This window comes from Maledivibacter halophilus (genome assembly GCF_900167445.1).
In the GTDB taxonomy this organism is placed as follows: domain Bacteria; phylum Bacillota; class Clostridia; order Peptostreptococcales; family Caminicellaceae; genus Maledivibacter; species Maledivibacter halophilus.
This window is the reverse complement of sequence record NZ_FUZT01000014.1, coordinates 1-57,671: the sequence shown is the minus strand read 5'-3', so window position 1 is coordinate 57,671 and position 57,671 is coordinate 1. Positions and strand designations below refer to the sequence as shown.

General features: G+C 31.9%; 47 protein-coding genes and 1 tRNA gene (1 of these 48 running past the window's edge). 46 read left to right on the top strand and 2 right to left on the bottom strand.

The window, feature by feature from the left end; genetic code table 11:
- From ortB to B5X81_RS21700, 10 genes are all read left to right on the top strand, one after another.
- A protein-coding gene (ortB, locus tag B5X81_RS21745; protein ID WP_079494874.1) for a 2-amino-4-oxopentanoate thiolase subunit OrtB crosses the window boundary here: on the top strand, positions 1-610 show its end. 791 nt of this gene lie to the left of the window's left edge; the window shows 610 of its 1,401 coding nt (coding positions 792-1,401); its start codon lies off the left edge, out of view; it ends in the stop codon at positions 608-610.
- A 277-nt stretch (positions 611-887) separates the two neighbouring features.
- A complete protein-coding gene (locus B5X81_RS21740; protein WP_079494873.1) occupies positions 888-2,339 on the top strand; it encodes a Na+/H+ antiporter NhaC family protein in 1,452 nt (483 codons plus the stop codon).
- 155 nt (positions 2,340-2,494) lie between these two features.
- The gene (locus B5X81_RS21735; RefSeq protein ID WP_079494871.1) at positions 2,495-3,307 is read left to right on the top strand and encodes a Cof-type HAD-IIB family hydrolase; all 813 of its coding nucleotides are present in this window, start codon (positions 2,495-2,497) and stop codon (positions 3,305-3,307) included.
- Between the two features lie 322 nt (positions 3,308-3,629).
- Complete coding sequence (locus B5X81_RS21730; RefSeq protein ID WP_079494870.1) at positions 3,630-4,169, top strand: protease complex subunit PrcB family protein; 540 nt, start codon at positions 3,630-3,632, stop codon at positions 4,167-4,169.
- 361 nt (positions 4,170-4,530) lie between these two features.
- Entirely contained in the window at positions 4,531-5,196 is a 666-nt protein-coding gene (locus B5X81_RS21725) for a GntR family transcriptional regulator (RefSeq protein ID WP_079494868.1), read from the top strand.
- 60 nt (positions 5,197-5,256) lie between these two features.
- Positions 5,257-6,048 carry a carbon-nitrogen family hydrolase gene (locus B5X81_RS21720; protein WP_079494867.1) on the top strand — a complete coding sequence of 264 codons (792 nt, stop codon included), beginning with the start codon at positions 5,257-5,259 and terminating at the stop codon, positions 6,046-6,048.
- A 135-nt stretch (positions 6,049-6,183) separates the two neighbouring features.
- Entirely contained in the window at positions 6,184-6,864 is a 681-nt protein-coding gene (locus B5X81_RS21715) for a DUF2848 family protein (protein ID WP_079494865.1), read from the top strand.
- A gap of 18 nt (positions 6,865-6,882) precedes the next feature.
- Positions 6,883-7,926 carry a TRAP transporter substrate-binding protein gene (locus B5X81_RS21710; RefSeq protein WP_079494864.1) on the top strand — a complete coding sequence of 348 codons (1,044 nt, stop codon included), beginning with the start codon at positions 6,883-6,885 and terminating at the stop codon, positions 7,924-7,926.
- 229 nt (positions 7,927-8,155) lie between these two features.
- On the top strand, positions 8,156-8,632 hold the full coding sequence (locus tag B5X81_RS21705; RefSeq protein WP_170917544.1) for a TRAP transporter small permease: 477 nt from the start codon (positions 8,156-8,158) through the stop codon (positions 8,630-8,632).
- A 14-nt stretch (positions 8,633-8,646) separates the two neighbouring features.
- Complete coding sequence (locus B5X81_RS21700) at positions 8,647-9,924, top strand: TRAP transporter large permease (RefSeq protein WP_079494860.1); 1,278 nt, start codon at positions 8,647-8,649, stop codon at positions 9,922-9,924.
- Between the two features lie 157 nt (positions 9,925-10,081).
- Here the strand turns inward: B5X81_RS21700 and rarD are convergent, their stop codons facing one another.
- Entirely contained in the window at positions 10,082-11,032 is a 951-nt protein-coding gene (gene rarD / locus B5X81_RS21695; protein WP_079494859.1) for an EamA family transporter RarD, read from the bottom strand.
- A gap of 426 nt (positions 11,033-11,458) precedes the next feature.
- On the opposite strand from rarD, the gene B5X81_RS21690 reads away from it, so the two are divergent.
- Genes B5X81_RS21690 through B5X81_RS21660 form a run of 7 tightly spaced genes read left to right on the top strand, consistent with a single transcriptional unit; the run spans position 11,459 to position 19,853 of the window.
- On the top strand, positions 11,459-12,400 hold the full coding sequence (locus B5X81_RS21690; protein WP_079494857.1) for a glycosyltransferase family 2 protein: 942 nt from the start codon (positions 11,459-11,461) through the stop codon (positions 12,398-12,400).
- Complete coding sequence (locus B5X81_RS21685; protein WP_079494856.1) at positions 12,336-12,800, top strand: GtrA family protein; 465 nt, start codon at positions 12,336-12,338, stop codon at positions 12,798-12,800. Before B5X81_RS21690 ends, B5X81_RS21685 begins: the two co-directional genes overlap by 65 nt.
- Positions 12,801-12,802: 2 nt before the next feature.
- On the top strand, positions 12,803-14,245 hold the full coding sequence (gene wsfD, locus B5X81_RS21680; RefSeq protein WP_208985118.1) for a glycan biosynthesis hexose transferase WsfD: 1,443 nt from the start codon (positions 12,803-12,805) through the stop codon (positions 14,243-14,245).
- A gap of 19 nt (positions 14,246-14,264) precedes the next feature.
- Positions 14,265-15,128 carry a diguanylate cyclase domain-containing protein gene (locus B5X81_RS21675; RefSeq protein ID WP_170917542.1) on the top strand — a complete coding sequence of 288 codons (864 nt, stop codon included), beginning with the start codon at positions 14,265-14,267 and terminating at the stop codon, positions 15,126-15,128.
- The gene (locus B5X81_RS21670; protein WP_139380433.1) at positions 15,082-16,416 is read left to right on the top strand and encodes a thioredoxin domain-containing protein; all 1,335 of its coding nucleotides are present in this window, start codon (positions 15,082-15,084) and stop codon (positions 16,414-16,416) included. Before B5X81_RS21675 ends, B5X81_RS21670 begins: the two co-directional genes overlap by 47 nt.
- Positions 16,417-16,428: 12 nt before the next feature.
- Positions 16,429-17,685: a glycosyltransferase gene (locus tag B5X81_RS21665; protein WP_079494850.1), complete on the top strand. Its 1,257-nt coding sequence runs from the start codon at positions 16,429-16,431 to the stop codon at positions 17,683-17,685.
- 17 nt (positions 17,686-17,702) lie between these two features.
- Complete coding sequence (locus tag B5X81_RS21660) at positions 17,703-19,853, top strand: cellulose biosynthesis cyclic di-GMP-binding regulatory protein BcsB (protein ID WP_170917541.1); 2,151 nt, start codon at positions 17,703-17,705, stop codon at positions 19,851-19,853.
- Between the two features lie 25 nt (positions 19,854-19,878).
- On the opposite strand, the gene B5X81_RS21655 is transcribed toward B5X81_RS21660, so the two are convergent.
- Complete coding sequence (locus B5X81_RS21655; RefSeq protein ID WP_079494847.1) at positions 19,879-21,036, bottom strand: glycosyl hydrolase family 8; 1,158 nt, start codon at positions 21,034-21,036, stop codon at positions 19,879-19,881.
- Between the two features lie 196 nt (positions 21,037-21,232).
- Here B5X81_RS21655 and B5X81_RS21650 point away from each other — a divergent pair, with 196 nt between their 5' ends.
- The 29 genes from B5X81_RS21650 (at position 21,233) to B5X81_RS21510 (ending at position 57,540) form a co-directional block, all read left to right on the top strand.
- Positions 21,233-22,633: a sigma-54 interaction domain-containing protein gene (locus B5X81_RS21650; protein ID WP_079494845.1), complete on the top strand. Its 1,401-nt coding sequence runs from the start codon at positions 21,233-21,235 to the stop codon at positions 22,631-22,633.
- A gap of 365 nt (positions 22,634-22,998) precedes the next feature.
- Positions 22,999-23,748, top strand: coding sequence for a CoA transferase subunit A (locus B5X81_RS21645; protein WP_079494843.1), 750 nt, complete (start codon positions 22,999-23,001; stop codon positions 23,746-23,748).
- Positions 23,749-23,767: 19 nt separating this feature from the next.
- Entirely contained in the window at positions 23,768-24,427 is a 660-nt protein-coding gene (locus B5X81_RS21640; RefSeq protein ID WP_079494841.1) for a 3-oxoacid CoA-transferase subunit B, read from the top strand.
- A gap of 20 nt (positions 24,428-24,447) precedes the next feature.
- Positions 24,448-25,581 (top strand): acyl-CoA dehydrogenase family protein, encoded by a 1,134-nt coding sequence (locus B5X81_RS21635; RefSeq protein WP_079494839.1) that lies wholly within the window; start codon positions 24,448-24,450, stop codon positions 25,579-25,581.
- A 168-nt stretch (positions 25,582-25,749) separates the two neighbouring features.
- Positions 25,750-25,826, top strand: a tRNA-Lys gene (locus B5X81_RS21630).
- Between the two features lie 852 nt (positions 25,827-26,678).
- Complete coding sequence (locus tag B5X81_RS21625) at positions 26,679-27,998, top strand: D-serine ammonia-lyase (protein ID WP_079494837.1); 1,320 nt, start codon at positions 26,679-26,681, stop codon at positions 27,996-27,998.
- A 103-nt stretch (positions 27,999-28,101) separates the two neighbouring features.
- On the top strand, positions 28,102-29,727 hold the full coding sequence (locus B5X81_RS21620) for an ABC transporter substrate-binding protein (protein WP_079494835.1): 1,626 nt from the start codon (positions 28,102-28,104) through the stop codon (positions 29,725-29,727).
- 71 nt (positions 29,728-29,798) lie between these two features.
- Positions 29,799-30,728 (top strand): ABC transporter permease, encoded by a 930-nt coding sequence (locus B5X81_RS21615; RefSeq protein WP_079494833.1) that lies wholly within the window; start codon positions 29,799-29,801, stop codon positions 30,726-30,728.
- Between the two features lie 2 nt (positions 30,729-30,730).
- Positions 30,731-31,657, top strand: a complete 927-nt coding sequence (locus B5X81_RS21610) for an ABC transporter permease (protein WP_079494831.1) — start codon at positions 30,731-30,733, stop codon at positions 31,655-31,657.
- Between the two features lies 1 nt (position 31,658).
- Positions 31,659-32,642 carry an ABC transporter ATP-binding protein gene (locus B5X81_RS21605; protein ID WP_079494829.1) on the top strand — a complete coding sequence of 328 codons (984 nt, stop codon included), beginning with the start codon at positions 31,659-31,661 and terminating at the stop codon, positions 32,640-32,642.
- Positions 32,642-33,646 (top strand): ABC transporter ATP-binding protein, encoded by a 1,005-nt coding sequence (locus tag B5X81_RS21600; RefSeq protein ID WP_079494827.1) that lies wholly within the window; start codon positions 32,642-32,644, stop codon positions 33,644-33,646. The genes B5X81_RS21605 and B5X81_RS21600 overlap by 1 nt, the downstream gene beginning before the upstream one ends.
- A 20-nt stretch (positions 33,647-33,666) precedes the next feature.
- Positions 33,667-34,215, top strand: coding sequence for a helix-turn-helix domain-containing protein (locus tag B5X81_RS21595; protein WP_079494826.1), 549 nt, complete (start codon positions 33,667-33,669; stop codon positions 34,213-34,215).
- 23 nt (positions 34,216-34,238) lie between these two features.
- Positions 34,239-35,273, top strand: a complete 1,035-nt coding sequence (locus tag B5X81_RS21590) for a dipeptidase (protein ID WP_079494824.1) — start codon at positions 34,239-34,241, stop codon at positions 35,271-35,273.
- Positions 35,274-35,551: 278 nt separating this feature from the next.
- Positions 35,552-36,304, top strand: a complete 753-nt coding sequence (locus B5X81_RS21585) for an IclR family transcriptional regulator (RefSeq protein ID WP_170917540.1) — start codon at positions 35,552-35,554, stop codon at positions 36,302-36,304.
- Positions 36,305-36,390: 86 nt separating this feature from the next.
- Positions 36,391-37,185, top strand: coding sequence for a 2-keto-4-pentenoate hydratase (locus B5X81_RS21580; protein WP_139380430.1), 795 nt, complete (start codon positions 36,391-36,393; stop codon positions 37,183-37,185).
- 47 nt (positions 37,186-37,232) lie between these two features.
- Entirely contained in the window at positions 37,233-38,120 is an 888-nt protein-coding gene (locus tag B5X81_RS21575; RefSeq protein WP_079494821.1) for an acetaldehyde dehydrogenase (acetylating), read from the top strand.
- Positions 38,120-39,133 (top strand): 4-hydroxy-2-oxovalerate aldolase, encoded by a 1,014-nt coding sequence (gene dmpG / locus B5X81_RS21570; protein ID WP_079494820.1) that lies wholly within the window; start codon positions 38,120-38,122, stop codon positions 39,131-39,133. The genes B5X81_RS21575 and dmpG overlap by 1 nt, the downstream gene beginning before the upstream one ends.
- 2 nt (positions 39,134-39,135) lie before the next feature.
- Positions 39,136-40,794, top strand: a complete 1,659-nt coding sequence (ilvD, locus tag B5X81_RS21565) for a dihydroxy-acid dehydratase (protein ID WP_079494818.1) — start codon at positions 39,136-39,138, stop codon at positions 40,792-40,794.
- 215 nt (positions 40,795-41,009) lie between these two features.
- Positions 41,010-42,338, top strand: coding sequence for a GntP family permease (locus tag B5X81_RS21560; RefSeq protein WP_079494817.1), 1,329 nt, complete (start codon positions 41,010-41,012; stop codon positions 42,336-42,338).
- Positions 42,339-42,448: 110 nt separating this feature from the next.
- On the top strand, positions 42,449-43,792 hold the full coding sequence (locus B5X81_RS21555; RefSeq protein ID WP_079494815.1) for a CoA-disulfide reductase: 1,344 nt from the start codon (positions 42,449-42,451) through the stop codon (positions 43,790-43,792).
- A gap of 16 nt (positions 43,793-43,808) precedes the next feature.
- On the top strand, positions 43,809-44,597 hold the full coding sequence (locus B5X81_RS21550; protein WP_079494814.1) for a CoA transferase subunit A: 789 nt from the start codon (positions 43,809-43,811) through the stop codon (positions 44,595-44,597).
- A 23-nt stretch (positions 44,598-44,620) separates the two neighbouring features.
- Positions 44,621-45,337: a CoA-transferase subunit beta gene (locus tag B5X81_RS21545; protein ID WP_079494812.1), complete on the top strand. Its 717-nt coding sequence runs from the start codon at positions 44,621-44,623 to the stop codon at positions 45,335-45,337.
- 585 nt (positions 45,338-45,922) lie between these two features.
- The gene (pcrA, locus tag B5X81_RS21540; RefSeq protein WP_079494810.1) at positions 45,923-48,142 is read left to right on the top strand and encodes a DNA helicase PcrA; all 2,220 of its coding nucleotides are present in this window, start codon (positions 45,923-45,925) and stop codon (positions 48,140-48,142) included.
- Between the two features lie 102 nt (positions 48,143-48,244).
- Positions 48,245-50,239 (top strand): NAD-dependent DNA ligase LigA, encoded by a 1,995-nt coding sequence (gene ligA, locus B5X81_RS21535; RefSeq protein WP_079494808.1) that lies wholly within the window; start codon positions 48,245-48,247, stop codon positions 50,237-50,239.
- Positions 50,240-51,163: 924 nt separating this feature from the next.
- Complete coding sequence (locus B5X81_RS21530; RefSeq protein ID WP_079494806.1) at positions 51,164-52,084, top strand: ABC transporter permease; 921 nt, start codon at positions 51,164-51,166, stop codon at positions 52,082-52,084.
- Positions 52,085-52,103: 19 nt separating this feature from the next.
- A complete protein-coding gene (locus tag B5X81_RS21525) occupies positions 52,104-53,288 on the top strand; it encodes an ABC transporter permease (protein WP_079494804.1) in 1,185 nt (394 codons plus the stop codon).
- Between the two features lie 45 nt (positions 53,289-53,333).
- Positions 53,334-54,323 carry an ABC transporter ATP-binding protein gene (locus B5X81_RS21520; RefSeq protein ID WP_170917550.1) on the top strand — a complete coding sequence of 330 codons (990 nt, stop codon included), beginning with the start codon at positions 53,334-53,336 and terminating at the stop codon, positions 54,321-54,323.
- Positions 54,323-55,321, top strand: coding sequence for an ABC transporter ATP-binding protein (locus B5X81_RS21515; protein WP_139380429.1), 999 nt, complete (start codon positions 54,323-54,325; stop codon positions 55,319-55,321). Before B5X81_RS21520 ends, B5X81_RS21515 begins: the two co-directional genes overlap by 1 nt.
- A 533-nt stretch (positions 55,322-55,854) precedes the next feature.
- Positions 55,855-57,540, top strand: coding sequence for a peptide ABC transporter substrate-binding protein (locus tag B5X81_RS21510; RefSeq protein WP_079494800.1), 1,686 nt, complete (start codon positions 55,855-55,857; stop codon positions 57,538-57,540).
- Positions 57,541-57,671 lie beyond the last annotated feature (131 nt).

Sequence of the window (57,671 nt, the reverse complement as noted above, 5' to 3'; positions counted from 1 at the left end):
AGATTTAAAAGGTTTACACATGGCATCGGATAAGGATTTTAATAGAAAGTCCTTCACAACTGGCCACACAGGATTTGGGATACCCTTTGCCACACAACCTGATAGAGCCGATGTACCTAGAAATGCCGCAAGGGTACTGAGGTATATGGATGAATATTTAACTGTAACTCAGGGAGAGGTATTCTATGTAACTGAAATGCTTGCACAGCTTGAAGGATTAGAAAGGGGACCAGCAGGTAATGTTTCCCTTGCAGCTGCAATATCCCTTGCTAAGGAAATGGATGAAGATAAAATTATTGTTGTTCAGGAAACAGAATATACTGGAGCTGGTAAACATCCAATGCCGCAATTGACCTTTGCAAGAAACAATGGAATTCATATTTACAGAGGAAACCCCAAAGAAAATGTTCCTGGTAAAACAATAGTAATTCCAACATCCTTTGATCAAATTAATGGAAAAAGACTGGATTTAGAAAATCTTAAAATTAAGTATGTTAAAAATATAATGGGAGATATGAAGCTTTTAGACTTAGATGATGTTGATATTCAGTACATTGCCGATGAAATTAAAGTATCTGTTGAAAGAGTAAAAGAATTCCTTAGTAAATAGGAAAATAGCATAATTATTTCTTGTAAGAATTAATTTATATATTATGTAATTATCCTGAATTCCAGTTATGGAATTATCTAAAGTAAAATATTACTACGAAAAAAATTGCTATGTGGAAATAAACTGCATAGCAATTTTTTTCGAATTAGGTAAAAATATTGAAGGAAAAGGAGTAATGACAGCACTTTTCTAAAAAATTTTCTAAAAAATTTTGGCATGACTATTGCAATAATATTAAATAAGGAAATTATATAAAAAATTATAAAGGAGGAGTTCTATGTTAAAGGGTAGTAAAAAACTTGAGTTTTATGGTGGGGAATGGATGTCCTTTGTACCTTTTATCGTTTTTTTAGTACTTATAATTTTAACAACATTTGTCTTTGGGTCAATTTCCAATGGTGCATTATGGATTCCAGCATTTATGGCATTAATAGTTGCATTCTTCTTTGCAAAGGACAAAAAACTCTACAGTGAAACAATCATAAAGGGAATGGCAAGTAAAGAGGCAATTATCCCAGTAGTATGCTGGCTGTTTGCAGGTGTGTTTTCAAGAATTTTAAGAGAATCTGGATTAGCTGCAGGTATCGCAGGATTAGCTGCAAACCTTGGAATGAGTGGAACATTTTTTGTTATTATTTCATTCTTAGCATCGGCTTTATTTGCGACAGCTTCTGGTACAGGTTTTGGTACTATTGCAGCAGGTATGGGTGTTCTTTATCCAGCGGGTATAGCTTTAGGAGCTCACCCTGCATTACTTGCAGGAGCAATTGTATCAGGTGGAGCTTTTGGTGATAACCTTGCACCGGTTTCCGATACAACAATATGTTCTGCTACTTCTCAAGGGGTAGATGTACCAGGAGTTGTTCGTTCAAGACTTAAATATGCATTAACGGCTGGAGCTATTACTTTAGTTGGAATTATTATTTTTGGAATGACCTCAAGCGGTTCAGCTGCTCCAGTTGAAGCTATTGAGTATAATTCAATAGCATTATTAATGTTAATTCCAGTTGCAATTACAATTTATGTTGCAATCAAAACAGGAGACATAATAATAGCTACGACAGTTGGAATTGTTTTAGCAGGATTTACAGCAGTAGCTACTGGAATTATGGATTTTGTTCAAATCGATCCAGGGGCTGAAGTTACAAAGAAGGCATTATTTAGAGTTGTTGGCTCTGGGCTGGATAGAACAGTTGATGGAGTTATATATACAGGTATTAACAGTATGATTCAAGTTATATTGCTTGCTATTTTATTATTTGGCTCTATTGCAATTATGCGTGAAGGACATGGAGATGTTAAGCTTCTAAAATCCCTTGGAAAAATTGCAAAAACTCCAAGAGGTTCAGAGTTTACTATTGCTGGTATGATTATTTCACTATCTGCATTGATGGGATTAAATGCCCCTGCAATCCTTGCGGTAGGAAGTTCATTTGCAAAACCTTTATCCCGAAAGCATGGAATAAGTCCATACAGAACAGCAAACCTATTGGATGCCACTTCATGTACATTGGTATATTCTTTACCCTGGACTCCTGCAATTATTTATACAATTGGATTTACAAAGGATGGTGTTCATCCCTTAACGGCTATAGAAGTTACACCCTTTGTATTCTACGCCTTTGCAATGCTTGCAGTAATGATTGGAAGTATTATTCTTGGAATTGGTAGAAATGACAATATGAAGGGACGTACAATAGAAGATTTTGAGGAAAAGGCTGTAGAATAATGTTATAAAAATCGACAAATATGATGTATATATCTAAATAAATGATATAATTAAAAAGACATGGATCTACTATAGGTCTATGTCTTTTTAATGATGGGTATAGAACTTATATAGTTTTCTATAAGATACATATAAACTTTGCTAGGAGGGAAAGCATGAAGAACTTTAAGCTTATAGCAATAGACATGGATGGAACTCTTTTGAATGACGATTTAGAAATATCCAAGAGAAATAGAGATACCATTAAGAAGCTAATAAATATGGGTAAGTTAGTAGTATTAGCAACTGGAAGAACCTTTAGGTCAGCCAATTATTATGCAAAGCAGCTAGAATTAGATTTACCTATTATTACTTATAATGGGGCCTTAATAAAAGAAACAATTAGCAAAGATATTTTATATTCAAAGAAGATAGAGGTCAAACATGCAAAGAATCTTTTAAAGTTAGGAGAAAAATATGATATATATACCAAGGTCTATATTGATGATGTTCTTTTTGTAGAAAATGAATGTGATGAGGCAAAAACATTTTCTAAAAGGCATAGGATAAATTATAGGTGTATTGGAAATCTTAGTGAAAAAATAGGAGAAGCTCCCTATTTAGTTGTATTTAAAGATTCTATTGATAAGATAAATGTAGTTAAGGATAAGATTGAAAAAGAACTTAAACTTCCAATATCTTATACAATGTCTACTCCAACTTCATTGGAATTTATGGCTAAAGGAGTATCAAAGGCAAGTTCCCTTGAGCGTCTTTCCAATAAACTTAGTATAAATAGAGACGAAACCCTGGCTATAGGAAATAGTTTAAATGATTTGGAAATGCTAAAGTGGGCAGGTCTAGGAATAGCAATGAAAAATTCCGATGACTCTTTATTGGATGAGTGGAAAAATGTTTCTGAGCTTGATAATAATGATGATGGGGTTTCACATATATTGAATAGTTTTTGCTTTATAGATGAAACCTAAAGACAATACTTTATTAATGGAAATAATTACATAATTTACTCATTGTGCTAATTCATATACTGGAGATTTTAGAGATAGATATAGTAGGTAGTTTTTAGAAGAGATAATTATGATATTACCTAAATTGAATATAGGAACAAATATATTTTTTTCCCGTCTAAATATATATAGATTTGAAAATGGTAAATCTATATGGGGTTTACATAGTAAAACCTAATTTATACATGTACAAATACTTAAGATTTCTAAGAGTTTTGAATATGAATAAATTAAAGTTTTTACTTAAATCCCTATATGAAAATGAAAAGAGGAGGGAAAAAATATGAAAAGACAATTAGTAGCTGGAATATTAGCCTTAAATATGCTGATAGTAGGGGGTGGTTGTGCTGCAGAAAATATTGAATCCGATAATCCTGATAGTAATCAATCACAGTCTGAAAAATCAGAAGATGATACAAAGCTTGGTGTAGAAGTCGAAACCATGCAGGGTGAAGGTATTACTTATGAGATATTAACAGCTGATTATCTTCTTAAGGAAGATTTACAAACTGCATTAACCCATGTTCAAATGCATAAAGGTTTTGGAATTATGAAAGAAGAGGAAGATAGTTTAATAGTATATGTAGGCTTAGGTGAAAAACCTTCTGCAGGATACGAACTGGAAATAGAAAACGTAGTAAAAAAGGACGACAAGATTATAATAACAGTAAAGGAAACAGAGCCACCAAAGGATGCAATGGCAGCTGAAATGTTAACATATCCCACAAAAGTTATTAGGTTAAAAGACAAGACGAAGAATATAGAAGTAGTAAATAACAGTGGAGAAATTTTTGAAGATATTAATGCTGAAAATGAAGAGTAAATAGAGATAATTGTATAAATTAACTATTTTACTGGAATATCTATAATGGGCAGCAATTTTAAAATTGTTGCCTATTTTTTATAGAAATATTCTCTCCTATTTGAGGAAATTGCATAACTCTAAATTGGCATAATTGCATAATATATATGGTATAGCTTTGGAGATTTTAAAATTATATGGAGTAGATAATTTTTGAGGAAGGGAATTATGCAATTTCCTCATTTAATTGTTCCAATTAAAAAAATTCAAAAAAATTGTAGAAAATTTGAAAAAAATGTTATATAATGAATTTAAACTGGTATACCACATACCGTATATTGAATATCAATGCTAAAGTATATTATTTTGGAGGTAAATATATATGCAAAAAATTGAAAAGGCAGTTTCATATAAAGAAAAAGTATATAGAGAACTTAAAACAGCAATAATTTCACAAAGAATAAAGGCAGGAGAAATATTAAACGAGAGAAAACTAGCAGAAAAACTTGGAATAAGCAGAACTCCTGTTCGCGAAGCTATACAACAACTTGCAAATGAAAAATGGGTTATTATAGAGCCTTATAGAGGGGCTTATGTATATGAATTAACTGAAAAAGATATTATAGAAGTTTTTCAAGTGAGATTAGCCCTTGAATGTTTAGCAATAGAATTAATAGTTAATAAAATTTCAGAGGAAGATATAGAAAAGTTAAAGGATATTTTTAGAAAGCAAGAAAAGTTAAAAGAAAAATATAAAGCCGAGGAATTTATAGAAGTGGATAGAGAGTTTCATACTTTTATTGCAAATCACAGTGAAAATACCATATTAATAGATATGCTAAATGAGCTTGGTGATATTATAAGGCGACTTGGAGTACAAGCAGTTCAGGATAAAAAGAGATTTATGGAGACTTTAGATGAGCATATTGCTATTATTGATGCATTGAGTATGAAAGATGAGGCAAAAGCTGTAGAAGCTATGAAATATCATATAACTAAGACTAGGGATAATATATACAATAGATATATAGAAAACAAGGAGAGTTAATTTAATGAGGATGTAAAAATTCTCATTAATATATAATTTTATTATGAAAGGAGTGGGAAAATGGAAAAACGAATATCTTTAATTCAAATGGATGTTAGCTTTGAAAATCCTTCAGCAAACTTTAGAAAGGCAGAAGGATTTATAGAAGAAGCTATGAAGGACAAACCAGATTTTATTTGTCTTCCAGAAACATGGAATACAGGTTTTTTTCCTAAAGAAGAATTAGAGAAATTAGCAGATGAAAATGGTAATACCACAAAAAAGTTTTTAAGTAAATTATCAAAAAAACATAATGTGAATATTATAGGTGGTTCTGTTGCCGTTAAAAGAGGGGATCAGGTTTATAACACATCCTATATATTTAACAGGGAAGGAACTTTAGTTGCAGAATATGATAAAATTCATGGATTCTCACCTTCGGGGGAGAATGAATATTTTAAAGGTGGGGAAAACCTTTGCGTATTTGAGATTGATGGAGTAAAGGCTGGTATAGTAATATGTTATGATTTAAGATTCCTAGAACTAATTAGATCATTGGCATTAAAGGGAATAGATATTCTATTTTTACCTGCTCAGTGGCCTCATCCCAGACTTAATCATTGGAAAACATTATCAGTTGCAAGGGCAATAGAGAATCAAATGTTTGTTGCAGCCGTAAACGCATTAGGAACAAATGGAAAGCTTGAAATGTGTGGAAATTCAATGATAATTGATCCATGGGGGAATATTTTAGTCAATGCAGAGGAAGAAGAAAAAATAGTAACTTCTGTAGTAGATTTTGAGATAGTTAAAGATATTAGAAATAGGATAAATGTTTTTAAAGATAGGAAGCCACATTTATATCAGCTGTAGTAAATAGTGTAAGAATTTAATTTATCTATATACTAAAGACATTTATTATTTTAAATTTTTTAAGATACATAAATTAACATATTAAGTTGCTTCATGTCTCAATATATATGACCAATATCATACAAGGGGGTAAATATGAAAACATTAAACTTTAATTTAGTCACTAAATCAGGAAATGAAAATTTGGAATTTAAATTTAATAAAGTTCTAGCCATTGGATTTGCAGGTAGAGATCAGAAAAAGGTGATGGAACATATCCATGAATTAGAAGAAATAGGAGTTGCTCCACCAGAGAGTATTCCAACACTTTACCCTTGTGCAGATGAGCTTGTAACTCAAGAGGGCTATATTCAAGTTTTGGGAGGAGAAACTAGTGGAGAAGTAGAGTTTGTAATATTAATTCAAGACAATAAGATTTATATAGGTCTTGGAAGTGATCATACAGATAGGGGACTAGAAGCAGTAAGTATACCTAAATCAAAACAGATTTGTCTAAAGCCTATAGCTAAAGAAATTTGGCTTTATGATGAAATTAAAGACCATTGGGATGATTTGATACTTAGGTCTTGGCAAAAATTAGATGATAATGAAGAAAAATTATATCAAGATGGAAAGATAAGTGAAATTTTAAAAGTAGAGGATATAATTACAGAAGTTAAAAAGGCATATCCAAATCTAAATAATATAATCATGTTTTCAGGAACAGTGCCTGTACTCAATGGATTTGTTTATGGAACCAACTTTAGATGTGAACTAGAAGATAAGCATTTAGGAAGAAAAATTAGTCATGAATACGTTGTTGAAGTTTTAAAATAAAAAGAGGGGGACAGAAAGATGAAAAAATTCAATTTATTGGCACTTTTATTGGTAGCGATTATGTTATTTGCCACTGCATGTGGAGGAGGAGCAACTGATAATGCTGATTCAAATCAAGATGCACAGGCTCTTAATGAGGACAATAATGATGTTATTGAAATTAAATATGCAACAGTTGGTCCAGATGAACATCAATATACAATAGCAGCAAATAAGTTTAAAGAACTAATAGAAGAAAAAAGCGATGGAAGAATAAAAGTTACACTTTTCCCTAATGCTCAACTTGGTGGAGAAAGAGAAATGGCGGAAGGTGTAAGAATGGGAACGATTCAGATGACTACTGTAACCAGTGATGGAGCACTTCCAGCATGGGTTAAAGATACTCAGATTTTCTCTATTCCTTATTTATTTACAGATAGAGATCATGTTTATAAAGCATTAGATGGAATTATTTCAGAAGAACTTAATCCCCAATTTGAAAAAGCTAATTTTAAACATCTTGGATTTGTGGAGCTAGGATTTAGACACTTTACAAACAATAAAACAGAAATAAACTCTATTGATGATATAGAAGGCTTAAAAATAAGAGTACAGGAAGCGCCAATTTGGTTTGCTTTAATCGATGCATTAAAGGGAACTGCAACTCCAATACCATTTAATGAACTCTATACTGCCCTTCAACAGGGAGTTGTAGATGGTCAAGAAAACCCACTTGCCACAATCAAATCAATGAAGTTTTATGAGGTTCAAAAATATTTGGCTCTTGATGCCCATACATATGCTCCTGGTAGTGTTTTAATGAACCTTGATTTCTTTAACAGTTTATCAGAAGAAAATCAAAAGCTAGTTCAAGAAGCAGTAGATGAAATGAAAGAATATCAACGAGCGCTTATAGCAGGTCAGGATGATGAAAATATCAAGTTTTTAGAGGAACAAGGCATGATTATAACAGAGCCTGATAGAAAACCATTTATGGAAGCGACTAAAGATATACCTAATTTAGATAAGGTGAAAGAACTTGTAAACCCTGAACTAGTAGAACTTGTTAGAAATGTTCAATAAAAATAGAGAGGTAATATAGCTAATATTAATTTAATCTGTTGTGCTAGTAAATTAAATATTTTGTTTTAAATGCAATTTTGCCAAATTAGAGTTATGCAATTTCCTCAACTATATAAGAACAATTAGACTTTTTATTCAGATTCTACTAATTAATGGTTCTAATTAGATTTCTATATACAGCACCACAGCAAAATTGTGGTGCTGTAAAATGTAATGGAGGTGAAGCATCTTGTCTAAAATAAATAAGGTGGTTGATAAAATACTTGATATTGGGCTAGTAATTGCCGTTGGAACTGTTTTTATTGTGACTTTTCTTCAAGTTGTTTCGAGATTTCTATTTAAACTTCCTATACCATGGTCTACAGATATTATAAGACTTTCATTTGTCTATGTAGTATTTTTAGGTTCTGCCTTAGGAATGAGAGAAAAAGGACATCTTAATGTTGATGTTATTTTTAATGCTCTTCCAAAAAAAATAAGACATATGGTTGGAATTGCTATAAACCTTGTTCTTTTAGTATTTTTTGTTGCAATAGTTAATTTAGGGTTCAAATTTGCTCAGTCAGGTCTTACCCAAGGTTCACCGTATCTTGAGCTTCCAATGACTGTATATTATATGAGTGTTCCATTATCGGCAGCTTTGATGTTCTACTATTTAATACAACATACAATAGAGGAAGTAAAAGTTTTTAAAAAGTTAAAATAAAGGGGTGAAATAAAATGGGTGTTACAATAATTTTAATTTTATTTGTGGCATTTTTAATTGGGATACCAATCTGTTTTTCATTAGGACTTGTATCAATGGGTGGAGTAATAGCTATGGATCTTCCAACTATGGTTGTTATACAAAGAATGTTTACAGGAGCCGATAGTTTTGCTTTAGTTGCCATTCCTCTTTTTATATTAGCTGGTGGTTTGATGTTTCAGGGAGGAATGTCAAAAAGATTAGTTAATTTTTCCGATGCACTTATAGGTCATTTTCCAAGTGGACTTGCAATGGTTAGTATACTTGCATGTATGTTTTTTGCAGCAATAACAGGATCGGCAATAGCAGCCACTGCTGCCATAGGTGGACTTATGATACCTCTTATGGAAGAAAAAGGGTATCATCGTGAATTTTCTGCTCCACTTCTTGCAACAGCAGGCTCAATAGGTCCTATTATACCACCAAGTATACCTTTACTTCTTTATGGTGTTATTGCAAATGTAAGTGTTGCTAAACTTTTTATTGGTGGATTTGTTCCTGGAATATTAATGGGACTTTCACTTATGATTTTAAGCTATATTATAGGGAAGAAAAGACATTATGTAGGAAGAGAAACAAGAGCCCCTTTCAAAGAGGTATTAGTATGTGGTAGAGATGCTATATTGGCTCTTCTCACTCCAATTATAATTATCGGAGGTATAATGAGTGGCATATTTACTGCAACAGAGTCGGGAGCCATAGCAGTTGCTTATTCTTTATTTGTTGGAGGAGCTATATACAGAGAACTTACGTTTAAAAAATTATATGATCTTCTAATTGATACAGCAAAAACAACTGGAGTAGTGCTTATAGTTGTTGCTTTTGCATCATTATTTACATGGGTTCTTACTATAAATCAGTTACCCCAACAGGTTACAGCATTGTTATCTCAAGTTGCAACTAATAAAATAGTATTGTTAATTATAATAAATATAATACTTCTTATAGCAGGAACATTTATTGATACAGTAAGTGCACTTGTTATATTTGCACCACTTTTCTTACCTCTTACTGCAAAATTTGGAATAGATCCAATCCATTTTGGTCTTATATTAGCTGTAAATCTAACAATAGGCATGTGTACACCACCTTTAGGGGTATGTTTATTTGTTTCAAGTGGTATAGCAAAAATTTCATTAAAAGATATGATGAAAGATTTAATTCCTCAACTTATAGCTCTGCTTATTGTTCTTGCAATAGTTACATATTTACCACAGGTTGTATTGTGGTTACCAAACTTACTAGTAAAATAGAAAAAAACTAGACTTAACTGCATTTATTTTCAGATATCAAAGTAGTAAATAACAGTGGAGAAGTCTTTGAATATATTAATGTTGAAAATAAAGAGTAAATAATAAAGATGCTATTAAAGCAGATAATGATTTTAATATTGTTATCTGCTTTATTTTTTTATATTTTAGACTTTGTTACTATACTTTTATTGACTTTTTTATGTAATATTGTTTGCATTTTTTTTAAAATAGGATGGAATAAAACAATTAATATAGCTATCCAAATGAAACAGAAACTAATTAAATGAATTTTAGTAAAGGATTCTTTAAATATAAATATACCGATAAATAAGCTCAAAGTAGGGGCATAATATTGTATGAACCCAATCTTAGAAAGACTTACAAACTTTACACCGTAGGAAAATAGCATTAAAGGAACGGCTGTAAAAAACCCTGTAGAAATTAATAATAAAATATCTTGAATATCTGATCCAATAAACATATTTTTTCCAAGAAATTTTGAATATAATAAATATATTATTGCAAAGGGTAATAATACTATTGTTTCAGCTGCTATTCCAATAATTGGGTCAATATTTATACTTTTTTTAAAAAAAGTGTAAATTGCAAAAGTAAAAACTAATAAAACTGCGATTAATGGAATTTTACCCAAATTGACTGTTATAATAGCCACACCTATTAAAGCTGTTATTAACGCTATTATTTCATAAGATTTTATATTTTCTTTAAGTATAAAAACACCTAAAAAAATTACTGCTATTGGGGTTATATAATGACCTAAACTGGCTTCTATTACTTGATTAGAATATGCAGCATATATATTTAAAAGCCAATTGGATCCTATTAATATGGCACAAAGAATTATTGAAAAAATTTTTTCTTTCATCATAAACGCATTAATCAATTTTTTTAGTCTTTTTGTGTAAATGATTAATATAATAAGTAAAACTACCGACCATATTATTCTATGGGCTAGAAGTTGAATTAGTGGTATTTCTTGCAATGTTTTCCAATATAATGACTGAATACCCCAAAGGGTATATACAAATACAATACTAATTAATCCATAATTTTTTTCTTTTGTCTGAGAATTTCTATTATTATCCATAAATATTACCTCTATAAAGTATTTTCTTGTATTGTTTTAATGTATGACAATACTAATATATTACAATAAATCTTTTGGATATTCAAGTGAAATAATAAATTGAGCAAATTGCATAATTACCTTTTGTAAAAACTATCTACTATATATAGCTTTAAAATCTCCAAAGACATATCATATATATTATGCAACCCAGCCAAGTTAGATTTATGCAATTTCCTCAATTAAATATAGATTTTGCTTTGAATGCTTTTGTATAAAAAGTTTAGCCAAATACTTTCTTGTGAAGTTTTTTAGAGTGTTGTATAATAGAAAATATTAGGAAAATATTAAGAAAAAATTCCTATTGACACATCTAATGATTAGACATTCAAATATTCATACTTTTAATAAATGCAAAAGAACCTTTTGGAAAAAGGAGAATATCCTATGAATAAGAAAATATCTATTCTTATACCTGCATATAATGAAGAAGACACAATTCCCATTATATATAAAAGACTAAAGGATGTATTTAAAAATATAAATTATGAGTTTGAAATTTTATTTATAAATGATGGAAGTAAAGATTCTTCTCTTAACATAATGAAAAATCTAAGAAAAAAGGATAAATCTGTATCCTATATTAATTTATCAAGGAATTATGGAAAGGAAATAGCTATGGCAGCAGGCTTTGATTATGCCATGGGAGATGCTGTTATTATAATGGATGCAGATCTTCAAGACCCTCCTGAATTAATTCCAAAGATGATTTCATATTGGGAAGAAGGATATGATGATGTTTATGCAAAAAGAAGGAGCAGAGCAGGTGAAAGCTGGCTTAAGAAAAAGACATCCTATTATTTTTATAGGATATTAAAGAAATTGTCAAGGGTTGAAATTCAAGAAGATACGGGGGATTTTAGACTTTTGAGTAGAAGAGCTGTTGAAGCAATAAAAAAGATAAAAGAACAGCATCGATATACAAAGGGTTTTTTCAGCTGGATAGGCTTTAAGAAAAAAGAAATATTATTTGATAGGGAGCCAAGGGCTGCTGGCAGGACAAAATGGAATTATTATAAGCTAATTGATCTTGCCATAGAGGGGATTATTTCCTTTAGCGGTGCACCCCTTAGAGTAAGTACAATTATAGGTTTCGTGATGGCTATGTTTTCATTTTTATATATGCTATATGTAATAATGAAAACATTATTGTTTGGAGATCTGGTGGCAGGATATCCTTCTTTGGTAAGTCTTATATTGTTTATTAGTTCTATTCAATTTATAATTTTAGGAGTTATAGGAGAATATTTAGGGAGAGTATTTAATGAGACAAAAAACAGACCGCTTTATTTTATTGAAGAATATAATGATGAAAAAACTATGCCCTAATAATATAAGAAAGATAAGCAAATATTTATTATTTGGGATTCTTACGACTTTGATAAATATTTTAGTATATAGTTTATGTATAAAAATAACTATACATTATTTATTAAGTAACTACATAGCATTTATTATATCAGTAATATTTGCTTATATTACTAATAAAAAATGGGTGTTTAATGATTTAAGAAAGAAAAAATTAATTAGAAATGAATTTACTAATTTTTTAGGATGCAGGATTTTCACATTGATTGTAGAAAGTATTATATTATATATTTTTATTTCGTTATTGGGATTAAATAAATATGGAGTAAAGATTTTAACTAATATAGTTGTCATAGTACTAAATTATATTTTAAGTGAATTTATTGTTTTTCAAAAAGAAAGGGTTGAAGAAAAAAGTTGATTATGAATAAATATATGAAACCTTCTATATTTGCTGTAATCCTTTTAATTGTAATAGGTGGATATGCTTTGTTTTTTCAGCCCCTCATAGGGCTTGCTGATAATGGAGATTTTTTTAGAATAATGGCTCCAAATGATTTAAAGCATGAGGAAGACCGTGATGTAAATGTTTTTGGATATTTTACAAATAGATATGATAAGCTTCAATACTATAATGAATTAAAGGGAAGAATAAAATCAACTCAAAATATTATAATACAAATGGCAATAAAAATAGATGATTTTTTTACTAGGGATGAAAAATTTGATATTAGATTTCAGGGGGGAATATGTCTTATTATTTTGGCCCTTGGATTATATTGGATGGTAGATATTATTGAAAAAATGACAGAAAATAAGAAGTTACAATATTTTTTAGCAGCTATGGCAGTTATAATATTTGGAGATATTGGTTATCTTGCTTATCTTAATAGTTTTTATGGAGAATCTATATCATATCCATTTTTTATCCTTTCAATAGCTGTTATATTAAAATTTTCCTTTGAAAAACAAATAAAAGCAAGATATTTATTTATATATTTTATATCAAGTTTTCTATTTATGGGTTCTAAGAATCAATTTGCCGTAAATGGAATATTATCCTCTATGCTTATGGCAGCTTTATTAATGTTTAAAATAAAGAATTATAAAAAGATAATAGCCGTAAGTTTATCTGTATTTTTCTTAATTTCCACAGCTTTAATGTATATAATCATTGATGAGAATATTTCTTTAATTAATAAATACCATATGATGACGAGGGGCGTTATGCTATTTGAACCAGATCTAGAGGAAGTAACGAAGAAAGTAGGATTATATGAGCAGTATGCACTTTTAGGAGAAACTATATATTTTGATAGTACTCCTATTATACATCCTAAGGATGAGCTGCTTTTAAGGAATTTCTATTCCAATTATGACTTGATTTCTATTGTAATGTATTATTTCAGAACCCCCAAGGCATTTATGAAAATAATGAACTTAGGATTAAAAAACAGCTTTACTATAAGACCAGAAGTTTTAGGTAATTTTAAAAAAAGTGGAAATAAAGAATTTGGAGAAAAAGCAAGATATTTTTCCCTGTGGAGTCATTTCAAGGATAATAGAATACCCCATGATCCAGGTCTTATTATAATGTTTCTGATACTTTGTTTAGCTTTGTGTATAAATAGAATATTAAAATATAGAGAAAATCAAAATTCACAGATGTACTATTATAGTGAAATAGTTTTAATATATGTATTTTTTACTGGATTTTCACAAATTTTAGTGTCCTTAATTGGTGCTGGTGATACGGATTTGAAAAAGCATTTATTTATTACTACTGTAACTCTAGATATATTATTTTATTTTAATTTTGCATATGCTCTTTGTCTTTTTTGTAATGCAAGGGCAAAGACTAAGTAGACAGGAGAGGAGATACAGAATGGAAAATAAGCTGGATAATAACATATCAAAAAGAATTGATATTTTAGATACTACAATTATAACAATCTTTTTTATTCTTCTCATAACATTTTCTTATGGTGGATTAAGCCAAAATCCAATGAATGTGTTTATTGTTTTATTCACAATAATGGGCATGGTAATTGGATATTATACAAATATAACTGTAGGAATATTGTATTCTATAATATTTGATTTTGTATATTCTAGTTTTCATATTTTCTTAAATATATCCAGAGCCATTCCCATTGCACCAGATGTTTATTTTTGGATTGTAATTTTACCGATTATTACTATTATGTATGCATATAAGGGTAAATTAATTAAAGAAATACAATGGGAAAATGCAAGATTTAAAAAAGAAAATAAAGAGCTTATAACGATTGACAAGGATACTGGACTTAGAAGCTCTCAGTCATTCTTTAATGAAATACATGGATATATGAATATAAGCAGAAGATATGGAGTAGAAGCCTATTTAATGTTAATAAAAATAAAATATGAAAGAGAAGTTATAAGTATATTAGGGGAAAGTAAATATAATAAAATTATAATGGAACTTTCTAAAATACTCGATAAGTTTTTAAGAGAAGAAGATAAAAAATTTATACTTAGGGATATGAATTTATTTGGAATAATACTTCTATCAAATGAAAATGGTGGAAAACAGGTTGAAAATAGACTTAAAGAGAGAATTGAGAATATAGAGTTTAAAGAAGAGGCCTTAATAAATAAAATGAAAATTGAAGTAATAGTAGGGCTTGCAAAATATGATGAGGAAACTATAGATAATCCATATGAGCTTTTTAATATGGCTAAAAAGGATATGGAGTACGATGTTTAATAAAGAGTATTGGGTATTTAAAAAAATATACCTATTTATTATTGTTTTAATTTTGATAGTTTCTTTATATACTATAGTTGGTCTAGGTGTTACAGAAAAAGAAGATAGGTATGTACTTGTTTATGATAACTTGTATAATTATGGTGAAAAACATAGTCAAGTATTAAGTTTGTATATTGAGTTGAAATCTATTTACAATAATGTTTTATTAGTTAAATCAAATCAGATTAAAGATATGGAATTTAAAGGAGAAGATATTATAATAGCTCCAAACATAAGCTTTGATTCTGAAAATGAGTATAATGATATATTACAATATTGTAGGGAGAAAGGACTTAAGATTTATAAAGATGAAAAGGGAATAAGTAAAAATAAAAAAACTTCCCAAGAGCTTTTATTAGCTATTGATAAGGTTTATCCATTTTCAGATTTCAATAAACTAATGGATACAGCAGAAAGTTTAAATAATAAAGGCATTAATTTTATTTGTGTTATAATGCCTATTTATCAAAACTATGAAATAACAGCTTATAAAAAATTCATAGAGGTATTGAAATATGTTGAAGAAATGGGTGGAAGGTTTTTTATACATTATCCTATTTTTAATGAAGAAGGAACCTATAATTTAGATTCTAGAGAAGGATTTAAAAGATCTATAGAAGAATATAGAAAAAATGGTATAAATATATTAGGAATCAGAATTTCAAGGGATAAAATATTTAAGAATAGAGATGTATTTGAAGGATTAAACTTGCCATTTTTACTGGTAACTGAAGAAGAAGGTAAATTACAAGAAACCACTAATTTGTTTAAAATATCTAAAGAAATAAATAATCATATTTTTATTGATGGAAAAAACATGAATGAATTAAATATTTTTACATATACAAAGCAAGAAAACGTAAGCTATAATGAAACCGCATATATTGATATTAATACTGATATAACGAAGTTGTATGATTTTCTTAAAATTTTATATAGTGAGGAAATTCCCATAGAGGATTTTAATTTAGAAAATTACTATTTAGAGCTTAAAAATTTTGATTTTGATGAGAATGTTTCTAATCCTCAGGAAAATCAAAAAAATGAGCTTGAAGAATTTAGGAAAAGAGAAATGAAAAAAATTACGGGAGAAAATCTGGAAGAAGAAGAAAGCGAAATAGAAAATTATGATATATCAAAGGCTGTAAGAATAGTAATTAAAATATTATTATTTATAATTCTAATTTTAGCTATTCAAGTTTTTATAGGTAGAAAATATGATATAAGAAAATTTTTCAAAAAATGAGGTTGGAAAAATATGCTTCAGAATATTTATGACTATTTATTACTAATGTCTCTTTTCTCAATATGGCTTGTTATACTTTTGAATATGATTTTAGTTACAAGTGGATTTATTAATTATTTAAAGCATTATAGAAATAAAAAAGATAGAATTTTATCTGAATATCCCTTTGTATCAATACTGATTCCAGCTCATAATGAAGGAAAGGTTATAGAAAAAACTGTTCAATCAATTTTAGATTTAGAATACGATAATGACAGATATGAGATTATAGTAATAAATGATAATTCAAATGATAATTCTAAGGAAATATTAGAAAATATAAAAGAAAGAAATCCCCGTAGATTTTTTAAAATAATAAATACAGATAATATAATAGGTGGAAAGGGAAAATCTAATGCTCTGAACATAGGATTTAAGGAGAGTAGAGGAGAATATATAGTAATATATGATGCAGATAATACGCCAGAAAAAATTGCTTTAAAGGAGCTTGTATATGATATAGAAAATGATCCTGAGGCAGGAGCAGTTATTGGTAAGTTTAGGTGTAGAAATAAGAATAGAAATTTGCTAACAAGGTTTATAAATCTAGAAGGAATCTATTTTCAATGGATGGCCCAGGCCGGAAGGTGGCAGCTATTTAAGCTTTGTACAATACCGGGAACAAATTTTATTATAAGAAGAAGTATTCTGGAAAAGATTGGTGGATGGGATACAAAGGCAATCACTGAGGATACAGAGATTAGTTTTAGAATATACAGAATGGGATATCATATAAGATTTTGTCCTTATTCCGCCACTTGGGAGCAAGAGCCTGAAACAGTATCTGTTTGGCTAAAGCAAAGGAAGAGGTGGATTAAAGGAAATTATTATGTTTTAATAAAGAATTTTAAATATTTATTTGATAAAAAAGCAGGGCCTATAAGATTTGATTTATTGTACTATTTATCTATCTATATTTTTTTCTTTACAGCATCTCTTATATCAGATTTAATATTTGTATTAAGCTTTGGAGGATTTATTAAAACCTATATAGTTGGATATAGTTTGTTATTATGGTTTATGGCATATGTACTTTTTGTACTTTCGGTACAGATATCAAGTTCAACAGAAAAGGGAGAACTTAACTTTTCAAATTTTATTATAATCCTGATCATGTATTTTACATATTGCAAATTATGGATGCTTGTTGCTGTAATAGGATTAGCTAGTTTCATAAATGATATACTGTTTAATAGAAAAGTAACATGGTATAAAACTGAAAGATTTTAAAATATATGGAGGCACATATGAGAAAATACTTTTGCAAATATAAAATAATTCTATTATTGATAGTAATATTTGTTTTTGGGTTAAGTGGAATATGGGCAGAGGAAGGAAAGCAAATCCTTATAAATCAAAAGGATAATGGAAATTTAGAATACATCTATAGAATTAATAGGGATATAGAATTGAGAGGTGTTTCGTCAGAGAGCAAATGGTATTTTAATGTGGAAAAAGAACTGGAAGTAGAAAATTTTAAATTTAATTTATTCTTAAAGTTCAGTGAATTAATTAGAAGGGACATATCATATATAACTGTTTATATGAATAATATTCCAATCAGGTCAATAAGATTGAAGGATGAAGAGGATCAGCTTATCAAAAACTGGCAGCTAGATATACCTGTAGAGACAATTAATACAGGATATAATGAACTAAAGGTAAAGACTAATTCCAGATTAACAGATAATTCTTGTGATGATGACAAAAACATAGCCAACTGGGTTGTAATAGATAAAAAAAGCAATTATATAATAGATTATTCAAGAAAAAATTTATATGATAAAATATCAGATTTTCCAAGACCCTTTATAGGTAAATATGAAGATGAGTCAAAGGGAATAGGAGTTATAATTCCTAAAAATTATACTGAAGATGAAATATCTGCTGCTTTAACATTGATTTCTCATATGAAGGAATATAAAAAGGGGTATGATGTAGAAACTACCTTGTTTAAGTATGGAGATGAAGAAATATTTAATTTCGAAGGTTTAATATATGTGGGTAATTTTAACAATATACCCCAGGAGATAGGAAATATTACTAAAAGTAGTAGAAAAATAAATAGAAATGAAGGTAATATCTATAGGACTGAATTAAGTGGATCTCAAAAGCCTGTGTTTCTAATTTTATCGAATGATGGTAAAAGTCTTATGAATTCAGTAAAGGCATTAAATAATAATGAATTGAAAAGCCAAATGATTGATACCTATTTATCCATACCAAGGGATTTCAATACAGATATAAAAGAAGAAAAAATAGATGACTATATTTATTTAAGCGAGCTGGGACTAAATGGAATTGAAATAAAGGGGAGAAATAAGCAGGTAACAAGTATAGGGATCAATATACCATCTAATAAGGTATTAGCAGAGGAATCGAATGTGAACTTAAAATTAAGATATTCGGATAATCTGGATTACGATAAATCCATGGTGTCATTATATATTAATGGTAAGCCCCTTGGCAGTAAGAAACTAGAAAGAAATAAAAGGGATTTAGATGAATTCAAAGTATATATACCTAAGGAATTTAGAAGGGAAAACTATTATGATTTAAGAGTTGAATTTGAAATGATTCCCGATGGTATAATAACATGTGAGAAATATTTAGCTAGTGAACCCTGGGCATATATAAAGTCCGATTCCTTCTTTTTTGCTTCCCAGCAAGAAAGAAATTTGATGTTATTGGAAAATCTACCTTCACCTTTTTCAAAAAATAACAATATTGATACAACAACAATTATAATACCTGATATTCCTACAAAGGATGATATAAAAATTGCGGGCAGAATTTCTGAAATGATGGGAATAGGTTTAAAAGGGAATAAAGGAATTATTAGAATATCTAGAGGAGACAGTGGTGAAGAAAACTATAAATCCGATGATTTAGTTATATTTGATACACCAAAGGAGTATTCTACTGATAATCTAATTGTATTTGGTACACCAAATGAAAATAGTGAAATTAGAAATATTAATAAGAGCCTATGGTTCAAATATAATGATAACTATAATAGAGTTCTTTCAAATGAGAAAATAGAACTTTTACCACAAACCTATGAAAGTTCAACTTTCATTGAGTTAAAGCCTTCTCCTTATAATAATGAAAAGGCCTTAATGACCATAACATCCCTAGATAAAAAATCTATAATAGATGCCGTTGAGTATTTTTATGGAAGAGAAATAAGCTTGTTTACAGGGGATGCGGCAATTGTTAGTAAGGAAGGAGATTTGTTAAACTTTAGATTTCAAAAAGAAAGTGAAAAACCTGTGATAGATGATATACCGACAGTAAATAGAAATACCCGTGAATATTTGATATTTGCCGGAGTAGTATTGGTATTTATGCTTATATCATTAATTTTGTATTTATATAAGAATAGAAGAAACAAATAAAGTTAGAAACAGGAAATTTTCTAAACTATTTATATATCATTGATGAAGAAAGTATGTATTGTAAATTGTCAAATGAATATATTTGTAGATTATTTTCACTTCCAAAGCTTCCAAAGCCTTTGGAAGCTTGATTAATTATTTGAAATTTTTCGGATTCTTCTAGCAGTGTTTTGGCTTTCTGATTTTCACCTGCTAAATAAAACAGTCTTGCAGCCAGTGAATATAGTGCCGTAGATTCTATTTTGGAAACTGGTTTAAAGGATTCATAGCAGTAATGTGCATATAGTTTTCCGTTTTTTGTATATGCCTCCCATAGCCAATTCATACCATCTTTATCATAATGACCTACTTCTGCTAAATGAATCATCGCATATACAGATTGAATTAAATTTATATTGTCTCCTAGAGTATACTCTTTGTCATTCAAATTATATTGATATTTATATAGACCTGTATTTTTAATCTTTCCTCCTTTTAAAATATTATAGGATGACGAATAGATTTCTTTCCATTCTGAATCTACGGATATTAACTTTTTCATTGTATACAAATCCAAATAGGAAATTGTTATATAATCTGATTTAGAGCCGGTATTTAAATCATAGAAATCTATAGGAGTAAAATCCTTAGTATTATTTAATAAAAGGGATTTGGAAGTATTCTTTATATATTTTAGGTATGAATCTTCGTTCCACTTTTCAGAAGCAAGTATGGCTGTCCTAATAATTCTTAAATCATCAATTAAGGCATTAATCTTTTCTTTTTTCTCATCTTTTCTTTTTATCCAAGAAAATAGGCCATTGTCAAGATATAAATTATCCAATGTCCAATTAAAGCATGTATCAAAAGCTTCTTTTTTGTTTCTGTTTAAAAGATATAATAAAAATAGACCCTGGGATTCGGATAATACGTCTTTGCCAGTGGCAATTATAGAATTATCACTTTCTTTATTAATATAGTTAGTATAAATAGAAAAATCAGGTCCTGACATTTTTTTCGCTAAAAACTTTAGAGCCTCTTTTTCAGGCTTTGGAATTGTCAACTCATCATATATAATATTTTTTTCCCTGGTGATATTAGACAAAAATAACTTTTTAAAGTCAATGGGTGTAAGATATATTAAAAGCAAAGATAATAGGATTAAGCTAAATACTATAATAATTTTTTTTCTAAATTTTATCATAACATACTCCATTCAAATAGAATTGAAATAATTGGACAATTGAAATTTAGGACAATTCCATTATATACTATTTTATAGAAATTTTCACTTGTTTATAAGCCATGACAAAGAAACAAACAGGTGATATAATATAATAAATCAATAATTTATGCTATAATTTACCATATTTTCTTAAAATATCTTTGGAGATGATAATATGTTTAACAATGAATTGATAAGCAATAATTCTAAAATAGATTTTAATTTTTTTGTTGAAAATGAATTATTACATAATCATTTTACAGGCATATTGGCAATAGACAATGAAACAAAAATATTTTTTTGCAATTCATTTTTCTTAAAGATATTGGAATTGGATGCAAAAGATGTTGTGGGGAGATATGTATGCGATGTTATTGATGATTGCAAACTTTACGATACAATAGTTCAAGGAAGTTCAAGCTGGGGAGAAATATTTAAATTAAATGGCAAGAAGTTTATAATTTCAAGATATCCAATAAAGGACGGGAAAAATGTTGTGGGAGCAGTACTTAAGACTATTTTTCCCGACATGATAATAGGAAGACAGGTAAGCAGAAAGCTAACTAATCCCAGTGAAATCTTTAGAGCATATAATGACCATCTTTATACATGTATGGATATAATCGGAGAATCAGAGCGAATGTTATTTGTAAAAAAGTTAGCAAGGAAGGCTGCCAGGTCCTGTTCCAATTTATTGATAACAGGTGAGAGCGGAACTGGAAAAGGAATAGTGGCAGAGGCAATACACAGTAGATCAGTGAGAAGGGATAGGCCCTTTATTAAGGTAAACTGTGCCGCTATTCCTGATACTTTATTGGAATCCGAATTATTTGGATATGTAGAAGGCGCTTTTACAGGTGCTAGAAAGAAGGGTAAACCGGGGAAATTTGAAATGGCCATTGGAGGAACTATTTTTTTAGATGAAATTGGAGATATGCCATTTTATATGCAGGCTAAATTATTACAGGTAATACAGGATAAAAAGGTTGAAAGAATTGGAGGAACCGAGTCAATTGATTTGGACGTTAGGATTATTTCAGCCACAAATCAGGATATACAAGAATTAGTTAGAGAAAAAAAGTTTAGAGAAGATCTTTACTATAGACTGAAGGTTTTAGAAATTAAGATGCCTCCTTTAAGAGAAAGTGTAGAAGATATTCCATTATATGTAGAAGGCTTATTAAATAGAATTAACAAAAAAATAGGTTCCGATGCTGTAGGTTTAACCAAAGAATCAATTGAAATATTACAAAATTATAATTGGCCTGGGAATGTACGTCAGCTTGAGAATTTTTTGGAGCAAGCTGTAAATTATAGCGATGAAGCAATTATAGATATTAATAAACTTCCCATCAGGCCCTGGGAAAATTATGATGAATTCTATGGCGAAATAGAAAAAAATATAAGTATTAAGAACCAAAAGGATCTTAATTATACAATAGAAAAAACTGAAAGAGAAATGATTATTGAAGCAATCAATAAATGTAATGGAAATAAGTCTAAGGCAGCAAAACTACTTAATATTCATCGTTCAGCATTATATAAAAAGATTAAAAGGTTAGAGATCCAATTATAGCTATAGATTTCCCAGAAGGAATGTAAAAGCATTCATTATTTTGGGTGGAAATTTATATTAAATTCTAATTCACGCAACAAACTTAACACTGTCTCCCGAGTGTACATATGTAGAAATGTATATGTACACTTGGGAGACGGTGTTTCTTTTTTGAGAATTATTTTGATGGTAATTTTCTAAGAATTGATTGTCTTTAGATTCAATTTATTTTTACTTTCCAATGAGTTCATATGATATAAGTATTGAAAGAACTGTAAATCAATTAATAGTAAAGGAAATATTAAATTTCAAAAAAGTATTTATTGATATTTGGTATGTAAATTGCTTGTATAAATATGAAGAAGAATAAAAGAGGAGGTTTTTATATGAAGTCAAAGGTAATGTCTATTGATGATGCTTTAAGTGTTGTAAAAGATGGTACAAGATTAATGCTGGGAGGATTTATTGATGTTGGTTCTCCAATTATGTGCATTGAAAAAATAGTTGAAAAAGGTGTAAAGGATTTAACACTTATTGCAGTGACTCCAGGTATGACTGGATTTGGAAAATCTATGCTTTATAAAAACAAACAAGTTAAAGAGTTGATTTCTTCCCATGTAGGTACTTCTGCAGAGTCTACTAAAGAATATCTTGAAGGTGAACTGCTTATGAAAGAGTTTTTCCCAATGGGGACCTGGATTGAAAAGGTTAGAGCCGGGGCAATGGGACTAGGAGGAGTATTGGTACCGGTTGGAGTAGGTATATTGGATCAGCCTGGTCTTTTCGAAAATCTTGATAAACCAAAGAAAGTAATTGATGTAGATGGGATAAAGTGTTTTGTAGAACCAGCTTTAACTGCAGAGGTGGCAATAGTCAAAGCCTGGAGAGCAGATGAATTAGGAAATTTAGAATATAGGAGTACAAGTTTAAATGATAATGCGGATGTGGCAATGGCAGGAAAATACACAATAGCAGAGGTGAATGAAATAGTGCCGGTTGGAACTATTTCACCGGAAAAAGTTGGAACTCCAGGTGTTTTTGTTAATGCAATAGTTCAGGGACAGACCGTTGAGCAGCAGGATAAGACCTATCGTGAGCTTTGGTTATCCCAGGGAAAATTGAACATAGAAGAATAAATTTGAAGGGGGATTTGAGATGAATATAAGAGAAATAATTGCTAAAAGAGCAGCTCTGGAATTGAATGATGGTGAGGTGGCTAATTTAGGTTTTGGTATGCCAACCCAGGCGGTAAATTATCTACCCGAAGGGGTAAGTTTGATCATGCATACGGAAAATGGAGCATTTGGGATTGGGCCTAAACCTAAATATGAAGAAGCAAATTCTGATGTTTCAAATGCAGGGTCTGAGCCAGTTACACTTCCACCTGGAGCAGCTATTATGTCCTTAGGAACTTCCCTAGGAGCAATGAGAAATGGATATATTGATGTTACTATTCTAGGAGCCTTGGAGGTAGATCAAAAAGGTAATATAGCTAACTGGGCGGTAAAGAGAAAGGGACTATGGTGGCCCGGAATTGGTGGAGCAATGGATTTGACCCATGGAACTAAAAAAATTGTAGTAACCTTAACCCATACTGATAAATATGGAAACTCAAAGATAAAAAAGGAAGTTAATTTACCAAAGACAGGTATAAACTGTGTGAAAACAATTATAACAGAAAAGGCAGTATTTGATGTGGGAGATGATATTTTAATATTAAGGGAAATAGCACCGGGGCTTACCATAGAGGAAATAAAAGAAATAACAGAAGCAGACTTTATAGTTTCTGAGGATTTTAAAGAAATGGAAATTTAATAAATAAAAGGTGTGATTATATGGTTTTGACATCTGAAGATTTTATTGTAAAGGCCAAGGAATTTGCTGAAGAATATGTAAAACCAATTTCTAAGGAACTAGACGAAAGCAATCGATTTCCAGAGGAATTATTACATTCCATGGTTAAAAGAAAATTTTTGGGAATTCACTATCCTATAGAATATGAAGGTGGTGGAGAAAGCTCTTTAACTTCCTTCAATGTGGTAAAAGAGTTATCAAAGGCCAGCCCTGGAGTGGGATTGATGTTCATTGTACACTGGATGGCAGTTGACGTTTTGTTAAAGTATGGAACAGATGAACAAAAAGAGAAATATTTAAAGGATTTAATAAAAGGAAAGAGAGTGGCAGCCTATTCAATAAGTGAAGCAGTTGCAGGATCCGATGCTGCGGGAATAAATACAATTGCTGAAAAAACAGAAGAAGGCTGGAAGTTAAATGGTACAAAATACTTTTGTACAAATGGCAGTATTGCAGATGTCTATTTAGTGGCATGCAAAACTGAACCTGAACAAGGAGCTAAGGGAATTAGCATTTTTATTGTAGAAAAAGATTCAGAAGGTTTAAGTATAACTGATTATGCCGATAAGATGGGATTTAGAAGTTCACCTACTACTAATTTAGTTTTAAAGGATTGCATAATCCCTGATGAAAATCTTATTGGATTAGAAAATAAGGGATTTAAAATTGCCATGGATGGACTTACAGGCGGAAGACTTGGAATGGTGGCAATAGGCATAGGTATAGCAGAGGCAGCCATGGAAAGAGCTATAAAACACGCTAATAATAGAAAGGCCTTTGGGAAACCTTTAAGTAAGCTTTATTCAATACAAGAAAAAATAGCCAGTAGCCATATAAGTCTTGAAGCAGCAAAAGGGCTCTTTGAAAAAACCTGTTTTAAAAGAGATTATGGTGATAATTATTCTATAGAATCTTCTGTTGCCAAAGTATTTACAGCAAAGGCTGTAAGGAATATATGCTATGAAGCTATGCAAATATTGGGAGGTCATGGATATTACAAAGATAATGATGTAGAGAGATATTATAGGGATGGGAGATTAATAGATATAGGAGTTGGAGCAACAGAGGTTTTAAATATGGTAATAGGAAGTACAATATTGAGAAGATATAAATAGAATTATAAATAGCAGATGTAGCAAATAAATTATTTGCTACATCTAAATATTTTATGAGAATTATTTAAAAAAATTATAATAGAAATAAAACTATAAAAGAAATTAATTTTTATAGACAAATTGATATTTTAGGAGTAAACTAAATAAAGTAAGGTGAATAAAACACGTACTCCATTAGCTCAGCTGGCTAGAGCACCTGACTCTTAATCAGGGGGTCCAGGGTTCGAACCCCTGATGGAGTACCAATACTCCTCTTAGTATTAAATTATTATTTATGATATTAAACGTATAAAGAAAAGGTCTTTATGCGTTTTTTTATGGGATTAGCTTGCCCTATTATTTATGAAGGATACCATAATTCCCATGGAAAGCATTAATCTGTTTCAATTCAAACTATGGAAAGTATAGTTAATATATTTATAAATATATTAAGATCCTATGTGTTAGAGTGAAAATAATAATAGTAGAAATTTCACAGGACCATGTTGCAAAAGGATAGATATCAAAGGGTGCTGGAAAGATTGACAATTTCTTATTGTCGATCTTTCCAGCACCTTTTTGACATGTTTTTTTACTATAAGTAAGATTGTATTTTCTGATAAGACAAAATAATCATAAAAAATAATTTTTTCATAAAAATTTAATAATTATGAAGAAAAATGTATTATCTTGTAGTATAATTTATATATAATAATAAATATTACAAAAAATTTAGTTATACTTAAAAAATGAAAAGCAAAGGGGGACTGGATAGAAATTAAAAAATACAAATTATATCGTTTCGGTATATATCGTTCAAATATTTACCTAAAGGATGAAACTATAACCTATAGATATAGGGATACAAATATATACTAATAGTTGGTCTAATGTGGAAACATACGATACAAAAGCTAATATGTATAAGTAAATATAGTCTTGATATAGTGAAAATACAGGAAAAAAGAATTGGTTTAGGTTGAATTTTCGTAATATTCAATTTCTTGAATTGGATGATAGAAGTTTTTATGAAAAATATAAAAAAGTATTGCTAAATTAAGCTGAAGTAAGAAAATATAAGTTTACCGGTTTTAAAGAAATAGGAGGTGGATATAGAAGTGAAAATAAAAAGCGAAAAAGCATATGAAGATCTGAGAAATGAAAGACCACAGTTTTGGAATAATCTTTCCTACAATAATAAATTCGATATGAACACCCTTAAGCTGGAGTTTGAAGATATACTTGATGCAGAAAAAAGATTAAAGCGTTTTGCACCATTTTTTCAAAGAGTTTTTGAAGATACAAAAAAAACAAAGGGAATTATTGAATCCAAAGTATTTAAAATTGAAAAAGCCAGTAGAGAAATAGAAAAATATGAAAAAATCAAAATACCAGGAAAGATTTATCTAAAGGGAGATCACAGCCTTCCTATATCAGGATCCATAAAGGCTAGAGGAGGTATTTATGAAGTGCTGTGCCTTGCAGAAAAAATTGCCTTGGAATCGGGAATGTTAAGACTCGAAGATGACTATGGGAAATTGGCTGAAGATAAGTTTAAAGATTTATTTAATAAGTATAGTGTGGCAGTAGGGTCTACTGGAAACTTGGGTCTTAGCATAGGTATTATGAGTGCAGTATTGGGATTTAAGGTTACAGTTCATATGTCCTGTGACGCAAAGGAATGGAAAAAGGAGATGCTCAGAAGTAAAGGTGTTATTGTCAGAGAATATGAAAGTGATTTTTCCTATGCCATTGCCCAGGGAAGAAAGGAAGCTCAAAGAGATCCCAATTGTCATTTTGTCGATGATGAAAATTCCAAGGAGCTGTTTCTTGGGTATTCTGTAAGTGCCTTGAGATTAAAAAAACAATTTGAAGATATGGATATTTTGGTTGATCAGGAACATCCACTTTTTGTATATCTTCCCTGTGGAGTAGGTGGAGGACCAGGTGGTGTCACCTTCGGACTAAAATGGGTGTTTGGCGAGAATGTGCATCCTATATTTGTAGAACCGGTGCAATCTGCTTCTATGCTGCTGGGAATGGTTACGGGAATGTATAATAATATATCTGTTCAGGATATTGGACTTAGTAATAGAACCATTGCCGATGGCTTGGCTGTAGGACGATCTTCTGAATTTGTAGGAAGATTTGTAGAGCCTATTGTGGCAGGATTTGCCACCTTTGAGGACAATGAGCTATATGACCTTTTAAAAATATTATATGATACAGAAAATATAGCTCTAGAACCCTCTGCCCTGTCAGGATTTAAGGGAATAAAGATGTTGTTATCAACCCAAGAAGGAAAAAAACTGCTAAGTGATATAAATTTAGAGAATAAGATGGATAAAGCAACCCATTTAGTGTGGGCAACAGGAGGACGAATGGTTCCAAAGGATGTAATGATGGCGGATTATAACAAAGCAAGTTATAAATTATAAAACTTCCTATAGGTAGCCAACATTGAAATTTATAATACCTTAAAGTTGGTTATCTTTAACTATATATAAGGAAGAAAAAAGTAAAAGAAGAGGAGGAGATTTTATGAAGTTAAAAAAGATTATTGTAATTATGCTGGCATTGGTAATGGTGTTGTCTTTAGCTGCTTGTGGAAATAATGACGAAAATAATACAGCAAAAGAAACTTCAAACCAGGAAGCCTCAAACCAAGAACCAAAGGAAGGAAAGAAAATATTTAAGTATGGTAATGATTTAGGAGCTTTAACAGGGTTAGATGTCCATTTATTCACAACTTCAGAGGTTTTTGAGGTTTCAGAACAGACCCATGAAGCCCTTATAGGAGTGAGAACAGGTACTTATGAATTGTATCCGCTTCTTATAACAGAGATGCCTAAGGTATCAGAAGATGGTTTAACCTACAGCTTTGAATTAAAGAAGGGGATAAAATTCCATGATGGTAGTGAGCTTACAAGCCATGATGTTAAATATACACTTGAGAGAATATTTACACCATCGGTTGGAAATGTAAATACTTGGATTTGCGATATGATTAAAGGTTCAAAGGAAATGCTAGAGGGGGAGGCCACAGAGCTTTCTGGATTTAAATTAATAGATGATTATAAATTTGAAATCAGTCTTTATGAACCCTATGCTCCCTTTGAAGCAGTAATGGCTACTACTCAAATGGTGATTTTTCCAGAAGAAGCAGAAAGCTATGGAAAGGATTGGGGTCTTAAAACTTATATAGGAACTGGTCCTTTAAAATTAAAGGAATTTCAACCAAAGGTAAAGGTAATGTTAGAAAGATTTGATGATTATCATGGAGAAGTTGCTAAGCTTGATGAATTACATTTTCTAAATATGGAAGCAAATACAGCATTACTGGAATTTGAAAAGGGAAATATTCATCTTGCAAGGGTACAGGAAAGCTTAGTGGATCAATACAAAGATGACGAAAAACTTAAAGATAAATTGAGAGAGCAGAATTTAATAGGAATTATTGCATTGACATTAAATCATGAAAAACCACCTCTAGATGATGTAAGGGTAAGAAAGGCAGTAAGCTTAGCTGTGGATAGAAAATCCCTGGCAGAAAATTATCTTAAAGGAAATGTGTCTCCTGCTAAGAGTATGCTTCCTCCAGGAGTGTTAGGATATGATCCTGATGCACCAGAACTTGAATATAATCCAGAAAAAGCAAAGGAATTATTGGCAGAGGCAGGTTATCCCGATGGAGTAGAACTTACATCAGTAGTTTCAGAAAAAAATAAGCTGGTAGGTGTATTCACGGTATTACAGGCACAGCTTAAAGAAGCAGGTATCACTTTAAATATACAACAAGTAGATAAGCCTAGCTATGTAGACTTAAGGAAGCGTGGAGAAATTCAAATGCCTATTTTGACTTGGTATGCCGATTATGTAGATCCTGATAATTTCCTATATACATTCTTGTATAAAGAAAATAGTGTTTTCTTCTCCAGCAATTATAAAAATGAAGAATTCAATAAATTAGCTGAAGAAGGTAGAAGAATTGCAAATAGAGAAGAAAGAGAAGAACTTTATAAGAAATTAGATTACAAGGTAGTACATGAAGATTTACCTCACTCTCCATTATATACTCCAAAGGCATTTTATATGGAGGCCGATAATGTGGATGGACTAGAAATGCAAAACTTTACCTTTAGATTTTATAATACAGATTTAAAGTAAGAGTAAAAAGGGGCTACTTTTATAGTAGCCTCGGATTTTATTAAAGAGGTTTTGAAGGGAGGAAAAACAATTTGAAGCGATATATATTAAAAAGGCTTATCCAGGCATTTATTGTTTTAATAGGTGTAACCTTAGTTACCTTTACTCTGTTAAATATAATACCTGGAGATCCAGCATCAATGATGTTAGAGAAAAAAGCCGATCCGGCTACTATTGAAAGAATAAGACATGAGCTTGGATTGGATAGGCCTCTTACTATACAATATGTGGATTTTGTAAAAAATGCTGTTATGGGGGATTTTGGAACTTCCTATTTTGAAAGGGAAGAAGTAATTGTAATGATTAAAAGGGCTTTTCTAGTTACTTTTAAGATTGGAACCTATGCATTGGGCTTTGCAATTCTCTTTGGAATATCTGTTGGCACAATTGCAGCAGTTTATCGTGGTACTATAATCGATAGGCTAATTATGCTAATTACTATGGTAGGAATATCATCACCAGCTTTTTGGGTGGCCATTATACTTCAAATTATATTTGGGCTCAAATTTGATTTATTACCTATTTCAGGTATTGATGCACCTGGAGCCTTTATACTTCCCAGTATTGCCTTGGGAACAAGATATGCTGCATCCATTGCTAGATTAACAAGAACTAGTATGCTGGATGCAATGACCCAAGACTATGTAAGAACCGCTCGTTCTAAAGGTATTCATGAGTTTATTGTGGTAATGAAGCATGTGTTTAAAAACGCTTCTGTACCTATCATTACCTTTACGGGCTTAACCGTTAAGTTTATTCTTGGAGGCTCTATGCTTACTGAAACTGTTTTTTCTATACCAGGACTTGGAAAACTCATGATTGATGCAATTATGACAAGGGATATACCTGTGATTCAAGGATGTGTTGTTTATATAGCAGCGGTTTTTGTAATTATAAACTTATTAATTGATATTTTCTATGGTGTGTTAGACCCTAGAGTCAGAACAGCGAAAGGAGCATAAGAATGGGAATAAAGAATTTATTCAAAAAAAGAGATTTAGAAATTGAGCTTGAAACAGGAGAGGAAATCATCTATTCCAGCTTTTATGAAGATGCAGTAAAAAGACTGAAGAAAAATAAATTTGCCATGATTAGTATGTATGTTTTAATAGCTCTTGTGCTTATGGCCATATTCGCACCTTTAATTGCTCCTTATGATCCTGCGGAGCAAGATGTATATAATATAATGCAAAAGCCTTCGTCAGAGCATATTTTTGGTACAGATGAATTTGGCAGAGATATTCTATCAAGGATTATTTATGGGGCAAGAATATCCCTTAGTGTAGGTATAATTGCTGAAGCTATAGCTATAACCATTGGAGTTATATTAGGATCCATTGCAGGGTATTTTGGCGGAAAAGCAGATATGATTATATCAAGACTTATTGAAATATTTGCTTCCTTTCCACAAATTTTGTTTGCCCTGGCTATTATGTTTGTACTAGGCCCTGGAATTATAAATTTATTTATTGCAATTGGTTTTGTTGGATGGACATCGGTTGCAAGGGTTATACGTGGGCAAATAATGCAATTAAAGGAAAAGGAATATGTAGAAGCTTCTATTGCCAGTGGAGGTGGAGGTATGAGGATTATATTCAAACATTTAATACCTAATTGCTTATCTACAATTATCGTTATAGTCACATTGAATATACCGGCGGATATTATGTATGAAGCAAGTTTAAGCTTTTTAGGTCTAGGAGTACAACCTCCTACTGCCAGTTGGGGAGCCATGATTAATGCAGCTAGGGCATATATAAGGGCAAATCCCCATTACAGTATATTTCCAGGAATTGCGATTATGATTACGGTATTGGCCTTTAATATGTTGGGCGATGGATTAAGGGATGCTTTAGATCCAAAATTAAAAAACCAGGGGGGTGGAAATTAAGATGTCAGAAAAATTACTCCAGATTAATAATTTAAAAACATATTTTTTTACAGATGAAGGAGTTGTTCGTGCTATCGATGATGTGAGTTTTTCTTTAAAGAGGGGAGAAACTCTAGGTATAGTTGGAGAATCAGGCAGCGGGAAAAGTCAGACTGCATTGTCTATTATGCAGCTTTTGGAAAATCCTGGTAAAATAGCTGGAGGAGAAATTATATTTGAGGGCAAAAATTTATTAAATAAAACAAAAAAGGAAATGAGAAAAATCCGTGGTAATGAGATTGCAATGATTTTTCAGGAGCCAATGACATCCCTTAACCCTGTTTATACAATAGGAAATCAGATTATGGAAAATATTAAACTTCATCAAAAACTAAATAAAAAAGAAGCAAGAGAAAAGACAATAGAAATGTTAAAGCTTGTAAACATTCCTGCGCCGGAGAAAAGAATTGATGAATATCCCCATCAGATGTCAGGAGGAATGAGGCAAAGGGTTATGATTGCTATGGCACTTTCCTGTAATCCTAAGCTATTGATATGTGATGAGCCTACAACGGCCCTAGATGTTACTATTCAAGCTCAAATACTGACACTGATCAACCAGCTGAAAAGTAAAATCAATACATCTATTATAATGATTACCCATGATTTGGGAGTAGTATCCCAGGTATCGGAAAATGTACTTGTAATGTATGCAGGAAAGGCAATGGAGTATGGAAAAGTAAAGAATATATTTAAAAGTCCCCTTCACCCCTATACTGAAGCCCTTATTAGATCTATACCTACTATTGGAAATAAACAAAGAAGGTTAAGTGTAATAAAGGGTATGGTACCAAATTTAAAAAATAGACCCGAGGGTTGTTTATTTGCTCCAAGATGTGAATACGCAAAGGATATTTGTAAGAAATCCATGCCTGAAATTGTAGATATCAAGGGCCAAAAAGTAAGATGTTGGAAATATTGTGCTAAGTGGCAGGAGGTGGAATAATGGGTGTCGAATATGTAAAAAGTAAAGAGGATGCTATATTTAAGGTACGTAATTTGAAGCAGTGGTTTAATACAGATAAAAAAGATGAAAATGGAAATAAGCTTTATGTTAAGGCAGTTGATGGAGTTACCTTTGATGTGAGATATGGAGAGACCCTTGGAATCGTAGGGGAGTCAGGCTGTGGCAAATCAACCCTGGGAAGAACAGCCCTAAGATTAATTGAACCTACAGAGGGAGAAATTATATTTCAGGGAAAAAATCTCATGTCCTTATCTAAAAATGAAATGAGAAGTATTAGAAAAGAGCTTCAAATTATGTTTCAGGATCCCTATGCTTCATTAAATCCAAGGATGACAATAGGTGATATTATTGCAGAACCCATGGATATACAGAAGGTAGGAGATAGAAAATATCGCTTAAAAAGAACAATAGAATTAATGAAATTATGTGGTTTAGACCCATCTTATATTCGAAGGTATCCCCATGAGTTTTCAGGAGGGCAGAGACAAAGAATTGGTATAGCAAGGGCAATGGCATTAAATCCAAAGCTATTAGTATGTGATGAGCCGGTTTCAGCATTGGATGTATCTATACAATCTCAAGTACTGAATTTACTAATGGATTTACAAGAAGAGTTTAGGCTTAGCTTATTATTTATCTCTCATGACTTAAGTGTTGTAAATCATATTTCTAACAGAGTAATGGTAATGTATTTAGGTAAAACAATGGAGTTTGCCGAAAAAGAAGAAATTTTTAATAGGCCTCTACACCCCTATACAAGAGCTCTGTTAAATGCAATACCTTCTATTGATGGAGACATTAATTTACAAAGTGATCAGCTTCTTCAGGGAGATATACCGAGCCCCATAAATCCTCCAAAAGGCTGTGTATTCCATACGAGATGCCCCTATTGTCAGGAAAGATGTAAGAGTGAGAAACCAGAGTATAGAGAGATTCTGCCTGATCATAATATAGCATGTCATTATGGTGAAAAATTTATATAAAAAGGGGTAGGAGGAATACTATGTTGGGAGAAAGAGTCAGAGAGATAAGAAAAAAGAACAATATTAAATTAGTAGAAATGGCTAAGCAAATAAACTTAAGTCCAAGCTATTTGTCTCAAATTGAAAGGGACTTGATTAGTCCATCCTTGTCTGCACTGAGAAAAATAGCTAAAGTATTAAATGTGCCTATATATGAATTTTTAAAAGAAGATGAAAAAAAAGCTATTCATATAAAAAAAGAAAAGAGGATAAAACTGGAATTACCGGATACAGACATAGTTTATGAATTTTTAACACCAACAAGATTAAGAAATGGTACTCCAAATATGGAAATTATTTTTATGAAATTAAATCCCTTTAGCTGGAGTAGTGAAGATTTTTCTTATCATGCAGCAGATGAATGTATTTTTGTCATCAGAGGTGAGGTGGAGATATATTTAGGAGAAACAAAGTACAATCTTTTAAATGGAGATAGCCTATATATAAAGGAAAATACCCGTCACAGACTTTATAATCCTAAAAATACAGTAGCAGAGGTAATAAGCTGTATTTCACCTCCCATTTATTAAAATAAAAAATTGGGGGACTAGTTATGGATTTTATTAGGAGAAAATCCTTAGAAATTTTAAATAGAGCCTTTGTAGTCGATATGCATATGGATATAGGAATTGAACTTGAGAAGCAAAGGAAAAAGGGATATACCCATGTTTTAAACAATGATTATTTAGAGGAGTTTAAGGCTGGAGGAGTAAATTTAGTAATAGCTGCTATTTTTATAGAAAATGAAGACTTACCCCATAAGGGATTACACTTGGCCCTAAGACAAGTATCGGCAATATTAAAAGATATTGAGGAATGTAAAGAAAATTTTATTTTTTGCAAAGATATTAATGATATAAATAAGGCGAGAAAAGATAAGAAAATAGGTATTTTTATCTCTCTTGAAGGCTTAGAACCGGTGGAAGATGATTTAGAGCTGTTAAATGTTTTTTATAAATTAGGAGTTAGAGGAATGGGCCTTGTTTGGTCCAGAAGAAATGCAGTTGGAGATGGATGTACCTTTGAACCTGTAAAAAGGGGAGCAGAAGGTGGGCTTACAGAGTTTGGAGTCAAGGTTTTAGAATTTGCAAAGGAAAAAAAGATGATAGTAGATATAAGCCATCTTAACGATATAGGAATAGAAGATGTACTTAAATTAAGTGATTATCCTATAATTGCCTCCCATTCAAATGCCAGGGAAATTTACAATATAAAAAGAAATCTTACAGATGATCAATTAAGAAAAATAGCCTCTAAGGGTGGAATAGTTGGTATTAATGCTGCAAAAATTATTGCAGGAGATAAAAAAACCGCCAATATGAAGGATTTATTTAAACATATAGATTACATTAAAAACCTAATCGGATCAGAACATCTGGGGTTAGGACTGGATTTATGTGATAAGCTTATAAGACATGGTGTAAAGGAAGTACCTAAGAATGGAATGATAAGCTATGATGTTTTAAATACCCATAAAGACATTGTAAAATTAGTTGATATGATGGTAGAAAAGGGATATGATGATGGAGAAATAGAAAATATATTGGGAAAAAGCTTTTTGAGGGTTTTGGAAAGGATAATGGGTTAAAAAATTTATTATATAGATTATATTATTATAAAATAAAAGGATCTTTTAAAGTAAAGGAAATCACCTGTTGATTGATATACTCCCTTTATAGTAGACAGTTAAGATAATAAAACTATCTATTATGAGGGGAGTTTTATTATTGGAAGAAAAGGTTAAATTTAATTTATAAAAAAATATTTTATATTGACATATACATAAAAAAAGGGTACAATCAAGATGTAAAAAAGGAAACGGTTTCCGTTATACAGAAAACTTAAAAATAGATGGAAGGGGTTAGTATGGGGGATTATGTTCAATCAGTAATAAAGGTTGGTAAGATATTAGAATTATTTGATAAAGATAGGGATGAATTAGGTATAGTTGAGATTAGAGATCATCTAGGATATCCAGTTAGTACAATACATCGTTTGATTTCTACTTTAGAGCATATGGGGTATATTTATCAAAATGAAAAAAATAATAAATACAGTTTAGGCTTTAAAGCCTATGTACTAGGTAGTAAAGTAAAGATAATAAATCATTTGAAGGAAGTATCTAAACCCTATTTAGATGAGTTATCCAATAAATATGGGGAAACAGTTCATCTGGCAATAAATATGAATAATAAGGTTTTATGTGTTCAAAAGACCAGTACAAATCGAACTTTAACCGTTACACCAGGTGAAGGAGGAACCCATTATATCCATGCAACATCCGTAGGCAAATCTTTGCTTGCCTTTAGTGACAAAGAAAAAACAGAAAAATTTATAGAAGGAACAGATTTTGTAAAATTAACACAAAAAACAATCACAGATAAAGAAGAACTTAAAGAAGAACTTGAAAAAATAAGAAAGAATAAGGTTGCAGTTGATATGGAAGAATCTGAAATAGGACTTATATGTATTGGAGCTCCAATTTTATCTAGAAGTGGCAAGGCTATTGCAGCCATAAGTCTATCTATTCCCGATTCTCGTTTAACTCATAATATTGAGGAATTAAAAAAGAATGTACAAATTACAGCAAATAAAATTGCCCATAAATTATATTCTTAGTTTAAATAAAAAGGCTAAAAGCCTTTTTATTAATAGCATAATACCGGAAATCAATTCCGTATTACGGAAAAAGGAGGAAGATGGGGATGTTCATATCTAAAAAGGACATTAAATTAATTGCTAAGGAATTATATGAAGCAGAAAAAAATGCAAAGCCCATAGAAAAAAGCATAACCGATAGATATTCTGATATGACTTTACAAGATGCTTATTCTATACAATTAGAATTAATTGATTTGAAACAACAAAATGGTGAGGTAATAATAGGTAAAAAAATTGGTTTTACCAGTGAAAAATTGAGAAAACAATTTAATGTAACTGAACCTGATTATGGAATTTTAACAAATGCAGGGACTTTTATGGAAAACACACCTATTTCAATGTCAACCCTTATTGAACCTAGAATAGAAGGAGAAATAGCCTTTGTATTAAAGGAAGATTTAAAAGGTCCCAATGTAACAATAGTAGATGTATATAATGCCACAAAGGGAATAATTCCTTGCATAGAAGTAGTAGATAGCCGTATGAAAAATTGGAATATGAAATTATTAGATTCCATTTCTGATAACGCTTCCAATGCAAAAATAGTACTTGGGACGAAAATGGAAAGTTTAGATAAATTTGATTTAAAGCATATGGGCTTAGTAGTAACAAAAAATGGATATGTAATGGAAACTGCTGCGGGAGCCGCGGTTTTCGGTCACCCGGCATATTCAGTTGCTTGGTTAGCTAATAAACTTAGTGAATTTGGTATCTATCTTAAAAAGGGAGAAATAATTTTATCTGGTTCCTTTACTCCTGTATTCGATGTTAAGGCCAATGATTATGTTGAGGCCACTTTCGATGGATTGGGAAGTGTATCAGTTCGCTTTGTGGATTAATTCTATAAATTCAATATAAAAGCACAATAATATAAGGAGGTTTTAAAATGGCAAAAATTAAAGTTGTTATTTTAGGTCCCGGTAATATTGGTACCGACCTAATGTATAAGGTAATGAGAAGCAATGTTTTAGAAATGGGGGCAATGATTGGAATTGACCCGGAGTCTGCGGGTTTGAAAAGGGCTGAAAAACTGGGAATACCTGCATCGGCAGAAGGGATTGATTATCTTAAAAATAATCCAGACTGTGCAGAAATTGTATTTGATGCAACAACAGCAAAGGCCCATGCAAAGGTACACGCACCTGTACTTGCAGAGATGGGGAAAATCGCTATTGATTTGACTCCAGCAGCAGTTGGTAAAATAGCAACACCAATGGTTAATATGAAGGATTGTTTAAATGAGAACAATGTAAATTTAATTACCTGTGGAGGCCAGGCGACTACACCTATTGTACATGCTATAAATCAGGTGGTTGACGTAGAGTATGCTGAGGTAGTGTCAACTGTGGCAAGTAAAAGTGCAGGACCTGGTACAAGGGCAAATATCGATGAATACTGCTCAACAACTTCAAAGGCCCTTAGGGATCTTGGTGGAGCTGATAGATCAAAGGTATTTACAATTTTCAACCCAGCCGTGCCAGAAATACCAATGAGAAATACAGTTTTTTGTATCCCTAAAGAAGATGTAGATATTGAAGAGGTAAAAAAATCTGTAAAGAAAATGGTTAAAGGGATACAAGAATATGTGCCAGGATATGAATTAACAATGGAGCCAATAATAAATAATAGTGTTATCACTACAACAGTAAGTGTTCATGGTGCAGGGGATTTTCTTCCAAGCTATGCAGGAAACTTGGATATGGAAACATCATCAGCATTAAAAATGGCTGAAATGTTTGCAGATAAAATGTTAAGGGAAAGAGGTGAAATATAATGACAAAGAGACCAGTAAAAATTATTGATACAACATTACGTGACGGTAGTCATGCTATTCATTATCAATATAGTGTGGAAGATGTAAAAAATATTTGCAAGGGGCTTGAAGAGTCAGGGGTATATGCAGCTGAAGTTGGCCATGGCGCTGGTATTGGAGGATCTACATTACAATATGGATTAGCAAAGGAAGCAGACCGTGATATTTTAACAGCAGCAGCTTCATGCCTAAAAAATACAAAATTGGCAGTATTACTTGTTCCAGGATTAGGTACTATGGATGATTTGAAGGCAGCCTATGAATGTGGAGTACGTTTAGTTAGGGTTGCAGTACATTGTACAGAGCTTGATGTTGGTATGCAGCATATTAAATTAGGTAAAGAGTTAGGAATGGAAGTGGCTGCCTTCTTTATGATGTCCCATATGATTTCAGCAGAGGAACTGGCAGAGCAATTTAAAATAGCTGAAAGCTATGGTGTGGATTTCATATATATGGCAGATTCTTCTGGAGCAATGGTGCCAGAGGAGATAACAAAAAGAGTGAAATTATTAAAGGAAGCAGTAAATGTTCCAATTGGAGTTCATTGTCATAACAATTTAGGATTAGCCGTAGGAAATTCCCTAGCTGCTTATGAATCAGGGGCAGACTTTGTTGATACAACTCTTCAAGGACTGGGAGCCGGAAGTGGGAATACACCTACAGAAGCCACAGTTGCTGCCTTTAATAAAATGCAGGTTGAAACAGGTTGTGATTTATTTAAGCTTATGGAAGCAGGCGAGAAATATGTTCGTCCCCTTGTTCAACATTCTTTAGAGGTAACTAATGAATCTATAATATTGGGATATACTGGAATATATTCGAGCTTCTATTTACCAACTATTAAAACTGCAAAGAAATTCAATGTTAATCCAATAGATGTACTTGTTGAACTTGGAAAGCGAAAGGTAGTTGGTGGTCAAGAGGATATGATTCTGGATGTTGCATATGAATTATCCAAAAGAAAGGATGTTTAAAGATGAGAAGTGATCAAGTCAAATCAGGCTATAAAAGAGCTACTCAAAGATCTTTACTAAAAGCAACAGGATTATCCGATGAAGATTTAAAGAAACCCTTAGTTGGAATTGTTAATTCCTTTAATGAAGTTAACCCTGGACATGTTCATTTAAATGAAATTACTGATATGGTTAAATTAGGTGTTTCATCTGAAGGAGGTACACCAGTAGAATTTCCTGTTATAGCCCTTTGTGACGGTATTGCCATGGGACATTCCGGCATGAGATATCCCCTTGCCAGCCGTGAATTAATTGCAGATTCAATAGAATCCATGGCTGAAGGTCATCAATTAGATGCTCTAGTAATGGTTACAAACTGTGATAAGATAACACCGGGAATGATGATAGCAGCTGCAAGATTGGACATACCTTCAATATTAATATCTGGCGGTGTTATGTATGGAGGTTACTGGAACGGAAAACGTATTGATGGATCAAAATGCTATGAAGCAGTTGGCAAGGTTGCAGCAGGAAAGATGACAATTGAAGAATTATCTGATTTTGAAAATGAAGCTACTCCAGGATGTGGGGCCTGTGGATTATTGGGAACAGCTAATTCTATGAACATTCTATCAGAAGTTCTTGGAATGTCACTGCCATGGAATTCAACAATACCTGCATATTTGGCTAAAAGAAAAGCTTTAGCTAAAAAAACGGGACAACAGATAATGAAGCTTATTAAAGATGATATTAAACCATCTAAAATATTAACAAAAGAAGCAATACTTAATGCGATAGTAGTAGATATGGCGATTGGAGGGTCTTCAAATACGGTATTACATTTACTTGCCATTGCTCATGAAGCAAATGCGAATATTAGTTTAGAGTTATTTGATGAAATAAGTAAAAAGGTTCCAAGAATATGTAGCTTTAGCCCAGGTGGAAGTCATCTAATAGAAGATTTATACCGTGCAGGCGGGACACAAGCAGTTATAAAGGAGCTTGCGGATCATAATTTAATTAATTTAGATGAGATGACAGTAACTGGGAAAACAGTAAGGGAAAATCTAAAGGAGACTGCTGTAAGGGATAGAGAGGTAATTCGTTCTTTAGAGGATCCATATTATCCTGAGGGAGGAATAGCTGTATTAAAGGGTAATTTAGCTCCTGAAGGTGCTATTGTGAAACAATCTGCAGTTGCAAAGGAAATGCTTGTATATTCAGGTGTGGCACGTGTATTTGACTTGGAAGAAGATGCTGTAGAAGCTATTTTATCCAATAAAATTAAAGCTGGAGATGTTGTAATTATAAGGTATGAAGGTCCAAAGGGTGGTCCAGGAATGAGGGAAATGCTTACACCAACGGCTTCTATTGCTGGAGTAGGACTTGATAAAGAAGTTGCCCTTATAACTGATGGAAGATTTTCAGGTGCAACGAGGGGAGCTTCCATAGGTCATGTTTCCCCTGAAGCAGCAGAAGGTGGACCAATTGCTTTAATAGAAGATGGAGACATAATCGATATTGATATTCCTAATAGATCTTTAAATATTAGAATAAGCGATAAAGAGCTAAAAGCAAGAAGGGAAAAATGGGTAAGACCTGAACCTAAGGTTAAAAAAGGCTATTTAACAAGATATTCTAAACTTGTTAAAAGTGCTAGTTACGGTGCGGTTGTTGAATAATTTTAAAATGGGAGATAAAGGGATTAGTATTATTCCTTTATTTCCTACCAAAATATAAATAAAACCTTGACATAGGGGTGTCAAATAAAAGAGGAATAGTTTTAAGTATGACTGAGGAAATCCTTTTCAAGACCATTTTGGAAAAATATTTTTCAAAAAATTTAACTTTTTTTAAAATCAATTAATAAAACTTTCTATTTTAAAGGAGGATTTTTATGTCAGGCTCTATGGTTCTATTGATGCTGTTTTTAACAATAGGTTTAATTCTACTATTAATATTGAAGCTAAAATTAAATCCCGCTGTTTCATTAGTATTAGGTGCTCTATTTATGGGTATTTCATGTAAAATCAGTCCAAATGAAACAATTGGAGTTATTTCTGCAGGCTTTGGGGGCACAATGACAGGTGTTGGTTTAAGTGTTGGCTTTGGAGTTATGATTGGTCAGTTAATTGCTGAAACTGGAGGAGTTCAGGTCATTGCAAATAAAATGCTTAGTTTAGTTAGCAAGGAAAAATCCGATTATGCCTTGGGTTTAACAGGACTTGCTGTATCCATTCCAGTATTTTATGATGTAGGATATGTTATATTAATGCCTTTAGCAAGAAGCATGAGTAAAGTAGCTAAAACATTGCCTTACTTTGCTGGTGCATTGGTGGCAGGATTGGGAATAGCCCATACATTTATTCCACCTACACCTGGACCAATGACAGGTAGTGAAATTTTGGGACTTAATATTGGAACAACATTACTTTGGGGACTTATTGTTGCAATTCCAACCTTCTTTTTATCATTATTTGTTTATGAGAAATTCTTTTTATCAAGAAAGAACTTCTGGAAACCAGAGGTTGATGAAGATAAATCCTTTGTTGAAGAAACCGTTGCAAATGTAGAAAAAACTCCAGGATTTTTAACATCAATAACACCTATTTTATTACCAGTACTTTTAATTTTACTTGGTACGGTAACAAAAGCCATTAATGGTGAAGTGCCAGAGGTTATCCAGTTTATATCAAATAAAAATATTGCATTATTAATCGGTTTAATATTTATTTTCTTTGTATCTCAAGGATATATTGGAAAGGAAGCAACTGAGAAAGCTATAGGTAAAGCTCTGGGAAATTCAGGTGTGGTACTTCTTATTACTGGTGCAGGTGGAGCATTGGGAAATGTTCTTAAGACCGTAGGTGTAGGAGATATTTTAGCATCAGGGATAGCAAAATATAGTATACCAGCAATACTTTTTGTATGGCTTACAGCGGCATTATTGAAGTTTGCCCAGGGATCAGGAACTGTTGCTATGATTACAGCAGCTAGTTTAATTGCTCCAGCAGCAAGCAGCCTTGGTGTAAATCCGGTTTTATTGGCTTTAGCTGCATTTTCAGGAACATTAATGGCTGCACATGTGAATGACAGTGGGTTTTGGATTACAGCTAAGATTGCAGGATTAACTACAAGTGGAGGCTTGAAAACCTATACATTAGTATGCGCAATAGAAGCAGTCATAAGTTTGGTATTTATATATATATTGAGTATCTTTATTTAAACCTATTAAAATTTAGGCTTAATTTATGGGACTGCCCTAGGGGTAGTCTCTGTTTTTAACAAATATAGATAATTTTATTTACTAATACTTTGATATGAGGAGAATGGAAGATGAAAATAGTTGTAATTGGAGGTGTGGCCACAGGAATGTCGGCTGCATCTAAAATCAAAAGGGGAAATCCTAATGCTGAAATTATAGTTTTTGAAAAGGGAATAGAAACATCTTATGGCGCTTGCGGTCTTCCTTATTATGTTTCAAATGTAAATGAAGATGTTAATTTACTTAGGATTAGAACACCGGAGGAATTTAGAAAACAAAATATAGATGTAAGAATTCTTCATGAAGTCAAAGAAGTTAATATGGAGGAAAAGGAAGTTGTTGTCTATAACATATTGAATAAAACTGAGCTTAGGGAAAAATTTGACAAATTGATAATTGCTTCAGGGGCTTCTCCTATTATTCCGCCTATAAAAAATATAAAAAGAAAATATGAAAATGTTTTTACATTAAAAACAATAGAAGATGCAGATAAAATTAAAGAATATTTATCAGATGACAATATAAAAAATGTATTGATTATTGGAGCAGGATATATTGGACTTGAAATGGTTGAAGCATGTGCAGAGATAAATAAAAAGGTTACAATAGTTGAAATGAAAAATCTTCTATTGAGCTCAGTAGATGAAGAAATATCAGATATTATCCATAAAAAATTAGAAGAAAATAATGTGAGTGTCAGGTTATCTGAAGCCATAAAAGAGATGATAGGCGAAGATAAAGTTTCTCAAGTAATAAGTGATAAAGGGCAGTACAATGTTGATGCTGTTATTGTTGCTGCTGGTGTAAGGCCTAATACAAATTTTCTTAAAAATACAGATGTAGAATTGGCAAGAAATGGGGCAGTAATAACCAATAAAAAAATGGAAACCAATATCAAAGATATATATGCCGGTGGAGATTGTTCACTTATTTATCATAAAATACTTAATAAAAATGTATATCTTCCCCTTGGAACCAATGCCAATAAGCAAGGTAAAATAATAGGTGAAAATATTTTAGGAGAAAATAGAGAGTTTCCAGGGGCAATAGGAACAGCAGCAATTAAAGTATTTGATTTAGAGGTTGGAAGAACAGGTGTCAGTGAAAAGGAAGCAAGGGAAAATAATATTGATTATGAAACGGTCTTTGTGAAGGCACCATCCCATGCACCCTATTATCCAAATCAAAAGATGATATCCATAAAGATCGTTTATGAAAAAAACACAAAAACTATTTTGGGAGCCCAATTAGTTGGAGAAAAGGGTGCTGCCCTTAGAACCGATATATTTTCTACAATTATTGATGCTAAATATACAGCCAGGGAAGTATCAAATTTAGATTTATGTTATGCCCCTCCCTTTGCTTATGTATGGGATGCAGTACAAATAGCAGCTAATGTGATTTTAAGTAAATAAAAGGAGTTGGATTAAATTGAGTAAAGTAACTTCAATAGAAAAGGCCATTGGTATTATAAAGGATGGAGATATAGTAGCTATAGGAGGCAATGTCCTTCACAGGGTATCCCATGCTGCTGTAAGGGAAATCATAAAACAGGGTAGGAAGAATCTTGAGCTGATAAAAACAGCAGGAGCACATGATGTTGATATTTTATGTGCTGTAGATGCTGTAAAGGCAGTTGCAGCAGGATATATTAGTTATGAAACAGAATACGGATTGTGTAATCATTATAGAAAGGCCGTTGAAGGTGGAAAGGTTGAGGCTAAGGAGCATGCCTGTTATACAGTTATATCGGGACTAAGAGCTGCTGTTCAAGGAGTTCCCTTTATGCCGGTAAGGGGAATGGTGGGAAGTGATTTGATAGAAGCTAGGGGATTTAAATTTGTAAAAGACCCCTATACTGGAGAGGAATTAATTGCAGCTCAGGCAATAAAACCCGATGTGGCAATTATACATGTTCAGGAAGCCGATATATATGGAAATGCCAGAATTTTAGGACCTAAGTATGAGGATGCAATAATGGCGAAGGCAGCCAAAAAGGTTATTATAACCTGTGAAAGGATTGTTGATACAAAGGAATTTACTGATTGCCCGGAACGTACAGATATACAAGATTTTTTAACAACCTGTGTTGTTGAAATTCCAGGTGGAGCAAAACCAGGAAGCTGTGCGGGCTTTTACGATATAGATCGTAAAAAATTAGATGAATTTAAGAAAATAAAATCTAAAGAATATATCCTGGATTTTGTTAACACTTATTAGTATTAAAAGGAGATGTTATTATAATGAGTCAATATTCAGTAGCCGATATGATGGTTGTTGCCATTGCAAGACGTTTGAAAAACAATGAAAAGGTATTTCATGGTGTTGCTTCACCAGTTCCTATGGTGGCAACCATGCTGGCAAAAAATTCATATGCTCCAAAGCTGGTATATTTAAATATAGCAGGAGGCGTAAATACCAAGCCAAAGAAACTTGAAAAATCCACCGATGGTCCCGAGCTTATTGAGGGATGTGCTAGCATGTTCACCTTAACGGATATATTTGATTTATCTGCAAGGGGAGAGCTTGATGTTGCCTTTTTAAGTGGAGTGCAAATAGATGTAAAGGGAAGATTGAATGTAAGCGCAATTGGTGATTTCAATAAACCTAAGGTAAGACTTCCCGGTGGAGCAGGAAGTGCAGTTTTAGTTCCAACGGTAAAAAAAGCTTTTATCTGGAGAACAAAGCATAATAAAAGAACCTTTGTTGAAAAATGTGATTTTGTAACAACCCAGGGAAATATTGAATATATTTTTACACCCCTATGTATATTCAAAAAGGATGAAGAAGGATTGAAATTGGATAGAATATTCAAAAACTCTTCTTTAGAGGAAATAATAGAAAATACTGGCTTTGAAATAAGATATGATGAAATTGTTTATGAAGAAGAGCCTACTAAGGAAGAGATGGATTTACTGGATAAAATTGATCCGGAAAAAATTAGAGAGATAGAGTTTTAAAGAGGGACAAAGGGACAGAGAACTTGTCCCTTTGTTTTCATTTTCAAAAGAAAAAGAGATTAACAATAGTATTTGAGGTTATATTATTTACATAGTAAAATATTAGTAATTTATGGTCAGAAGCTTAAAATAATAATTATTAATGGTGGCTGAGATTATGGTTGGAAAAATAAAAGATATAAATTTAAAAATCAAAAAATTTTAAAACAAAGGAAATAAAGGAACTTTTTATTAAATTTAGTATTTTTAATGTTTATAATGTACATATCGATTATCTTGTGGAAAGAGATGATGTTGATTATATGATCAAAATAAGAGCTAATTTTTTAGTTCTTATTTTTTCTGAAATTTCATCAATATATTTCTATTCTTAATGGATTTTTTATATGGCTTAGATTTAATTATTAATATACAAGTTTTTTCGATTATTTTACTTGCTATAAGTGAATAATTTTTAGATAATAATACAAGAAGGTATATAAAGAAGAAAATGGTACGAACAAACATTTGCATATGATTATGAAATAATATAATATTATCTTAGAAAATTATTATTTGTTGAGATATTTTGAAAGGAGAAAAATAATGGATATATCAACCTTGAATGAAATGCAAAGAAAGGCCGTTGAGAAGACAAAGGGCCCTTTATTAATTTTAGCAGGAGCAGGATCGGGAAAAACCAGGGTACTTACCCATAGAATAGCATATTTAATAGAAGAAAAAAATGTCTATGAAGGAAATATATTGGCTATAACCTTTACCAATAAGGCAGCAAAGGAAATGAAGGAAAGGGTAGAAAGTTTAATAGGGTCAGTTGCTTCAAAGATGTGGATTAGCACATTTCACTCGGCTTGTGTAAGGATACTTAGAAGGGATATAGATAAAATAGATTATACTAGGGATTTTGTCATATACGATACAGCAGACCAAAGAACAGTTATAAAGGAATGTCTAAAGGAGCTCAATGTTGATGAAAAATCATGTCCTATAAAATATGTACAAAATGTTATTGGGGATGCTAAGGACAAGCTTCTTACTCCAGAAAAATACAGTAATCTCTATTATACAGATTTTCAGCTGAGGAAAATCTGTGATATTTACGAACTCTATCAAAAAAAGCTGGTAAGTAATAATGCCTTGGACTTTGATGATTTGATATTAAAAACCATAGAACTTTTTGAAAGAAATCCTGAGGTTTTAGATTTTTATCAAAGAAAATTTGAATACATAATGGTGGATGAATACCAGGATACTAATAAGGCACAATATACACTTATAGGTAAGCTGGCAAAAATTCATAGGAATCTATGTGTAGTAGGTGACGATGACCAGTCAATTTATAAGTTTAGGGGAGCAGACATAAGGAATATCCTGGACTTTGAAAAGGATTTTACCGATGCAGTGGTGATAAAGCTTGAACAAAACTATCGTTCTAGTAAAACAATACTGGATGCAGCAAATAATGTAATAAAGGAAAACATGGGAAGAAAAAATAAAAGACTGTGGACCGCCAATGGCCAGGGTGAGAAAATCAATTATTACAAAGGACAAACTGAACGGGACGAAGCAGATTTTGTTGTTAGGGAAATCGAAAAGAAGGTAAAATACGACAAAAGAAAGTTTTGGGATTTTGCTGTTCTTTACAGAACTAATGCCCAGTCCCGTGTAATAGAGGACTCACTAATGAAGGAGAGTATACCCTATAGAATCTTTGGAGGTCTTAAGTTCTATGATAGAAAAGAAATAAAGGACATAATAGCCTATTTAAGGGTAATCCAAAATCCTATAGATGATGTGAGCTTATTAAGGGTGATTAATACACCAAAGAGGGGAATAGGAAATAAGACAATTGAAAAACTCAGAGCTATAGCCAATGAAAGGGGAGAAAAGCTCTTTAATACAATGCTAGATATTAATGAAATAGGAGGCTTTTCTAAAAGAGTAACAGCTGGTATGAATTCTTTTTTAGATGTGGTGACAAAATATATTGTAAATAAGAATGATTATAGAGTAACAGAGATAATAGAAAATGTACTTAATGAAACGGGATATTTAGAGGAATTGAAAGAGGAAAATACCATTGAAGCCAGAACTAGAATAGAAAACCTTGGAGAATTTATGTCTGTGGCCATGGAATTTGAAAATACCTCTGAGATTAATACTTTGGAAGAGTTTTTAGGTAATATATCCTTGAGCTCTGATTTGGATAATCTTGAGAATGAAGAAAATACAGTAACTTTAATGACCTTTCATAGTGCAAAGGGCCTAGAATTTCCAGTAGTATTTATGGTGGGAATGGAGGATGGTGTATTTCCAGGGAAAAGATCATTGATAGAGGACGATGAATTAGAAGAAGAAAGAAGACTATGCTATGTTGGTATAACTAGAGCAAAGGAAGAGCTTTATTTAACCCATGCATCAATGAGAACCTTATATGGACGAACTAATGTTAATCCGGCCTCCCGCTTTTTAGATGATATACCCCAGGATTTATTGGATATGGGAGAAGTGATTCCCAAGAAAAAGCATATTCGCTTTCAGGAAAGTGATATTAGTTCCTATGCCAACAGCCATATGATAAGCTGGAAAAAACCTAAGGAAAATACAACGCCTAATAAGCCTAAAAATAGTGCTAATTCTTCGGATATTAAACCGGGAACAAAGGTGAATCATAAGAAATTTGGACAGGGAACTATTATCAGTATAAATGGAAGTGGAGATAAAGCAGAGCTTACAATAGCCTTTGACCAACAGGGAATAAAAAAACTGATGCTGGGTTTTGCACCTATTGAAATAGTAAATTAGTTCAAAGTTCCAAGTTGAGAGTTTTAAGAAAAAAACAAAAGTGAATTGACCTAAATACTTAGAACTTGGAACTTACAACTTATTGCGAAAGGAGATTATCCTATGAATGAAAATCAAGCCAAGAATAGAATAAAAGAACTTACAAAGGAAATTAACTATCACAATCATAGATATCATGTATTAGATGCTCCTGAAATAACTGATTATGAATATGATATGCTAATGAAGGAGCTTATGGACTTAGAAGAAAAGTTTCCTCAGCTAAAAACCGACGATTCTCCAAGTCAAAGAGTAGGAGGACAGCCCTTATCAAAATTTGATCAGGTCACCCATACAGTACCTCTATTAAGCCTTAGCAACTCCTATGATGATAAGGATTTAATAGATTTTGACAGAAGAATAAAAAAAGAAGTAGGAGACAATGTAGAATATGTGGTTGAGTATAAGATAGATGGATTATCCGTTGCCTTAAAATATGAAAATGGACGATTTGTAAGAGGAGCAACAAGGGGTGATGGCGCAGTAGGTGAGGAGATAACTAAAAACCTTAAAACAATAAGATCTATTCCCTTAAAACTAAAGAAGGAAATTGATATAGAAGTAAGGGGAGAGGTGTATATCCCCAAAGAAAAATTTGCAGAGCTAAATAAAAGGCAGGAGGAAAATGGAGAATCTGTTTTTGCAAATCCAAGGAATGCTGCTGCCGGCTCCTTAAGACAGCTTGATTCTAAAATTGTGGCCTCAAGACCTTTAGATATATTTGTTTTTAATATATTGTCTATGGGTGATATTAATATAAATAAGCATTCCGAGAGTTTAGAATATCTTAAGAAAATTGGCTTTAAAACTTCTGAATATAAAATATGTAAAAATATCAATGAAGTGATAGATCTCTGTGGAAAGTGGCAGGAAAAAAGGCATGACTTGTCCTATGAAATAGATGGACTTGTAATAAAAGTAAATGATTTATCCCAAAGAAAGATATTAGGTACTAGAGCTAAGAGCCCTAGATGGGCTATAGCCTTTAAATTTCCAGCGGAGGAAAAGGAAACAGTAGTAAAGGATATAATAACTCAAGTTGGAAGAACAGGAGCAATAACTCCTACGGCTATACTACAGCCAGTTAGGGTTGCAGGATCCCTTGTAAGTAGGGCTACTCTGCATAATCAGGATTTTATAGATATGAAGGATATAAGAATTAACGATACAGTAATAATACATAAGGCTGGAGATGTAATCCCAGAGGTTGTAAGGGTAATTAAAGAAAAGAGAACAGGAGAGGAAGAGAAATACGTTTTGCCCGATCAATGTCCTGAATGTGGAGAAAAGACAGTAAGATTAGAGGGAGAAGTTGCATTAAGATGTATAAATATAGCATGTCCTGCCCAGCTGAGAAGGGGAATTATACATTTTGTTTCTAGGGATGCCATGGACATCGATGGTTTAGGTGAAGCTTTAGTTACAATGCTATTAGATAATGGATTCATAAAAGACCCTGGTGATCTATATTATTTAAAGGAGAAGAAAGAAAAGCTTATTAATTTAGAACGGATGGGAGAAAAATCTGTAGAAAATCTATTGGATGCTATAGAAAAATCTAAAGAAAATGATTTGGGAAGACTTGTAAATGCCCTTGGAATTAAACATGTTGGTTTAAAAGCTGCAAAGCTAATTGCTGATAACTTTAAAAGTATGGATAGATTAGCCCATGCAAGTGAAGAGGAAATTACAGCTATAGATGAGATAGGACCCAAGATGGCAAAGAGTATTGTTGCATTTTTTCATGATGAAGAAAATATTAGAGTAATTGAAAAAATGAAGTCAGTAGGGGTTAACATGGAAAGTAAGAAAAAGAATGTGGAAAATATTGACCTAAAGTTTGAAGGAATGACCTTTGTTCTTACTGGTACCTTGGCAAGCTATTCTAGAAAAGAAGCTAAGGAAATAATAGAAGGTTTAGGAGGAAAGGTAACGGGAAGCGTAAGTAAAAAAACTTCCTACGTATTATCTGGTGAAAATCCTGGTTCAAAGCTGGATAAAGCAAATAAGCTTGGAGTAAAGATAATTACAGAAGAAGAATTTAACAAATTAATATAATAAAAATTTACAAGACTATGAGATTTTAATAAATGAGGAAATTGTATAATACATATAAAGAATTTTAAAATACAAAATGTAGTAGAGAGAGTCAGGTAAGTTATCTGAATATTGTATTTTAAAATTAATAATGTTAATTATGCAAGTTTCTCAATTTATTTCATAGTCCTTTTTATAATGTATAATAATACATTAACTAGATATAAATAAACAAAATATATCTATATCTGTGTTTAAAGAAACATTAATGAGCCAAATAATTTAATTTACTGCATTAAAGAAGAATATTAAAAGAAAATTTTAATCAAGAAAATAGAAGAAGATAGATTATAAATAAATTTGAAAGAAGTTTATATGAAAACTGTAATTTTTAAAATAATCAAATAAATAATAAAATAAACAAAGTCTAAAGCAAGAGGAGTTTAGAGATTATATATTGTAATATCAATATTTACATTAATTGTTACAAATATTTAAATTTATTAATACAATCAAAACATTGAATTTTAAGACAATTTAATATATCATGAGTATATCTTAAAAGATTTTTTTTACATATAATTATTTTAACAATAAATCAAATCTTATACAATTCACCTATCGGATTTACTTTTTCCAAATTGGATATTTATAAATTTTCTGATGATGAAATTATATAAATTATTTTTATGGATTTTGGATTAGTACAAAGAATGTGTGAATTTGTTTTTGTGTTTAGGGCTGAATATAGTGAAACAAATTGAAAGGTAAATTTAAGGTCTTATAAATCAAAATCTTTTAAATATTTCAAAGGATTCATAGATACCTTGATTCAAATAATTATTTAAAGGGAGTAAAGGGAGGTGTTTTGTGATATTTTATTATTGATATTAAGTATAGTAGTTTATATGGTTTATAATATAATTTTTGAAGGGAGTGTAAATATTGCTTAGATTTCTTGCAAACAGGTTAATTTCTTTATTTATTACTTTATTATTAATTATAACAGTAACCTTCTTTTTAATGCATGCAGTACCAGGTGGACCTTTCACAAGGGAGAAAAAGTTACCACCAGCTATTGAAGAAGCTTTAAATGAGAAATATCACTTAAATGATCCATTATGGAAACAGTATATTAATTATGTAGGTGGAGTATTAAAATTAGATTTAGGACCTTCTTATGTTTATGAAGGAAGAAGGGTAAATGAATTTATAGTAGAAGGATTTCCAATTTCAGCTAGGGTAGGAACCTATGCAGTTTTATTAATACTTTTATTGGGAATACCGGCTGGGGTAATATCGGCATTGAAACAGTATAAATGGCAGGATAATCTGGTCATGTTTGGTGCCACATTGGGGATTACAATACCAAACTTTGTTATAGCCACGGTATTATTGTATATATTTGCCCTTAAGTTAGGCTGGGTTCCAACCTTCGGGGTTAAGGACCCAAGGGGATGGATACTTCCTACTATAGCATTATCTGGATATTCTCTATCCTTTGTGGCAAGGCTGACTCGTTCCACAATGCTTGAAGTTCTTCAGCAGGATTATATAAGAACCGCTAGAGCTAAGGGATTATCAGAGGGTATAGTTATATTTAAACATGCCTTAAGAAATGCTATTATACCAGTTGTATCCTATGTTGGACCTTTAGTTGCAGGTATTTTGACAGGTGGATTTGTAGTTGAGAGGATATTTGCTTTGCCTGGTATGGGCAGATATTTTGTTATAAGTATAACTAATAGAGATTATCCTACAATTATGGGAGTTACAATTTTCTATGCGGCGTTTTTGATGATTATGATTTTAATTGTTGATTTACTTTATGGATTAATAGACCCACGTATAAGAGTTCACGATTAAGGGAGGGTTAGACTGACTTATGAATAAAACAAGTGTAACAGATAATATAAATTTTACCCCTGATTTATGGGAAAAAGTTCAAGAACAAGTGAAAAAAGGTGATGAAATAAGTAGACCTAGCTTAACGTATTGGCAGGATGCTTGGAGAAGATTAAAACTCAATAAGGCTTCAATGGCTGGATTATTCACTATTATTTTACTTATAATTATAGCTGTCTTTGGACCCTTAGTGTCACCATATGCCTATTATGATCAAGACTTGAATTTAGCCAGTATACCCCATAGATTTGAGATACATCAAGTAGATGAGAATAATTATGTATATTTGCATAAAGCCTTGAGGTTATATACAGTTACAGAAAAGGGAGAAATTAAGGAAAAACTTGCACCAATAGAGAATAATGTTATGAAAAAATATCAGACCTATGAAGTCAATGGTGAAGAGGTAATAGTAGACTTTAGTGAAAAGCCTACTCAAATAAAGAAAAAAGATGGGACGGTAATAAGTCCTTATAAAAAGGTATTTAATAAAAGATTTATTTTTGGTACAGATGAATTGGGAAGAGATGTTTTAATAAGAGTTATATATGGTGCTCGTATTTCTCTTTTAATAGGATTTATAGCAGCAATAGTTAATTTTACTATAGGAGTTTTATATGGAGGTACATCAGGTTATTTAGGTGGTAAAGTTGATAATATAATGATGCGTATTGTTGATATTATTAGTACAATTCCATTGGTTTTATACGTTATACTTATTATGGTTGTTATAGGTTCAGGCTTGAAAAGTATAATAATCACTTTGGGTACCATTTACTGGGTGCAAATGGCACGTATTGTTAGAGGTCAAATTTACAGTTTAAAGGAACAGGAATTTGTTCTAGCTGCTAAAACTTTGGGAGCAGATACCTGGAGGATATTAATAAGACATCTTATTCCAAATGCAATGGGGCCAATAATTGTCACTATGACCATGATGATTCCAAGGGCTATATTTACTGAGGCCTTCTTGAGCTTTATCGGACTTGGTGTATCGGCACCTATGGCATCATGGGGAACTCTTTGTAACGATGCTTTGGGAGGACTTCGTTCTTATCCATACTTGCTTTTCTTCCCATCTCTAGCTATATGTATAACTATGCTTGCATTCAACTTCTTGGGTGATGGGTTAAGAGACTCGTTAGACCCACGTTTACGTAAATAGGAAGGGGGGATTATTTTGTCAGAAAAACTATTAGAAGTTAAGGACATGAAAACTTCGTTTTTTATACATGTTGGTGAAGTACAGGCAGTTCGTGGAGTTAGTTTTACCGTAGATAAAGGTGAAGCCATAGGGATAGTTGGAGAATCTGGAAGTGGTAAAAGTGTTACATCTATGTCTGTTATGAGACTCTTACAATATCCCGGAAAAATCAAAAGTGGAGAAATTCTTTTTAAAGGTGAAGATATAGTTAAAAAATCAGATAAGGAAATGATGTCAATTAGAGGTAATGAAATTGCTATGATATTTCAAGATCCTATGACATCCCTTAATCCCGTTTATACAATTGGGGATCAAATAATGGAAGCAATAAGAAGACATCAGGGTCTCAGTAAATCTGAAGCTAGGAAGAAGGCTATAGAGATGCTGGAGCTTGTTGGTATTCCTTCCCCTGAGGACAGAATTAAAAACTATCCCCATGAATTTAGTGGAGGAATGAGACAAAGGGCTATGATAGCTATAGCATTATCATGTCAGCCAGATTTATTAATAGCTGATGAGCCTACTACTGCCCTTGATGTTACTATTCAGGCTCAAATTCTTGAGCTTATGAAGGACTTAAAGGATAAAATCAATACATCAATTATCCTCATAACCCATGATTTAGGAGTAGTTGCCGATGTATGTTCCAGGATTGTGGTTATGTATGGTGGATTGATAATGGAAGAAGGGACATCCCAGGAAATATTCTATGAGCCTAAACATCCTTATACCATGGGACTTCTCAAATCAATACCAAGACTTGATTTAGGTGAAAAGAAAAGATTAGTTCCAATTGAAGGAACTCCACCGGATCTTATTAAACCCCCTAAAGGATGTCCATTTGCATCAAGATGCCCTTATTCTATGAAAATTTGTATGGAGCATCGTCCACCTTATTTTGAAGTCAGCAAGGGTCATAGATCAATGTGCTGGCTGTTACATGAAGAAGCACCAAAGGTTAAGGTCGATACAGGTGTTAAAAGGGGGACAGCATAATGAGTGAATTAAATATGAAAAACAATGATGTTTTATTGGAAGTTAAAAATTTAAAAAAATATTTTCCTATTAGGAAAGGTCTAATGGGAAAAGAGATACAATATGTTAAAGCTGTAGATAACATAAGCTTCCATATTAAAAAAGGTGAAACCTTAGGACTGGTTGGAGAATCAGGATGTGGTAAATCTACAACTGGAAGAACTATTATAAGATTATATGACCTGACAGATGGAGAAGTTATATTTGATGGTGCTGAAATAGGAAAGATGGGTCAAAATCATGTTAAACCCTTTAGAAAGAGAATGCAGATGATATTTCAAGACCCTTATGCTTCATTAAACTCAAGGATGACAGTTTCTGATATAATTGGAGAACCATTGGATATCCATGGACTTGCATCTGGAAAGGAAAGACAGGAGATTATTTACAATTTACTGCAAACTGTGGGATTAGGTAAGGACCATGCAAGTAGATATCCCCATGAGTTTAGTGGAGGACAAAGGCAACGTATAGGAATTGCAAGAGCCCTAGCAGTTGAACCGGATTTTATAATTTGTGATGAACCTATTTCTGCCCTTGATGTATCTATTCAAGCCCAAGTTGTTAATATGCTTGAAGATTTACAAAGTGAAATGGGTCTAACATATCTTTTTATAGCCCATGATTTATCAATGGTTAAGCATATTTCCGATAGAATAGGGGTTATGTATTTAGGAAAGCTTGTGGAGGTAGCAGAAAGTAAGGAGCTTTATAACAAGCCTACCCATCCATATACTAAAGCACTTTTATCAGCTATTCCTATTCCTGATCCTGATGTAACTAAGGCAAAGAAGAGGATTATATTAGAAGGTGATGTGCCAAGTCCAATTAATCCTCCTTCTGGATGTAGGTTTAGAACAAGATGTAGATATGCTATGCCTATATGTGCCGAGGAAGAACCTGAGCTAAAGGATATTGGTGGAGGACATATGTGTGCTTGTCATTTAAATGATAAATAATATAGAAATATATAGTAAGACTTAATTTATACTTATCAGAATACCTAGTGTTATTAAGGGGTTTTGGTCTGTATAAATTAAAGTCTTTACATAAATTTCGATAGAGTTATAATAGATATTAGCTTATATGTTAAAGATTGTATTGGAAAAATTAAATATATAAATCATTTAACATATTCAAGATTTTATTAAATATATTTAAAATATAAGAAGGAATTTTTTATTTCATATAGAATAATATTATTTATATGTTCTATGTAGAAGTGTTTATTATTAAAAAATACTAGTTTCTAAAAGATAAAGATACTGTTTTATTAGTCATAATTTTATTGTTAAAAACAATATTGTTATAACTGGTGAGTATAAATAGACAGCACTAAGTTTTCAAATTTATTAAACCTTAAAATTGTTTATCTTTGATACCAAATTTGAAAAATATAGAGAGATTTTAAATTTACATTATTTTTGTTAATAAGTAGTAGAGTAATTTTTACTACTTATAAGATAAACAAAAAATTAGGAGGGGATTTAATTTGTTTAAAAGAAGCTTCGCATTATTATTAGTGTTGGCTTTAGTTGTTTCAGCATTTGTTGGCTGTGCTCAGAATTCAAACGAGCCTGCACCAGCCGATGAAGGAGAAAAAGAGAAAACTGAAGCAGAAGAGCCAGCACCAGCTGAAGAGTCAGAAAAGGCAGATCAGGTAATAACTTATAACTTGGAAGCAGACCCAGAAACTATAGACCCACAATTGAATACTTCAGTTGGTGGATCTATAATAATTTCCAACATGTTTGAAGGTTTAGTTACATTTGATGAAAACCTAAAGCCAGTTCCAGGAACAGCTGAGAGCTGGGATATTAGTGAAGATGGACTTGTTTGGACATTCCATATAAGAGAAGATGCCAAATGGTCTGATGGTAAACCAGTTACAGCTCAGGACTATGAATATGCATGGAAAAGAGCAGTAACTCCTGAGACAGCTTGTGAATATGCATATCAATTTGACCTAATTAAGAATGGTACTAAAGCTTACAAAGGTGAAGTGCCAGTAGATGAATTAGGAGTAAAGGTTATTGACGAAAAGACATTTGAGGTTACTTTAGAAGCGGCAGCTTCATATATGATTGAAATCTTTGGTTTTCCAACTCTATATCCTGTAAGAGAAGATATGGTTGCAAAGGATGCTGAAGGGTGGGCATTTAAGCCTGAAACTTCTATTTCAAATGGACCTTTTAAATTAGCCTCATATACTCAAAATGATGTTTTAAAATTAGTTCCAAACGAACATTATTGGGGAAATGAAAATGTTAAGCTGGAAGAACTTAACTTTGTATTTATTACAGAGCAGTCTACAGCATTGTCATCTATGGAAGCAGGAAATCTTGATGGTATCGATAATGTGCCTAACCAAGAAATTCCAAGACTTCAAGTTGAAAGCGATAACTTCGTTATAGCTCCTTATTTGGGAACTTACTTCTACGTATTTAATGTAGAGAAGGAGCCTTTTGATGATGTTAGAGTAAGAAAAGCATTTGCAAAAGCTATAGATAGAAATGCTATAGTTACAACTGTAACATTAGGTGGACAATTACCTGCAACAGGCTATGTACCTCCAGGAATAATGACTGGTGGAGAAGACTTCAGAGAAGTTGGTGGAGATTACGGAGTAGATACAATGGCTGCAGAGGTTGAAGAAGCTCAAAAGCTATTAGCTGAAGCTGGATATCCTAATGGAGAAGGATTCCCTAAGGTTAGTCTTAAGTACAATACTCAAGAAAACCATAAGAAAATAGCTGAAGCAATCCAGGAAATGTGGAGAAAAAACTTAAATGTTGATGTTGAACTTGAAAATATGGAATGGAGAGTATTTATACCAGCTAGACAAAATGGTGAGTTTACTGTTGCTAGACATGGTTGGATAGGAGACTATAACCATCCAATGACATTCCTTGACATGTTCCTATCTGAAAGTGGTAATAACGATGCTCAATGGAAAAATGAAGAATTTGATAAGTTAATTTATGAAGCAAAAGTAACTGCTGATGAAAAGAAAGCAGCTGAGTTAATGCATAAAGCGGAGGATCTAATGATGGAAGATCAAATTGTAATGCCAATTTACTACTACACTCATCCAATGATGATGGGAACCCATGTTAAAGGTTGGTACAGATCACCACTTGGATCAATTTATTTCAAAAACGCATATGTAGAAAAATAAGAATATTTTAGAAGGACGGTCAGTAGATGACCGTCCTTTTTTTGTTTGCGAGGCATGTTGCCGAGCCGATGGTTTGAAAGAAAACCTGTCACCTAGCTAATGGGAAGACAAGCTGTAGGCAAGGGCGCTTT

What these genes read in the sequence shown, in the direction of transcription:
- B5X81_RS21650 (WP_079494845.1), top strand. Translation starts at nt 21,233, where the DNA reads ATGTTTAACAATGAATTGATAAGCAATAATTCTAAAATAGATTTTAAT.
- B5X81_RS21590 (WP_079494824.1), top strand. Translation starts at nt 34,239, where the DNA reads ATGGATTTTATTAGGAGAAAATCCTTAGAAATTTTAAATAGAGCCTTT.
- B5X81_RS21640 (WP_079494841.1), top strand. Translation starts at nt 23,768, where the DNA reads ATGAATATAAGAGAAATAATTGCTAAAAGAGCAGCTCTGGAATTGAAT.
- B5X81_RS21605 (WP_079494829.1), top strand. Translation starts at nt 31,659, where the DNA reads ATGTCAGAAAAATTACTCCAGATTAATAATTTAAAAACATATTTTTTT.
- wsfD (WP_208985118.1), top strand. Translation starts at nt 12,803, where the DNA reads ATGAATAAATATATGAAACCTTCTATATTTGCTGTAATCCTTTTAATT.
- ligA (WP_079494808.1), top strand. Translation starts at nt 48,245, where the DNA reads ATGAATGAAAATCAAGCCAAGAATAGAATAAAAGAACTTACAAAGGAA.
- B5X81_RS21555 (WP_079494815.1), top strand. Translation starts at nt 42,449, where the DNA reads ATGAAAATAGTTGTAATTGGAGGTGTGGCCACAGGAATGTCGGCTGCA.
- pcrA (WP_079494810.1), top strand. Translation starts at nt 45,923, where the DNA reads ATGGATATATCAACCTTGAATGAAATGCAAAGAAAGGCCGTTGAGAAG.
- B5X81_RS21560 (WP_079494817.1), top strand. Translation starts at nt 41,010, where the DNA reads ATGTCAGGCTCTATGGTTCTATTGATGCTGTTTTTAACAATAGGTTTA.
- B5X81_RS21620 (WP_079494835.1), top strand. Translation starts at nt 28,102, where the DNA reads ATGAAGTTAAAAAAGATTATTGTAATTATGCTGGCATTGGTAATGGTG.
- B5X81_RS21585 (WP_170917540.1), top strand. Translation starts at nt 35,552, where the DNA reads ATGGGGGATTATGTTCAATCAGTAATAAAGGTTGGTAAGATATTAGAA.
- B5X81_RS21635 (WP_079494839.1), top strand. Translation starts at nt 24,448, where the DNA reads ATGGTTTTGACATCTGAAGATTTTATTGTAAAGGCCAAGGAATTTGCT.
- B5X81_RS21645 (WP_079494843.1), top strand. Translation starts at nt 22,999, where the DNA reads ATGAAGTCAAAGGTAATGTCTATTGATGATGCTTTAAGTGTTGTAAAA.
- ilvD (WP_079494818.1), top strand. Translation starts at nt 39,136, where the DNA reads ATGAGAAGTGATCAAGTCAAATCAGGCTATAAAAGAGCTACTCAAAGA.
- B5X81_RS21600 (WP_079494827.1), top strand. Translation starts at nt 32,642, where the DNA reads ATGGGTGTCGAATATGTAAAAAGTAAAGAGGATGCTATATTTAAGGTA.
- B5X81_RS21740 (WP_079494873.1), top strand. Translation starts at nt 888, where the DNA reads ATGTTAAAGGGTAGTAAAAAACTTGAGTTTTATGGTGGGGAATGGATG.
- B5X81_RS21610 (WP_079494831.1), top strand. Translation starts at nt 30,731, where the DNA reads ATGGGAATAAAGAATTTATTCAAAAAAAGAGATTTAGAAATTGAGCTT.
- B5X81_RS21700 (WP_079494860.1), top strand. Translation starts at nt 8,647, where the DNA reads ATGGGTGTTACAATAATTTTAATTTTATTTGTGGCATTTTTAATTGGG.
- B5X81_RS21715 (WP_079494865.1), top strand. Translation starts at nt 6,184, where the DNA reads ATGAAAACATTAAACTTTAATTTAGTCACTAAATCAGGAAATGAAAAT.
- B5X81_RS21525 (WP_079494804.1), top strand. Translation starts at nt 52,104, where the DNA reads ATGAATAAAACAAGTGTAACAGATAATATAAATTTTACCCCTGATTTA.
- B5X81_RS21595 (WP_079494826.1), top strand. Translation starts at nt 33,667, where the DNA reads ATGTTGGGAGAAAGAGTCAGAGAGATAAGAAAAAAGAACAATATTAAA.
- B5X81_RS21690 (WP_079494857.1), top strand. Translation starts at nt 11,459, where the DNA reads ATGAATAAGAAAATATCTATTCTTATACCTGCATATAATGAAGAAGAC.
- B5X81_RS21580 (WP_139380430.1), top strand. Translation starts at nt 36,391, where the DNA reads ATGTTCATATCTAAAAAGGACATTAAATTAATTGCTAAGGAATTATAT.
- B5X81_RS21675 (WP_170917542.1), top strand. Translation starts at nt 14,265, where the DNA reads ATGGAAAATAAGCTGGATAATAACATATCAAAAAGAATTGATATTTTA.
- B5X81_RS21730 (WP_079494870.1), top strand. Translation starts at nt 3,630, where the DNA reads ATGAAAAGACAATTAGTAGCTGGAATATTAGCCTTAAATATGCTGATA.
- B5X81_RS21710 (WP_079494864.1), top strand. Translation starts at nt 6,883, where the DNA reads ATGAAAAAATTCAATTTATTGGCACTTTTATTGGTAGCGATTATGTTA.
- rarD (WP_079494859.1), bottom strand. Translation starts at nt 11,032, where the DNA reads ATGGATAATAATAGAAATTCTCAGACAAAAGAAAAAAATTATGGATTA.
- B5X81_RS21515 (WP_139380429.1), top strand. Translation starts at nt 54,323, where the DNA reads ATGAGTGAATTAAATATGAAAAACAATGATGTTTTATTGGAAGTTAAA.
- B5X81_RS21520 (WP_170917550.1), top strand. Translation starts at nt 53,334, where the DNA reads ATGAAAACTTCGTTTTTTATACATGTTGGTGAAGTACAGGCAGTTCGT.
- B5X81_RS21685 (WP_079494856.1), top strand. Translation starts at nt 12,336, where the DNA reads ATGAGACAAAAAACAGACCGCTTTATTTTATTGAAGAATATAATGATG.
- dmpG (WP_079494820.1), top strand. Translation starts at nt 38,120, where the DNA reads ATGACAAAGAGACCAGTAAAAATTATTGATACAACATTACGTGACGGT.
- B5X81_RS21670 (WP_139380433.1), top strand. Translation starts at nt 15,082, where the DNA reads ATGAGCTTTTTAATATGGCTAAAAAGGATATGGAGTACGATGTTTAAT.
- B5X81_RS21575 (WP_079494821.1), top strand. Translation starts at nt 37,233, where the DNA reads ATGGCAAAAATTAAAGTTGTTATTTTAGGTCCCGGTAATATTGGTACC.
- B5X81_RS21665 (WP_079494850.1), top strand. Translation starts at nt 16,429, where the DNA reads ATGCTTCAGAATATTTATGACTATTTATTACTAATGTCTCTTTTCTCA.
- B5X81_RS21660 (WP_170917541.1), top strand. Translation starts at nt 17,703, where the DNA reads ATGAGAAAATACTTTTGCAAATATAAAATAATTCTATTATTGATAGTA.
- B5X81_RS21720 (WP_079494867.1), top strand. Translation starts at nt 5,257, where the DNA reads ATGGAAAAACGAATATCTTTAATTCAAATGGATGTTAGCTTTGAAAAT.
- B5X81_RS21545 (WP_079494812.1), top strand. Translation starts at nt 44,621, where the DNA reads ATGAGTCAATATTCAGTAGCCGATATGATGGTTGTTGCCATTGCAAGA.
- B5X81_RS21655 (WP_079494847.1), bottom strand. Translation starts at nt 21,036, where the DNA reads ATGATAAAATTTAGAAAAAAAATTATTATAGTATTTAGCTTAATCCTA.
- B5X81_RS21735 (WP_079494871.1), top strand. Translation starts at nt 2,495, where the DNA reads ATGAAGAACTTTAAGCTTATAGCAATAGACATGGATGGAACTCTTTTG.
- B5X81_RS21725 (WP_079494868.1), top strand. Translation starts at nt 4,531, where the DNA reads ATGCAAAAAATTGAAAAGGCAGTTTCATATAAAGAAAAAGTATATAGA.